This window comes from Trichococcus palustris (genome assembly GCF_900114465.1).
Taxonomy (GTDB): Bacteria; Bacillota; Bacilli; order Lactobacillales; family Aerococcaceae; genus Trichococcus; species Trichococcus palustris.
Genome location: NZ_FOTD01000015.1, coordinates 1 through 57671, shown reverse-complemented (window position 1 = coordinate 57671; position 57671 = coordinate 1). Strand labels below are relative to the sequence as shown.

Sequence of the window (57671 nt, the reverse complement as noted above, 5' to 3'; positions counted from 1 at the left end):
CAAGATGTAGTTGAATGATGTTTCGCCGCCATATTGAGCGATGGTGGAAGTTACTTCCGCTTTCGCATCAGCCTCCAATGTGTTTTTTCCTACAGCTTTGTTCAATACGTCGATCAAAATCAGGCGTTGTAAAACCGTCTTGCCGGTTGAACTCTTCATTGCATCATATAATTCATCTTTCGTGATGTTGCCGGCAGATGATGTGGCAACCGTTTGGCTTGATGATGCGCATCCTGCAAGTGTGATAGCCGTCAAAAAAGCAACGGACGTCAATGCTAATTTTTTCTTCATGAATATGGCACTTCCTATTCTTGTCTTTTATTTATCGTCTAGATAATCTTTTTTTACTATAGCATAAACTTTTCGATAATGGAAAAGATTCCTTAAAAACGCTAGCATTCTTCAAGGAAACTTCATATTTGCATCTGGAAAATAACAGTAAAGCTACGGAAAGCCGAGTGGCGGATTTCCGTAGCTTTACAAACCTGATCGAACGCTGAAAGGCAAAGTAGCTGCATATATTGAAAAAAAAGGGGCTGGGACAAGAGTCCTAGCCTCGTTCGCATTTCCTAACAATTAATCGTAAACGTGTTCTGAATTGCAGACACCACTCCCGTTTTGTCATGTGTCTTGCGATTTCAATCGCTTAGAGACATGATACACTTGGGCGCTTGCGACCACAGTGCTTCCTTTCAGGGTCGTCCACAAAAGAGGTGAACGAAAAGCCAGTTTCTCCAACGTCCGGGTGTCTAAACTCAATTCATCGCACTCTGTTTAAACGTGTTCCAAAAAGCAGACCTGAAGTCACTTCACGAATAATGCTCAGACGGTCTGCGACCATCCTCCGCTTATTCGCTCCAGTGATTCGGGTCCAAACGCTCTTTGTCCACTCTCAAAAAACAATTCTGGTTTCCTATCTGTTCGGGGAGGTTGCATGACAATCCTTTCCGAATCGTTGGTAAGACAATCATTCAATATATATAGCTGCTATTTCATCGCAGCCTCTGCCTCTGTTTCGGGAAGCTTCGATTCCAGATTGGTAATGACGATGTCCATGTCTTCTGTAAGGGTGTTGAGGCTTTCGTTAATGCGATTGATGCGCGGCTGTGTGCTGAGGGTAAAGTTCTCAACTGATTTTGTGACGTCATCAGTGAATTGAGTGGCGACCGCCAATCCTTGGTTTGTCAAGGTGTTCACCGATTCGCGAAGGCCGTTCAGGCTCTCATTCAGATCAGCGACAGCCAAGGTGGTGTCATCCAGATATTCTTTTATTTTTTCGCGATTTTCTTTTCCATTGTTGGGGGTATTCAAAAGGGCTACCAAACCGCCGACTACCGCTCCGAACAAAAGTCCTTCCGTAAATGAACGCATAATTAATCCTCCAAGTTCTCTTTGATAGCGGCAATGACTGCCGCCAACTCTGCCGTTGAATATTTGCCTTCATGTGTTTTCCATTTCAAACCGAAGCCGTCCGAATCGGAGTCTTCATAGCGGGGCAAGAAGTGGATGTGGGAATGGAAAACCGATTGATAGGCGATGGAACGGTTGTTGTTCAGGATGTTCAGACCCAAAATATCATCGCTCGACCTTTCGATTGCGCGGGCAATCTTTGGGATGCGCGAAAAGACGTCTTTCGCCAACTCTTCATCGTACTCGAAGATATCGGCAACATGCTTTTTCGGTACCAAAAGGGTGTGCCCTTTAGTGACTTGCGATAAATCCAGGAAGGCTATGACTACGTCATCTTCATAAACGATGTTGCTTGGGATTTCATGGTTTGCGATCTTGCAAAAAATACAATCTGTCATGGTTTTGACCTCTTTCTGAATAACGTATCCGTTTTATTTTTTAACTAAAAGGAAAGTATAAATTTTTTTTGATTGTAAAAGCGCATCACCGGAAGTGTTTCACGGATTTGCAAAATGTTCCACGCATCAAAAAAATTGGCTAGCTTCACGGGTTAGCCCTTCGGAAAAGGGATGAAGGAACCTCTTGGCTCTATGAGCCAAGACATACTGTTCGACTAACCTGCTGACGCAGGAAGTCTCTCAGCAATTGCGCTCTGCGATGCTCATTTGCATGGGACTCTTAGGGATTCATCCTTTAGAGTCCCAGTATAAGGTGACCGTAGGGAAAGTTGCAGGGCACGATTTCCTAAATTGTCATGGCTCTTGCGATTTCAATCGCTTAGAGACATGATACACTTGAACGCTTTTTGGTCACAGTGTTTCCTTAAACAGGGCTGAACGAACCCGTTCAGCTTTTCTCATAGACTCACTTTATCATATTTGGCCCATTTTTCATATTATTCAAAAACAATCTATTCGAAACGGTTCAGCATCGGGCTATGTTATAATATAATACACATAAGGAAGCGGAAAGGAACTTTACTATGTCACTAAAACTAGAAAATGTCACAGGCGGCTATACGCAAGTGCCTGTCATAAACAATATCACCTTTGAAGTGAACCCGGGCGAATTAACCGGGTTGATCGGATTGAATGGTGCCGGAAAGAGCACGACCATCAAACATATCATCGGTTTGATGATGCCGTACAGCGGGGAGATTTCAATCGATGGCCTGACGTTGCGGGCGGACACGGAGCGCTACCGCCGCTCCTTCTCTTTCATTCCGGAAACGCCGGTTTTATATGAGGAGTTGACGTTGCGCGAACATCTGGAAATTACGGCAATGGCCTACAATATTCCGGCAGCGGAAGCGATGGAAAAGGCGATGCGCTACATCAAAGAATTCCGTCTGGAGGATAAGCTGGATTGGTTTCCGGCCTACTTCTCCAAGGGGATGAAGCAAAAGGTCATGATCGTGTGTTCCTTCATGGTGGATGCTCCCGTGTACGTGATCGATGAACCGTTTCTGGGGTTGGACCCGTTGGGGATCCATTCCTTTTTGGAGATGGTCAAGGAGAAGAAAAAGCAGGGCGCGGCTATTTTGATGTCCACCCATGTCCTGGCATCGGCGGAAAAGGAATGCGATAATTTCATCTTGCTCCATCATGGCGAAGTGAAGGTCACGGGGACGATGGCCGATCTGCAAAAGGAAATGAATATGCCCGGGGCAAGCCTGGATGAGCTGTACATCAGCTTGACGAAAGAAGCGTTGCCGTCATGACAATGGAAAGCATCTGGAAAAGAAGACAACAACTGCATCTGAAAAAATTCAGCCGCTACAGCAAATATATTTTCAACGACCACTTTGTCATCGTGCTCCTGTTCCTGATCGGCGCTTTGGCGTTCCGGTATTCCGAATTCGTGAAGACACTGACACCGGATTTTGTTTGGGGAGAGGTGCTGATCGTATTGCTTTTCTCCCTGAGCATTTTCATCGGCAAGCTGGCTACGCTTGTGGAAGCGGCCGATCAAGTGTTCCTTTTGGCGAAAGAAAAAGAATGGGGCGGGTATTTCCAAAAAGCGAAACGCTACAGCCTGGTTTTTCCGGCGGTGCTCCTGTTCTTTATTGGGGCCGCCGCAATGCCGCTGTTATTTGCAGGGAGAACGATCCAAATCAGCGATTTCCTGCCCATCTATGCGACGCTGCTCTTATTGAAGTCCATCCAGTTGGATCTTCAGGTGTTGGCGTTGAAATGCAACGATCGGGCGGTTATCCAGAAAAACAATGGGCTATTGTGGATTTTTGGCGTTTTATTGTTCAGTATCTCCATATTTTTTAATCCGTGGGTTGCGCCTGTTCTTGTAACGCTGTATACTGTACTTCTGCATAAAAAAGTACAAGTACGTTTCGAGACAAAATATCCGCTCTACCAATGGGAAAACATAACCGCCGCCGAAGAACAGCGGACGGCACGTGTGAATCGGATCATCAATCTTTTTACCGATGTCCCTCAGGTGAAGAACAAAGCGAAAAGAAGGAAATATTTGGACGGCATCCTGCGCCGAGTGGAAGGCAAGGGGAATACATTCCAATATCTCTATGCTCGGGCATTTATGAGGGGGACGGATTACAGCGGTCTGTTTGTCAGGCTTTTGCTGATCGGGGTGGTCTTGTTGGCGGCAACCCCGGCGAAGAGCCTATCCTTGGCACTGAGTCTGTTGTTTCTTTATTTGACGGGCTTCCAGCTGATGCCCTTGTATTTCCACTATAACGAGAACATGATGAATCGTCTGTATCCTGTTCCAAATGGCGATAAGTTCGCTGGATTCAAAAAAATCATCACCTATTTGCTGGGATGCGAGGCAGTGGCTTTTGCGCTCGCCATCACGGTTGGAGTCGATTGGATGGCCGGCTTGATCGCATTGGCAGCCAATCTGGCCTTCGTTTGGTGTTTCATCCGCTTTTATATGGGCAGCCGCACAGCGAAAAGAGAAAACACCTTTTCCTAAGGATAATCGAGAATGTTTTGGCGAAGAATAGCCGAATATTCTTGACTGGATATGTAAAGCATCCTAAAATAAAGGGTGGAATATACGCAGCTTCCTTTCAAATTTTTTTTTTGGGCGGAAAAGGGTTGTGTGTATGTGCAGCATGCAATGATGAATAGAACAATAAATAGACAGCTGGGGCTTTCGTCCCGGCTCCTTCTTTTCATGGGAAGGAATAAATGGACAGTAAAACTAGAGACTGAGTAAGGAATGAGCTCGATGGATTATAAAATGGACTCGGGATGGCGGTTACACCCCATTGGAGGAGATACAGGACAAGCTTATATGGGCACAAGAGCAGATGAAAAAGTTTTTTTGAAACGCAATTCTTCTCCTTTTTTAGCTGCGCTCTCCGTTGAAGGGATAACGCCGAAACTGATCTGGACAAAACGGGTCGGAAACGGGGACATCTTGACGGCTCAAGAGTGGCTGAACGGCCGGGAACTGAAACCGGGCGAAATGAAGGGGAAAGCGGTCATTGACATTTTGCATCGGATTCATCAATCCGAAAATCTGTTCAATATGCTTCAAAAAGTGAAGGGCGAAGTTTACAATCCGATAAACTTCCTCAATCTGTACATAAAAGATTTGCCGGAAGACTTGAAGTCGCATCCGCTCCTGCAGCATGCGGTTCAATATGTGAGAGCTACCGCAGCGAGCATCACCGCTGCGCCCAAGACGGTTTGCCATGGCGACGTCAATCGCAAAAATTTCCTGTTGGATAACGCCGAACGGCTGTATCTGGTGGACTGGGAAATGGTCAAGATAGCCGATCCCCTTTCCGATATCAGTATGCTTCTGACCCAATATGTGGCATTGGAAGATTGGAACGGTTGGCTGGAAGAATACGGTCTGCACATGACGGACGACATTTCCCGCAGACTGGAATGGTACAGCCTGATGAATTGCCTGCTCATGATCAAAAAAAATCGTCTGCAAGGGCGCGAGCTGGAAATGAACCAAACGCTTCTTCTGCTGCAAGAGCTTTATCAAAATCGGAGCAATCAAGACCTATAGAAATCCTCTTCGTCACCTATGCGAACGGAAAGGATTTCTTTTTATGAAAAAATATGTAATTTATGAAAGAGGTAGACTATGCGCGTTAGAAATAAACCTTGGGCAGCTGAAAAATTAGCTGAAAGTACCCGTTATGTTGTGATGGAACCGGCCGAATGGAAGGGGAAATGGGAAGAACGTTTTGGGAATGACCACCCGATCCATGTGGAAATCGGATCCGGAAAAGGCCAATTCATCGTCGGGATGGCAAAGATGCACCCTGAAATCAACTATATCGGGATAGAACGCCAAACGAGTGTTGCCGTTATGGCATTGGATAAAATTGTGGAAGCCGATTTGCCGAATGTGCAATTGCTGAATACGGATGGGGAGAATGTGGCTGATTTCTTCGCCGATGGGGAAGTTGACCGTGTCTATCTGAACTTCTCGGATCCATGGCCGAAATCGAAACATGACAAACGCAGGCTGACGCATGCAAATTTTTTGAAGAATTACGAGCAAATCCTGGTAGCCGGTGGAGAAATCCACTTCAAGACGGACAACCAAGGCCTGTTCGAGTATTCCCTTGCGAGCTTCTCGCAATATGGCATGACTTTGCTCGAAGTATGGTTGGACTTGCACAACAGCGACTTCGAGGGGAACGTCATGACCGAATACGAAGAGAAATTCTCTTCGCGCGGATCACGCATTTACCGTGTGGAAGCCGCCTTCCCTAAAAAAGCGTAACGAAATAAGAAAAGCGGAACAAGTCCGCCCAGACCTGACAGAAATTTAGGAAATCGTGCCCCGCAACTTTCCCTACGCTCACCTTATACTGGGGCTCTAAGGGATGAATCCCTAAGAGCCCCATGCAAATGAGCATCGTAGAGCGCAATGGGTACGATTTATCTAATTTCCGAAGGTCTGACTTGTGCAGCTAGACATCATGTGATGGCGTTAAGCAGATTAGTAATTTGTGGAACACCTGTAATGATGCGCTTCTTATATAAAAAATTATATTTACTTAGCCAAAAAAGAAGAATCAAAAATCAGCGTGATTTTTGATTCTTCTTTTTTTGTTTATAATTTGTATAAATCCAGTACGGTTCCGGTATAGGCATCTGCGATGAATTCGTATTGGACCAATACGCCATCTTCCTTGCGGGAAATTCCTCCGTAGTAGACATCCGTCTCAGAAGAGTAGCGGTTGAGCGGTACGGGATGCAACTCAATCCAGGAACCTTCGATCGGCGCTTCCGCCAAAAACATTTTTTTGACATTTTCCAAAATGGTATCGCCGTTCACCATTCTTTTCTTCTCGTAGCACAGTGCCGTGATAATTGAACCAATGACGATACCTGCGCCAAATAAGATGCCACCCAAAATCTCTTCCTTGTTCTTTTCGCATTTTCGTTTTTCTAAAAAGTTCATCGTAAAGCCTCCTCAAATTGATGCGCTTTCTTTATTATTCACAATTAAGTATAACAATAATTACTTTGAAAGCATAGGGAAATGTAAACCTATACATTTCGGGCGGGAATGATCCATCGTGGATAAAACGGCGAAATGCAATTGAAACGTTGCCCTGACAATAAGGCTACGCTATAATAGTAAGGATAGCTTTTCAACGAAGGGGGATCGGGGGCAGGTTGACCGTGATAAGGGGAACTATTTCCTCGGCGACCGTGTCCCGTTCATGGATGGAAGATAAAACATTTGCTTTAATCAAGGAATTGACCGAATTACAAGGAACAAGCGGAAATGAAAGGAATGTCCGCAATGTCATGCGCGAAAAAATGGAGCCATTGGTTGACCGCATTGAAATGGATGGGCTTGGCGGCATTTTTGGGATCCGTGAAAATGCGGATGCTACGGCTCCGCGCATCATGGTTGCGGCCCACATGGATGAAGTCGGATTCATGCTTACCGGCATCACCGACAGGGGCTTGTTCCGGGTAGTGCCTTTAGGCGGCTGGAATCCCTACGTGGTCTCGGCACAGCGTTTCACCCTGCAGACTGCAAAAGGGGATATCCCCGTCATCTCCTCTTCGGTTCCGCCGCATTTGTTGCGCGATGCAGCGGCTGCACAGCAGGTGAAGGTAGCCGACATCCTCTTTGATGCGGGCTTCGATTCGAAGGAAGAGGCCCTTGCCTTTGGTGTTCGCCCCGGCGATACCATCGTCCCGCAGGTGGAAACGATCTGGACGGCCAACAAAAAGAAAATCATTTCAAAAGCGTGGGATAACCGTTACGGGAATGCCGTCGTACTGGAAACGTTGGAAGCTCTGAAAGATGAAAAGTTGCCGAATACGTTGATTGCCGGAGCCAATGTGCAGGAGGAAGTCGGCTTGCGCGGGACCAAAGGCGCGGTCCATAAATTCAAGCCTGACTTGTTCTTTGCCGTCGACTGTTCCGCAGCGGATGATTTGACGACCACCAAGGATACGTTCGGCCATCTGGGCGAAGGCTTCCTGTTGCGCATCCAAGATCCGGGGATGATCACCTTGAAGGGCATGCGCGAATTCCTGTTGGATACTGCGGAAACGCACCATATTCCGTACCAATATTTTGTATCAAAAGGCGGTACCGATGCGGGTGCGGCGCATGTGATGAACGATGGGGTACCGAGTGCCGTCATCGGCGTGTGCGCACGCTACATCCATACGCACCAAACGATGTTCCATATCGATGATTATGCTGCCGCAAAAGAGATGGTGGCGCAGGTCATCAAGTCATTGGACAAGAGTACATACGAAACAATCATGGCCAATAACTGAGCCGAGAAAAGCTGAGGGGTGTCCAAAAATGGAAAAATTGCAGAATGCAGAACAGTTTTACGCTTTACGCGATGCGGGAAAAACGGCTTTTGTCTTTACGACCACCTGGTGTCCTGATTGCCACTTCATCAAACCATTCATGCCCGAAGTGGAAGCGAAGTTCGGCGATTACCGGTTTGTCGAAGTGGACCGCGACGACTTCATCGATCTCTGCCGATCGTTGGATGTGTTGGGTATCCCGAGCTTCATCGTGTATGACAAAGGGCAAGAAATCGGGCGTTTCGTTTCAAAGGATCACAAGACGCAAGAAGAAATCGAAGCCTTTTTTGAAGGTGCCAAATAATTAATAATAAAAATAACAGAGAACGTATAGAAGGAGCAAAAACAGACATGTGGTTAAGTTTTTATAATCGTAAAGCAGTAGGGGATACATTACTTTTGACAAAAGGGGACATCGCTGTAAGACAGGAACAAGCCTGCGAATCAAAGGGCACGGTTACGCGCATCTACAACAGCGCAACGAATGAAACGATGGGCTATAACCTCTTCGCTATTTCCGAGAGCGTGGATTTGACCGCAAACGGCCAAGTATTTTTGACGGATGAACAGCTTGTGAAAGTGAATGATCTGATCAAAGCAGCCGGCTTTACCGATTTGGTTGCCGTCGACCATTCGCCTAAATTCGTTGTGGGCTATGTGAAAGAGTGCGTGCCTCACGAAGATTCTGACCACCTGTCCGTTACGCAAACGGAAGTCGACAACGGCGAAGTGTTGCAGATCGTCTGTGGTGCAGCGAACATCAAAAAAGGACAACGCGTCGTCGTTGCGAAGCCTGGTGCGGTTATGCCGAGCGGCCTGATCATCTGGCCGGGCGCATTGCGCGGTGTCGCAAGCAATGGCATGATCTGTTCCGCAAAAGAATTGGGATTAGAAAATGCTGCCGCTAAAAAGGGCATCCTTGTATTGGATGACAGCTATGTGGTGGGTTCAGCATTTTTCAAATAATGCTATGGAAATTTGGTCAAAAAAGAAGTACTATTATAAAGGAAATTTCAAAACTAAAAACCTGCGTTTTACCGAAATGAAAAATAGAAATGAGAGGAGGGGATTGGATGAGCCGCTATGAGGGACCTGTTTTTTCCGAACACGATTCCCGGTCTTCTGCACATGGAAATCACCATTCAATCAAGAGAATACATTTTCCGAACTATTTGGAAAATCAGGAAAAAAGGGCAGCCATTCAGCAAGAAACAGACTATTCTGTGCAACCTTCCCCCTACATTTCCAATGATTTGATGCACACCCCCGCCGACACGGTGCCTTTCCTGCGCCATAATAAGGAGGCGTTCATTTCTTATCGGGACAAGGAAGCCGTTCCGACCGAAGATGTATTTGCTGTAAAAAAGAAACACCTGCAGGATGAGAAACTCAAGGAACGCCGCAGCCAATCGGATATGCATCCTTATGCGCATTATAGAAGCAGACGGCCGTTCCAGTTGACGGAGATCCCTGAACCGTTGAAAGGGTGGACCAGCAAAACAGAAAGTAAAATCGATTATGGCTATATCGCCGATCTTTTGGTGAAGCCGGATGAGGATCTGCTTTTGTTTGATGCATCCGTTTCAGAAGATGACGATGCTTATGAGGATGAAACCAGCCGTGAAGGGAATGGGCTCCATCCCCTTCACGGAAAAACGAAGCGGGCGATGAACCGTTCCTTATTGGGCATCATGGCGCAGGAGCGTTCTTTTGATGTATCCGATAAGTTTACGCAAGAAGCGGCTGGAGAATCACAATCGGCCGGCCAATCGTATTTTTAGACATACTTTTGACATGTTCGAGTGCAGCGATGCGTCATCATTAACGAAACTGCAATCTTTGAAATGTTTGACACCAAAGTTTAACCCATTCATGTCAGCTTCTTAATCTGGGGATGGTATACTATCTTCGATTCTTCGGCATCTATGGAAAATACCGACCCGCAAAAGAGTGGATTTTGTGTTTTTCAGGAATAAAGGTATGTGGTCCACAGAGAAAAACATACACTAAAGGGATAGAAGGCTGTTCGGCATTCTTCCCTTATTATATTTGGAGGTAATTATGGAAACGGAAACGATTTATCATTTTGTCGGCATAAAAGGTTCAGGCATGAGCGCATTAGCATTGATCCTTCACGGAAAAGGCTATAAAGTGCAGGGGTCTGACGTTGAGACCTATTTCTTTACACAAAAAGGGCTGGACGATGCAGGCATTTTAATTCTGCCTTTCGACGAAGCGAACATTAAACCAGGATTGACGATCATTGCAGGGAACGCGTTTTCTGACTCGCATGAAGAGATTGCCAAAGCGAAAGAGATGGGACTTACTGTCGTCCGCTATCATACTTTCATCGGCGAATTGATCAAAAACTATACAAGCGTAGCAATCACCGGCTCTCACGGCAAGACAAGCACAACCGGTCTTCTTTCGCATGTGTTGGGCGGCATTGAACCGACAAGCTACTTGATCGGCGACGGAACGGGCTTCGGCAGGGAAGACGCGGAGTTCTTCGTTTTGGAAGCCTGCGAATACAGACGCCACTTCCTGGCTTATTCCCCGGATTACGCCATCATCACGAATATCGATTTTGATCATCCCGATTACTACCAAGATATCGATGATGTATTCAGCGCTTTCGATACCTTCTCATCCCAAGTCAAAAAAGGCATCATCGCCTGTGGGGAAGATGCTCATGTGCGTGAATTAAAAGGGAAATATCCTGTTACCTTCTACGGATTTGACGAAAGCAATGACGTCGTTGCGAAAAACCTGACGAAGGACACGACCGGAAGCAGCTTTGATGTGGAAATCAACGGCGAATTCTATGGGCATTTCGAAATCCCTTCATTCGGCACCCACAATGTCTTGAACTCATTGGCTGTCATCACTTTCTGCTGGTTGGAAGGGTTGGACAAAGAGAAAGTTGCGGCGGAACTGAAGACTTTCTCCGGCGTGAAACGCCGCTTCAGCGAAAGAAGCATTTCGGATATGGTTGTCATCGATGACTATGCGCATCATCCATCTGAAATCAAAGCGACCCTCGATGCTGCCAGACAAAAATACCCTTCAAAGGAAATCATTGCGATTTTCCAACCGCATACCTTCACAAGAACGGTAGCGCTATTGGATGAGTTTGCGGAATCTCTGGATTTGGCGGATGTTGTCTACCTGTGCGATATCTTTGGTTCCGTCCGCGAACATGACGGCCAAGTTTCTATTCAGGATTTGGCGAATAAAGTGAAAAAAGGAGCGGAAGTATTGCAAGTGAGCAATATGTCCCCGCTGTTGAAATACCATGATGCCGTAGCGATTTTCATGGGCGCCGGCGATGTGCAAAAATTCGAAAAAGCATACGAAGAATTATTGAGCCACAGCATGCCGACTAAAAATTAGTCCGATTATATCCGGGAGGGTGGGGCAGCAATCATGGAAATGATTGTTGTTCCACCCTCCGTTTAGTTACAAACAGAGTGTCGGTTTTGCTGTGAAATCCGTTTGATGAAGGCATGACAGGCTAATCTGATGACAACATTATCGAAAAGATGGGGGTGTTTCGAGCTGATCATTATCTTATTTGTTTTGATCTGGATTTTTGTGGCGTTCTTCTCTTTTGAGGCGGAACACCACGAATTGCCCGGCAAAATAATCCTGACGACGACGCTTGCGACCTACCTCACCGCTGTCCTGTATCTGACGGTGCTCAATCGGAAGATGGGAACAGCGATTGACTATGAGTTGGAGCTGTTTTGGTCGTACAAAGCGATGATGAACTTGCCCTGGATCCATGACCCGAAAGGGAAGGGGTTATTCATGGAAATCGTCCTGAATATCATCCTGTTCGTTCCTTTTGGCTTTCTGCCGGCCTTGTTGCACTCAAAATTGGCTTCGATCAAAAGGATAGGCTAGCTTGCTTTTTTGTTCAGTCTCCTCATCGAGCTATCCCAGCTGTTTTTCCGGATAGGGTTGTTTGAATTCGACGATCTCTTCGACAATACCTTGGGAGCCGTCATAGGCTACGGCATCTTCCGCTCGCTGGTGAGCTTGGCATCGGACAGGCAAAGCCGCATCAAGGGATTCGTGTGGGGACTCGTCCCTTTCCTGTTGGTGAGCGTCTTCTTTCTCGCCATCTATTCCATGAAGAGCTTTTGAAAAACGACAGAGAAGGGAAAATCCGCCGAGAACGCTTCGGCGGATTTTTTAACTAAAAGGAAAGTATAAAGTTTTTTGATTGTAAAAATGCATCACCGCAAGTGTTTCAAGGATTTGCAAAATGTTCCACGCATCAAAATAGTTGGCTAGCTTCACGGGTTAGCCCTTCGGAAAAGGGATGAAGGAACCTCTTGTCTCTGCGAGCCAAGACATACTGTTCGACTTGTCATGGTTCTTGCCATCTTCGATGGCTTAGAAACATGATACAACTGGCCGGCACGGTCACGTTGATTCCTTTGTTTTTGGAAGTCTCTCAGCAATTGCGCTCTGCGATGCTCATTTGCATGGTAGTCTTAGGAATTCATTCCTTAGACTACCAGTACAAGGCGACTGCAAGGAGCGTTACTACCGGACAGATTTCCTAAATTGTCATGACTCTTGCGATTTCAATCGCTTAGAGGCATGATACACTTGACCGTTCAGGTCACAGTGTTTCATCACTCAGGGCTGAACGAACCCGTTCAGCTTTTCTCGCATTTTGGCTATTATTCGGGGAAGGTTCGGATATTCCGGAGCTAAACGACTTTTATCACACCCGCGTTTTTGTTATGATAGGAATATATGTGGTGAACTACTCACGACTAAAGTCGCGAGCTTCCTACGAACTCCTTCCTTGCCTGCGTATGTCTTTACAGGCAGAGGGAATGGATATTTAGTAGGCTCAAAAGGCAGTACCTGCCTCAGTGTTTTCTTTTATTTGGCCAAAGCCAAAAGGTTCTTGCTGGCATTGATGTCCCGATCATGGAATGTGCCGCAAGCAGGACACGTCCAGTCGCGGATGTGCGGGGCTTTCTTGATTTTCTTTTCAGACTGGTGCAGCCATTTCGGGTTCGCATGTTTCACGGATTCCCCGGCATCGTTTGTGGTGACAGCGAAATCGGAAAGGCCGAGGTCGATGCCGATTTTGTGTTCCGCAGGCAGCCATTCCGGCGTTTCTTGTTCCACCAGAATGGAAATGAAGTAGTTGCCTGTCTTGTTCATGGAAACCGTGCAGGACTTGATCAGCCCGTCAAAATCCCGGTGCTGCTTGATTGTGACGAAACCGATCTTCGGCAGTTTGATTTTTCCGTTTTCGATACGGATGTTTCCGCCCTGGTTGTTGGTGGTATAGGATGCTTTCGACTTGTGCTTGGATTTGAATTTCGGAAAACCGACGGATTTGTCGCGGAAGAAGTTCTTATAGGCATTGTTCAGATTTTGACTGGCATTCGCCAAAGCAAGGTTGTCCACCTCTTTCAGGAACGGAAATTCTTCCTTGAAGGAGGTATAGGTTCTCGGCTTGATGCTTCTCAACAGTTCCTTGTCGTTTTTGTATGTTTCGTAGATTTCTTTCCGGTCAGCCAGCATCTGGTTGAAGATGAACCGTGCGGAGCCAAAACAATTGGCGAAATAGATTTTCTGTTCCCGATTGGGGTACAGACGGAACTGATAGGCTTTCAGCATGATACTCACCTCTTTGGCTTCATTACACACCATCGAACAGGTGTTCGCCAAAGATGAAGCAAGAAAAAAACCGTGTCGCCTAACTCATGACTGAAGTCACGAGAGTGCGGCGGCACTTGTTCAAAGAAAGGAATAGAGAAAATGGGTCTGAAAGATATAAAAGTTGGAAAGTCGATTGACGAAATCCAAGAGGGGGATTCTTTATCTGTTACAGAGATTATCGAAGACAAGGATATTTTGCTGTACCTTGGCTTGACGAATGACGGTAATCCTTTGTACATTCAACATGATTATTCACAGATGACACGGTTTAAAAAACCGATTGTGCCGACGGTTTTGTTGGTTGGGATTTTAACAAGCAATGTTTCCAAGCATTTGCCAGGTCCGGGTTCGCATATTGTCGACATTTCTTTGAATGTGATTGAACCGGTTTACCATAACAGCACCGTCACGTTTGTTTTTGAAGTGGAACGTGTAGACGAACGCCGTGAGCAAGTGACGATCAGCGTCATCGGAACGAATATGGAAAATAAAAGGGTGTTGGATGCGGAATTGATCGTGGAGACACCGCGCAAGCTGGCTTTCGAAGACGAAGAGTCCGAAGCCATCATGGAAGAAACGGACGGCGGAGAAGGCGTAAGCTCTCTTGCTGATGGAGAAGAGCGATCAGAATAAACAGAGTTAGGATGTTAGGGAATGACTGAGAAAAAGAAAAAATTAGTGTTGGTGGATGGAAGCAGTGTGGCTTTCCGCTCGTTTTACGGGTTGATGAATTTGGACAGTTTCCGCAACAAAAACGGATTGCACACAAATGCGCTATTTGCATTTAATAATATATTGGAGCGTATTTTCCAGACAGAAGAGCCGACACACATGCTGGTGGCTTTTGATTCCGGAAAAACGACTTTCCGCAATGAATTATACGGCAACTACAAAGGCGGGCGTGACAGCATGCCTTCGGAAATGGCTGAACAATGGCCTTACTTCAGCGTGTTGGTGCGTGCTTTTGGCGGGAAAACGTATGAACTCGTGAACTATGAAGCCGATGACATCATCGGCACCTTTTCGAGGTTGGCGGACCAGGCCGGCTATGATGTGGTCATCATTTCCGGCGACAAGGATATGACGCAGTTGGTGACGGACAATATCCGCGTCGACATCACGGTGAAAGGCGTATCGGAACTGAAATCCTACACGCCTGAAACCATCCGGGAAGAGTACGGCCTTGAGCCACTGCAGATCATCGACATGAAGGGCCTGATGGGCGATCCTTCCGATAATTATCCCGGCGTCACCAAAGTCGGCGAAAAGACGGCTTTGAAACTATTGGCGGAGTACGGTTCCATCGAGAATCTTTACGGACATGTCGAAGAGATGAAAAAAAGCAAGCTGAAAGAAAATCTGATCAACGACAAAGACAACGCCTTTTTAAGCAAAACCTTGGCGACCATCGATCTGGATTCCCCGGTCACCCTGTCATTGGATGATTTGGCTGTCGAAGGGAAGAACATCGATCAGCTGGTTGAATTTTACCGCGAGATGGACTTCAACGGCTTCCTCAGCAAATTGGGCGTGGAATCGGAAGACCGTTCCGAATCGTTCGAAGAGATCCATTTCGAAACGTTGACGGAAATCAAACCGGAACACTTCTCGGACCGCATGTCCCTCTATGTGGAAATGCTGGAAGACAACTACCATGAAGGCACCATCATCGCCCTCAGTTGGGGTGCGGACGGACAGATCTACACAGCCTCCCTGGAAACGGTGCTCGCCAGCGCTGCCTTCAAAAAATGGGCGGAAGATGAGGCGATGGAAAAGGTCGTCTACGACGGCAAGCGGACGACGGTCATGCTCCACTATGTCGGCATCGAACTGAGAGGGGTCATCTTCGATATCCTGTTGGCTTCCTATATTTTGAACACGAAAGACAACAGCAAGGATCTGGCTGAAGTGGCTCAGGAATATGGCTATAACGATGTCTCCTACGATGAGACGGTGTACGGCAAGGGAGCCAAGCAGGCAGTTCCGGAGGATGCCGTTTTGCACGACCATTTGGCGCGCAAAGCGAAAGCGATCCGATCCCTGTATGCACAGCTGAATACGGAATTGGCAGACAACGTCCAAAAAGACTTGTACTACGACATCGAGTTGCCTTTGTCGTTCGTATTGGCAAGGATGGAAATCAAAGGGATCAAGGTGGACCCTGAGCGTCTGTTGAAGATGAAGGAGGAATTCGCCGGCCGTTTGATTGAAATCGAAAAATCCGTCTATGCGGAAGCCGGGGAAGAATTCAACATCAATTCCCCGAAACAGCTGGGCGTCATCCTGTTTGAAAAAATGGGATATCCGGTCATCAAAAAGACGAAGACAGGCTATTCGACCGCTGTCGATGTTCTGGAAAAATTGCAGGCGCAAGCACCGATCGTGGAGCATATCCTGAATTACCGGCAATTGGCAAAATTGCAATCCACCTATGTGGAAGGCTTGCTGAAATACATCCGGCCGGAAACCGGGAAAATCCATACGCGCTACTTGCAGACCTTGACGCAGACGGGCCGCTTGAGCTCTGTCGACCCGAATCTGCAGAACATTCCAATCCGGATGGAAGAAGGGCGTAAAATCCGCCAAGCCTTCGTGCCGCAAAAAGAAGGCTGGAAGATTTTCGCATCCGATTATTCGCAGATCGAATTGCGTGTATTGGCGCATATTTCGGGCGATGAGCATCTGCGGGAAGCCTTCATCGAAGGGCAGGATATCCATACGTCGACAGCGATGCGCGTATTCGGCGTCGATAAGCCGGAGGATGTCACGTCCAATCTCCGCCGCCAAGCGAAAGCCGTCAATTTCGGGGTCGTCTACGGCATCAGCGATTACGGCTTGTCCCAAAATCTGAACATCACCCGTAGAGCGGCGCAGGAATTCATCGACAAGTATTTCGACAAATACCCGGGCGTCAAGCGATTCATGGAAGACATCGTGAAGGAAGCGAAAGAAAACGGCTATGTGGAAACCTTGTTCCATAGACGCCGCTATTTGCCGGATATCGATAACCGGAACTTCAACCTGCGTTCTTTTGCGGAACGCACTGCCATCAATTCGCCGATCCAGGGAACGGCCGCGGACATCATCAAGGTGGCCATGGTCCAAATGGAAAAAGCCCTCGAAGAAAAGGGCCTGCAGGCGAATATGCTGCTGCAGGTGCACGATGAACTGATCTTCGAATGCCCGGCGGAGGAGATTCCGATTTTGGCGAAATTGGTGCCGGAAGTGATGGAACACGCCGTTGCCTTAAGTGTTCCCATGAAAGTGGACAGCAATTACGGCGACAGCTGGTACGAAGCGAAATAACTGTCTTACGCTATCAAATGATGTCTAGCTACACAAGTCAGACCTTCGGAAATTAGATAAATCGTACCCATTGCGCTCTGCGATGCTCATTTGCATGGTAGTCTTAGGAATTCATTCCTTAGACTACCAGTACAAGGCGACTGCAAGGAGCGTTGCCACCTTTACGATTTCCTAAATTGTCATGACTCTTACGATTTCAATCGCTTAGAGGCATGATACACTTGACCGTCTAGGTCACAGTGTTTCCTTACCAAGGTCTGGGCGGACTTGTTCCGCTTTTATTAGAAAGGGGATGATCCTATGCCTGAATTGCCTGAAGTTGAAACAATCAGAAAAGGACTGAATCAGTTGATAACGGGAGCTGTCATCATTGACGTCGCCGTTTTTTGGGACCGCATGATCACACCGCCTTTTTCAACGGGAAAATTCAAGAAAGCCTTGCGCGGCGAAACAATCCACACGGTTGAAAGACGCGGGAAGTATTTGATTTTCCTGCTGGACCATTGGGCGATGGTTTCCCACCTGCGCATGGAAGGGAAGTATGAAGTCAATCATTCCGGTGATCCGATCCAAAAGCATACCCACGTCATTTTTTATTTGGCGGACGGCCGCCAACTGCGCTATTTGGATGTCCGCAAATTCGGCCGCTTCACCTTGCTGCCGATCGACAAACGCGAGGAATATGAGCCCTTCAAAAAAATGGGGCCGGAGCCGGTTGCCGACTTCTTTAAACTGAATGAGTTCCGGAAAGATCTTTCCAAATCAAGCCGGGTCATCAAGGCGGTCATCCTCGATCAAAATATTGTGGCGGGAGTCGGGAACATCTATGCCGATGAATCGCTGTTCCAAGCGAAGATAAATCCTTTGCAGCCGGCGAACACCATCGGACCGGCTGCAGCGAAACGATTGCGCGATGCCATCATCGATGTAATCGGTCGTGCGGTTGAAGCGGGCGGATCGACAATCCGGACGTACAAAAACACGCTGGGTGAAGCCGGGAAATTCCAGGTCTCCCTTGCCGTGTACGGGCAAACCGGAAAACCCTGCCCCCGCTGCGGCCACCCGATCGAAAAAATCAGGGTGGCACAAAGGGGCACGCACTATTGCCCGCATTGTCAAAAAATGAAGAAAGCGTGATGAGTGCCACATGAGTTATATTTTAGGCCTGACGGGAAGCATCGCCACCGGAAAATCCAGCGTTTCAAAAAGTTTCTCGGCTGCCGGATTTCCGGTTGTGGATGCCGATTTGGGGGCGCGAGCGGTGGTTGAACCCGGTACGCCGGGATTGGCCGATATCGTGGCGCATTTCGGCGCGGAATTCCTCTTGGCGGATGGTTCCCTCGACAGGAAAAAGTTAGGGTCAGTCATCTTCGCGCACAAAGAAAAACGCACCCTGTTGGATCGTTTGATGAAAAATCATATCCGTGAGTGGATCCACTCAGAAATGGGAAAGCGGGCATCAGAAGGCCACGCATTGATTGTCCTGGATATCCCGCTGTTGTTCGAGGCGGGTTACCAAACCGAGTGCGATGGCGTTATGGTCGTCTATGTGCCGGAAGCAATCCAATTGCAACGGTTGATGGCCCGTGACCATTTGACGGAAACGGAAGCCCGCCAACGGATCAGGAGCCAACTGTCGATCGAAGAGAAAAAGAAACGCGGAGATTTCGTCATCGACAATTCGGGGACGCCGGAGGATACCGAACGACAATTGCAAAATTGGTTGATCGAAAACAAATTTATCTAGTCTCAAAAAAGCCCAAAAGCCATATTTTCAAGGCTTTTGGGCTTTGGTTATGCTATAATGAATAATAAAAATCGTTTGAAAAGGGGGAGCTCAGATGCAATGTCCGAAATGTCAATATCATGGTTCTCGCGTAGTGGACAGCCGTCCAGCTGATGAGGGGAAGGCCATTCGCCGCAGAAGAGAATGCGAAAGATGTCATTTCCGGTTCACCACATTCGAAAGAATCGAACAGACCCCGCTGCTTGTCATCAAGAAAAATGGAACCCGCGAAGAATTCAGCCGCGAGAAATTATTGCGCGGGTTGATCAGATCCAGCGAGAAGAGGCCGATCGCTTTGGAGCAATTGGAGAATGTCGTAAATGAAGTGGAAGCAGAGATTCGTGCCCTCGGCGAAAATGAGGTTTCCAGCATCGTAATCGGGGAGCATGTCATGGATAAACTCGCCAAAATCGATGATGTGGCCTACATTCGCTTTGCGAGCGTATACCGTCAATTTTCGGACCGGAAAACCTTCCTGGAGGAATTGGAAAACATGGAACGGAAAACGGCTCGTCCGCCTGCGACGCCAGCAGATGAACTTCCGAAGCAAACGAGCGAAGGAAAGGAAGACGGTGAATGAGTTATCCTTGGCAAAGTTTAAGCCCGAAAGACCCCTTTGTGGTCCGCCAAAATAGCCTGGTTTCTGATGTTCATCGTAAAATAGTGACCTTTTTGTATCAGCCGATCATTGGCTCCACGGCCTATAGCCTCTATATGACGCTCTTGACGGAAGTGGATCCTGAAAAACATTGGAGCCCCGGCCTGCTTCATTCAGAACTGCTGGCCTTATTGAACATCGGTATCCCTGAATTTTATCAGGCACGGGTGAGACTGGAAGGCATCGGCCTGCTGAAGACTTATCTGCTCCATGAACCGGGGAAGCAGTACATCTATGAAGTACAATCGCCCCTTTCCAGTTTTGATTTCTTCCATGATGACTTGATGAGCCTGCTGCTGTACGAAAAGGTAGGGGAACGGAAATATCTTTCCCTGCAGGAACGCTTCAGCAGCCAGAAGGTGGACAAAGGAAAGGCGGAGGAAATCACCAAATCCTTCCTGGATGTCTATTCCTTCTCGGAACGTTCATTTACGGAACGGAGCGGCCTGAAACAGCGTGCGGGTGATTTGATTGAAAACGACAATCGGACGGCGCCTGCTATTGACGGCAGGACGTTCGATTTCACTTTTTTTCATCAATTGTTGAACAAACAATTCGTCAGCCAAGATTCGATCACGAAAGAATTGGAGCATACCATCACGGTCCTGCATACGCTGTATGGATGCGATGAAATGCAGATGTCCCAATTTGTCCTGCAGGCTGCCGATATCGAAACGGGCAAGGTGGATGGCCAGGCGTTGCAAAAGATTGTTTCTTCCGCGTACGAACAAAAATTCCAGACGCGTCTGCAGGTCAAGGACAAGGTGGCAGAAACAATCGAAGATGCACGCGGTAAAGCCGATGTGCGGGTGAAAGATCTGCAGCAGTCCCACTATTCAAAAAATGAGATTGCCTTGATCCAAGCCAGCGAACAGTTGCCGCCGCATTTCTTTCTGAAGAGCATCAAGAAACAGAAAGGCGGCATCGTCACAAGCGGGGAGAAGCAGATTTTGAATGATTTGATGCAACAGGCTGCCATCACACCGGCTGTTTTGAATATTTTGGTCCACTATGTATTGGTCATTCAGAATCGCCCTAACTTGGCAAAGAACTTCGTGGATTCCATCGCGAGCGATTGGCTGCAGGCCGGAGTCAACACGCCGGAGCAGGCGTTGGCGAAGGCGAAGCAATTTGCCGGTGAAATAAAAGCAAAGGCCGAAAAGCGTGCAACGAATCGCACCATCGCGAAGAATTACGGCAATCCGGTCATCCGTAAGAAAGAGACTTTGCCGGATTGGGCTCAGGCGGACAGCAAAATCCATTTGGAAACGCCGTTGTCTGAGGAAGCGCAAAAGAAAATAAATGAACGCATCAAGAAATTGAGAAGTAGCGGAAAGGCAGGGGATGAATGATGGAACCCATCGGCAGAGCTTTCAGTAAATATATGAACAATCCTGAGATCAGCCAACGCTACAAAGCGATGATCGCCATGATCATGGAGGACGGCGATGTACAGCATTTCTTTCAGGAACATCAAGACAAGCTGACACAGGAAATCGTCGATAAAAGCTATTCGAAGCTGTACGAATACGTGCAGGAAAAGGAAAAAATAAAGGCGGGCAAGGAATCGCAGAATCCCGGCTATGAACCGCATCTGGCCTTGAACGCCGGCTACATCGATGTTGTTTACACACCGACTGCAGAAACCTTGGCGAAAGTGAAGGAGAAGGAATTGAGGAGCCGCATCCATTCCATGTCCATGCCGAAAGACGTGCGGAATGCGACCTTCAAAGACTTTGTCCAATCGAATGAACGGATGTCCGCGATTTTGGAATCGCTGAATTTCATAGACCAGTACAACGAGAACCCGAAGGCGCATCACCAGGCGCTGTATTTCGTCGGGCCGTTCGGTGTAGGGAAATCCTATCTCTTGGGAGCCATCGCGCATGAATTGGCGTTGACCGGCCATGTGACGACACTGATGCATTATCCGACCTTCACCATGGAAATGAAACAGGCCATCCAAAGCAATACGGTGAATGAAAAAATCGATGCCGTCAAAAAAACGGAAGTCCTGATGCTGGATGATATCGGGGCGGAAGCGAACTCAACCTGGATCCGCGATGAAGTGTTGGGTGTAATCCTGCAATACCGGATGCAGGAGGATTTGCCGACCTTCTTCAGTTCGAATTTCACGCTGAATGAGCTCGAAGAGCATTTCCGCATGGGCAACAGGGGTGATGACGAACCGATCAAGGCGAAACGATTGATGGAACGCATCCGTTTCCTGGCAAGGGAAGTCGCGATCAAAGGGAAAAATCGCCGTTTCGAAAGTTAAGGGCGATAGCGGAAATAATGCTTGAAATCCATTCGTTTTAGTGTTTAAATGGAATACAGATGAAAGAATAGCAAAATCGATGAGAAAGATACCTTTAAATAAACTGATTTTTAGCGAGGGATGGGTTGGTGCGACATCTCAATCACTTATTTATTGACCACTTTCGAGAGATTCCCTGAACTTGAAGTAGGGGGAAACGGTACGCTCGTTATCGCGTTCAAGTGAGAATGAGACAGGGATCTTAACGGGTTTTTGTAGCACTCTTGAATTTGGGTGGAACCACGTAGACACGTCCCATTTCCGGCTAAGGCTGGAAATGGGCTTTTTTTTGTATCTTTTTTGTCAAAACCCAGCGGCACTCCCTAGCGGAGGAGCCACATAAAAAAATTGGAGGAATCAGCATGTCAGAAATCAAAATCACTTTCCCTGATGGCGCCGTAAAAGCATTCGCTGCCGGCGTAACCGTGGAAGAAGTAGCAAAAAGCATCAGCAACAGCCTGGCCAAGAAAGCCTTGGCCGGAAAATTCAACGGTGAGTTGGTCGACTTCACCCGCCCATTGGAAATGGACGGTGTCCTTGAAATCGTAACGCCGGATCACGAAGATGCCCTTTATATCCTGCGCCATTCGACTGCCCATTTGATGGCACATGCCTTGACGCGCCTGTTCCCCGGCATCCACTTCGGTGTGGGCCCGGCAATCGAATCAGGCTTCTACTATGACACCGACATGGAAGTGCAGCTTTCCGAAGAGGACCTTCCGAAAGTCGAAGCTGAAATGATGAACATCGTCAAAGCGAACTATCCGATCGTCCGCCGCGAAGTGAGCCGTGAAGAAGCATTGGCCTTGTTCGCAAGCGATCCTTACAAAGTCGAGTTGATCACAGCTCTGCCGGAGAACGAAACCATCACCGTCTACACGCAAGAAGATTTCACCGACCTATGCCGCGGCATCCACGTGCCGTCGACCGGAAAAATCCAAGTCTTCAAATTATTATCTCTTGCCGGCGCATACTGGCGCGGGAATTCAAACAACAAAATGATGCAACGCGTCTACGGAACTGCGTTCTTCGACAAAAAAGCCTTGGCTGAATTCATCAAAATGCGCGAAGAAGCGAAAGAACGCGACCACCGCAAATTAGGGAAAGAATTGGATCTGTTCATGATCGCCCCTGAAGTCGGTTCCGGCTTGCCGTTCTGGTTGCCGAAAGGCGCAACCATCCGCCGCACATTGGAACGCTATATCGTCGACAAAGAAGTGAGTTTGGGTTATCAACACGTCTACACGCCGATCATGGCGAATGTGGAACTGTACAAGACATCCGGTCACTGGGATCACTACCATGATGATATGTTCCCGCCGATGGACATGGGCGACGGCGAAATGTTGGTATTGCGCCCGATGAACTGCCCGCACCATATGATGGTCTACAAAAATGATATCCACAGCTACCGCGAATTGCCGATCCGCATTGCCGAATTGGGCATGATGCACCGCTATGAAAAGAGCGGCGCCTTGTCCGGCCTGCAACGCGTCCGCGAAATGACGTTGAACGATGCCCACGTTTTTGTGCGCCCGGACCAGATCAAAGATGAATTCAAACGCGTCCTGCAATTGGTCATGGATGTCTATAAAGATTTCAAAATCACGGATTACCGTTTCCGTCTGAGCTACCGCGACCCTGAAGACAAAGTGAAATACTATGACGATGACAACATGTGGAACAAAGCTGAAGCGATGCTGAAAGAAGCGATGGACGAATTCGGTCTGGAATATTTTGAAGCCATCGGCGAAGCGGCTTTCTACGGCCCTAAACTGGACGTGCAATTCAAGACTGCCTTGGGTATCGAAGAAACGATGTCCACCATCCAGTTGGACTTTCTGTTGCCGGAACGCTTTGACCTGACTTATGTCGGGGAAGACGGCGAAAACAACCACCGTCCGGTCGTTATCCACCGCGGAGTCATTTCGACGATGGAACGTTTCGTGGCTTACTTGATTGAAGAATACAAAGGCGCTTTCCCGGTTTGGTTGGCCCCTGTTCAAGCAACGATCATCCCCGTAAACTTGGATATGCATGCCGATAAAGCCTACGAATTGAAAAACAAAATGGAACAGCTGGGCATGCGCATCGACGTTGATGACCGCAATGAAAAAATGGGTTACAAAATCCGTGCTTCACAAACGCAAAAAATCCCGTATCAATTAGTTATCGGGGATCAAGAATTGGAAAACGGCACAGTAACCATCCGACGCTACGGATCCAAAGAAACAAACACAGTTACCGTTGAAGAGTTCTTCGCGTCTGTGCAAGATGAAATCAAAAACTTCAAATAATCTTATCAAATCCACATCTACGCAGGCGAATCATGATACAATAACCTTCAGGTAATGTAGACTGAATCCTGTTTGCTCGAAAGAGGTCTGGGACATTGCTTTATATGTCCCGGGCTTTTTTTGTTTATAGCTAGGAAGCATAATTTTTTTGATATAAGAAGCACATCACTGTTGGTGTTTAACAGATTCCTAATTAGTTTCACGCCACAACATGATGTCTAGCGGTCCAAGCCTGCCTCTCGGAAACGAAAGATGAAGGAACCTCTTGGCTCTATGAGCCAAGACATACTGTTCGACTAACCTGCTGACGCAGGAAGTCTCTCAGCAATTGCGCGGTTTGCTCATTTGCGTGGTAGTCTTAGGAATTCATTCCTTAGACTACCAGTACAAGGCGACTGCAAGGAGCGTTGCGTCCTTTAAATTTCTGTCGAGGCAGGGCGGGCTTGGACCGCTTTTCTTGAAATGACTATATAGGGAATGAGGGGTTTTTATGTTAAGAGATAAATTAATGAACATGCTGAATGAGCGTGAAGAAGAAATGATTTCCTTACGCCGTCATTTTCACGAATATCCTGAAATATCTTTCCAGGAAAAAGAGACGTCCGCTTTTATTGCCCGGTTTTATGAAGGCAAAGAGGTGGAAGTGCATACGCATGTCGGGAACGGCTATGGCATCGTCGTGACGATCAAAGGGAAGAACCCCGGCAAAACAATCGCATTGCGGGCCGACTTTGATGCCTTGAAGATCGAGGAGCAAACCGGATTGCCGTTTGCATCCAAAAATCCGGGCGTCATGCATGCCTGCGGGCACGATGGGCACACAGCCTATCTGCTGGTTTTGGCGGATTGCTTGATCCGACTGAAGGATGAATGGGACGGAACCGTTAAAATCGTTCATCAACATGCGGAAGAGCAAGCCCCGGCCGGAGCGAAGAGCATCGTGGATTCGGGTCTGCTGGATGATGTCGATGAAATCTACGGCATCCATTTTTATCCGGATTACGAAACGGGCACCATTTTCTATACAAGCGGTTATGCCTATGCCGGCTGCAGCGACATCAACGTGCACATCCAAGGAACCGGCGGACATGGTTCGGCACCGCATAAAGCGAATGATGTGATCGTGGCAGCTTCCAGCTTCGTCATGAATCTGCAGACCATCGCCTCCCGCCGCATCAATCCGTACGATATGGCGGTTGTGACGATCGGTTCTTTTGAGGGCGTCGGCAGCAGCAATGTCATCAAAGACAACCTGATCCTGCGCGGCGATGCCCGTTACATGGATCTGGAGGTCGGCAAAGTCATCGAAGAACATTTCCACCGTATCGGCCGCGGCCTGGCGGAAATGTACGACGTGAAGGTGGACATCGAATATAATTCCGACTATCCGCCTTTGTATAATCATCCGGAACAAACGGCCAAGGCCATCGCGGTCCTGGAAAAAGAAGGGATCGGGGATTATCTGGATACGGTCGTTGCCGTTCCCGCCAATACGGGAGCCGAAGACTTCGGGCAATATCTGTTGAAGATACCGGGAGCTTTCCTGAATGTGGGCGCACGCCCGGAACAGGCAGAGGTCTTTGACAACCATCATCCTAAGTTCGACATAAATGAAAAATCTTTACTGGTTGCTGCAAAAGCGGTGGGGGACATCACGCTCGCAGCCTTGCTAGCAAAATAGCCACTTGAGGAGGAAATAGAATGGATTTAGAAAAGATAGAGTCTGCGGTTTATCAAATACTGGAAGCGATAGGGGAAGATCCGAATCGTTCCGGATTGCAGGATACACCGAAACGGGTAGCACGCATGTATGCGGAGATTTTTTCCGGTGTCGAAAAGGACCCCGCTGAACACGCGAAGGTGGTTTTCCATGAAGATACCGATGAAATCGTATTGGTGAAAGATATCCCTTTCTACTCCACTTGCGAACATCATCTGGTTCCCTTTTTCGGGGTGGGGCATATCGCCTACATGCCGAAAGACGGACAAGTGATCGGTTTGAGCAAACTGGCCCGCATCCTGGATGAGGTCAGCAAGAAGCCTCAGATCCAGGAAAGGATCACGACCACGGTGGCGGATATCCTGATGGAGCATTTGGATCCGCAGGGGGTCATGGTGGTGCTGGAAGCCGAGCACATGTGCATGACCATGCGCGGCGTGAAGAAACCGGGCAGCAAGACGGTGACGTCGGCGGTCCGCGGTGCATTCAAGCAATCATTCAAATCCAGAAGCGAAGTGCTGGAATTAATCAAATTATAAGAGCAGTTTAACTACGGAGGAGGTTTTTCCTTGAAACTTGTGACAAAAGCAAAAACCTATGATTTGTCAAAGCGCAGCTATATCATGGGCATACTGAACGTTACGCCGGATTCTTTTTCCGATGGCGGCGAATGGAATACGCTCGAAGCGGCCGTTGCCCATGCCATCGAGATGGTGCGTGACGGGGCTGATTTCATCGATATCGGCGGGGAATCGACCCGTCCGGGACACACCCAGATTTCCGATGAAGAAGAAATCGCGCGCATTGTGCCGGTCATCAAAGCCGTGAAAGCGGCAGTGGCTGTCCCGCTTTCCGTCGATACGTATAAATCGGCGGTGGCCCGTGCCGCCTGCGAAGCGGGGATCGACATCATCAATGATATCTGGGGCTGCAAATACGACCCTGAGATTGCGGCTGTCGCAGCCGAATTTGATGTTCCGATCATCCTCATGCACAACCGCGAAGCAGCGGATTACAATTTCCTGATCGAGGACATGATCCAAGATCTCTCGGAGAGCATGCGGATCGCTTTGGCGGCAGGGGTTCCCAGACACAACATCATCCTGGATCCCGGGTGCGGATTTGCGAAGACGTTTGAAGACAATCTGAATGTGATCCATCACTTGCGCCGTTTCGCCGACTTGGGTTACCCGTTATTGTTGGCGACTTCGCGCAAACGATTTATCGGAACGGTGCTGGGGGATGCACCCTTCAAAGAACGCGATGAAGGGACTGCGGCCACCACTGCTCTGGGAATCATGAACGGCGCCCACATATTCCGTGTCCATAACGTAAAGGCAAATGCTGACGTAGCCAAAATGATGGATGCCATGCTAAAAAAAGGAGATAGTCCCATTGGATAAAATATTTTTGAATAACCTGCAATTTTATGCTTTTCATGGATTACACCCGGAGGAAAAGAAACTGGGTCAACGATTCAACGTGGATGTCATCCTGTACACCGACACAAAAACAGCGGGCTACAGCGACAAAATGGAGGATTCGATCCATTACGGGCATGCTTACAAAGCGGTGAAGGCCGTCGTGGAGGAGGAAAACTTCAATCTGATCGAAGCGTTGGCGGAACATATCGCCATCGCCCTGCTTCAGAAATTCGATTCGTTGCAAGCTTGCCGCGTCAAAGTGATCAAACCTGATCCGCCGATTGTCGGGCATTATGATTCCGTTGCGGTGGAAATTTACCGTGAAAGGGAGATAGGCTAGATGACAGTCGTTTACATCGCCTTGGGCACGAATTTGGAGCCGCGCAAGGAACATTTGGAGAAGGCCCTCCAAATGTTTCAAAATATGCCCGCTTTACGGGTAAAACAGATCTCTTCCCTCTATGAATCAAAACCGGTCGGCTATCTGGACCAACCGGATTTCTTGAATCTGGTTTTCGCAGCGGAGACCGATTTATCTCCTTTGGCTTTATTGGACGCCTGCCAAGGTGTGGAGAACGAATTGGGCCGTATCCGGACCATCCGTTTCGGCCCAAGGACATTGGACGCGGACATCGTCCTTTTCGGTGATGCTGTCATCGCCGAAGAGAGGCTGACGGTGCCGCATCCGCGCATGCAGGAACGCACCTTCGTGCTGTTGCCGCTGCAGGAACTGGCTCCCGATCTGGTCGTACCGAAACTGGAGAAGACCGTTGCAGAACTGGCCGCGGCGTTGCCGTCGGAAGAGCTGGCAGGCATCTGGCATTACCGCAAATAAGCCTTCATTCGAAAAACTTGCCGTTGGCCGAAAAGGTGGAAAAGAAAATTTCTCGCGGAATAAGCTTGACTATCCGGCCGGGGCAGGGTATACTTTAAAAGTTGAGAAATTAAGCAGAGGCGCCCGCTTCTCGCCTAAGTAGACGAATCAGTCCTTGGGTTAGATATGTACAAGTAACTTGTTTTAAACAAGTCTGGTCGGCGGGTTATTATAATCCGCCGATTTTTTCTGCGTCCTTTCTCTCAAATATCATGGAGGTGAACGACCATAGCAAAAGATATGATGGTTAACGACGGCATCCGTGCCCGCGAACTACGTATTATCGGTAGTGACGGCGAGCAACTAGGAGTCAAATCGAAAAGTGATGCATTGCAGATTGCAGAAGCAGCAAATTTAGATTTAGTTTTGGTATCGCCAAATGCAAACCCGCCCGTTGCCCGTATTATGGATTACGGTAAGTTCCGTTTCGATCAACAAAAACGTGAACGTGAAGCCCGTAAAAACCAAAAAGTGGTAAGCATCAAAGAAGTCCGTTTAAGTCCTTCCATTGACGAGAATGATTTTCAAACTAAATTGCGTAACGCTCGTAAGTTTTTAGAAAAAGGCGACAAAGTAAAAGCATCGATCCGTTTCAAAGGACGTGCGATTACACATAAAGAGATCGGACAAAGAGTCCTTGATCGTCTTTCGTCTGAACTTACCGATGTGTCCACAATTGAATCTCATCCTAAGATGGATGGCAGAAGCATGTTCTTGATGTTAGCCCCGAAATCAACAGAGAAATAATTTTTAATTTAATTTAGGAGGAAAGACAAATGCCAAAACAAAAAACTCACCGTGGTTCCGCAAAACGTTTTAAAAGAACTGGTAACGGCGGACTAAAACGCTGGAGCGCTTTTACAAGCCATAGATTCCATGGGAAAACAAAGAAACAAAGACGTCAATTGCGTCAAGCTTCAATGGTTAGCCCATCTGATATGAAACGTATCAGCCAACAATTGTCACAAATGAGATAATTCCAATTAAACCAAATTAACTAAAAATACGAAGATAGAACCTAGCGTTCTAATAAGGAGGAAATCACTATGCCACGTGTTAAAGGTGGGACAGTAACCCGTAAACGCCGTAAAAAGATTATTAAATTATCTAAAGGTTATTACGGTTCAAAACATACATTATTCAAAACAGCTAAAGAACAAGTAATGAAATCTTATACTTATGCTTACAGAGACCGTCGTCAAAAGAAACGTGACTTCCGTAGATTATGGGTCACTCGTATCAACGCGGCTGCTCGCATGAACGGCTTAAGCTACAGCACATTGATCCACGGATTAAAACTTGCTGGTATCGAAATGAACCGCAAAATGTTGGCTGACTTAGCAGTTACAGATGCTGCAGCTTTCACAGCGATCGCTGACCAAGCTAAAGACGCTTTAAACAAATAATTTTATGATCGTCGTTTCTTCAGTCCTGGACTGGGAAATGGCGATTTTTTTTAGTCCAGAAAATGATATAATAGATGGTGACTAAAAGGAAGCGGGGGATTTTTGTGGAGGAAAAAGAATTACAGATGCTGATCGATCTGACGGATGCGCGCGGTGTGCCCGGCAACGAAGGAGAGGTGCGTGATGTTTTCAAACGCTATGCCGAACCGTTTGCCGAGGAGTTCGTGCAGGATGGACTAGGCGGGGTGTTTGCGAAGCATACGGGCGATGTTGAAGGGCCAGTCGTTTTGCTGGCCGGACATCTGGACGAAGTGGGCTTCATGGTGACAGCGATCACGGATAAAGGCTTCATCAAGTTCCAGACGCTGGGCGGCTGGTGGGGGCAGGTCATGTTGGCGCAGCAAGTCGAAATAACCAGTTCCAAAGGCGAGCGATTCCATGGCGTCATCGGTTGTAAACCGCCGCATGTGCTGACTGCCGAAGCACGCAAAAAACCATATGAGGTCAAAGACATGTTCATCGACATAGGCGCCTCTTCAAAAGAGCAGGTGCAGGAATGGGGCATCCGTCCCGGCGATATGATTACACCGTATATTGGCTTCAAACGGATGAACGGTTCGAAGTACCTATTGGCGAAAGCGTGGGACAACCGCGTCGGGACCGCTGTTGCCATCAAAGTCCTGGAAAAACTGGCGCAAGAAGGGCATCCGAATGTGCTCTTTGCGGGAGCAAACGTGCAGGAAGAGGTCGGCTTGCGCGGCGCAAAAACGGCGACGCACATGATCCGTCCGGACATCGCCTTTGCATTGGATACGGGCACAGCCGGGGATACACCGGGCATGACGCCTCAGGAAGCCGATTCTGAATTGGGCAAAGGACCGCAGTTGCTGATTTTTGATGCATCGATGATTCCGCATCGCGGCTTGCGCGATTTTATTGTCGCGGTTGCGGAGGAATGCAAGATTCCTTTTCAATATACAGTCATCGCGGGAGGTGGAACGGATGCCGGTTCGCAGCACCAAAGTCTGGACGGCATCCCATCCTTCGCCATCACCGTCCCAGTACGCTATCTGCATTCCCATACTTCCGTCATACATGAAGATGACTATCTGAACGCTGTGAAACTGGTGACTGAAGTTGTAAAACGATTGGATACGGCGGCCATCGCAAAAATTAGAGCGAATGTCTGATTCGACCGGGATTCTGATCGAACGCGTCCAAAAATCAACTGTTTTTCATCGATAGACTACCGGATGACCAACCAGAAAAAGATGGTCATCCGGTAGTTTATTTTCTTCGGAGGCAAAATTTTTCGAGACGCCATCGCTTCCGTTCCCATCGCCCTAGCGACCATCTGTCGAAAAGTATCCACATATTTTTATGAAAAAGTAGAGTAATATAGTAGAAAAGGTTGTTTTGCAAAAGGAGGTGACAGGTTGGAACGAGTGAACAGGAAAATTGCCATCATCGGCGGCGGGCTGAGAGGGTTGACAGCCGCTTATGAAATCGATAAGGCTATCAGGGACAAACAACTTCCCTTCGAATATATGATCATTGAAGAGCGGGCGCGTGTCGGCGGAATGATCCGAACAATCGAGGTGGATGGTTTTGCTGTCGATACAGGCGCCTCTTCATTTGATTTGAGACGCGCTGATGTCAGGGGCTTCCTGGAAGAACTAGGTTTATCTGATGACATACAATTCAACGCAGGCGGTAATATGACGCTGTTTGACGGAAATGAATTTGTTGGAGCCATCATTCCTACTTACCATGGTTTGCCGCTCTTTTTAAATGACATCTGGCATGAAGAGGCACTATCCTTTGGTTCAAAAATAAAATCGATCCTGAACGGGATGTTTTTCAGCAAAAGCATCCATGAGGATCCCAAATATTCCACAGATAAATTCTTGGAATTTCGGCTGGGCCGTGAATTCGTGGATTATATAGCTGAGCCTTATTTCCCGGAGAATATATATGGGTCCATGGAATTGATACCAGTCAAGCAATACGACAAGAACTTGGTTGCGTTATATGCCAGGACGGGCCATAAGGAGAAATCGGAAGCTGTCATCAAAAAATATGCCGACGGTCCGGGAAAAGAATATACACTGAAAAAAGGCATGTCGTCACTGGTGGATGCGTTGGGTCGGAAAGTGGACGGGCATGTCTATTTGAATCAAAAGGTCACGGGAATGGAGGTTCGAGGAGAAGGGAATATCGTATTGGAGTTGAACGGCCATGAACCCATCCGGATGGGCAGCGTAATCGTTGCCACCAACGCGCAGGATACCCACAGATATATAGAGCGTGCCATTGCGGATATCCCTTTTCCGGAACCAATCAGCACCAGTATGGGTACGTTATTATTTCAATTGGATAAAAAATCCATCGGGAAAATGCCGGTCGGCAGCGGCTTTGTCATCCCACGAAAAAGCGCCTACCATATAACGAAAGCAACCATTTTGAACAAAAAATGGTTATCCTTTGAGGAAGCGCCGAAACTCTATTTGCTGGTTGAATTTGGCCGCAGACAAGAGGAAACGCTTGTAAAATTGACGGATGAAATCATCATCGACATCCTAAAAAGAGAATTGAAAGAAATACTGGAGCTGACGTCCGAACCGCATTCTTCCAAAGTTTACCGTTGGAGCAGTGCCGTACCGCATTTCAGTCTGCACCAGCGCAAAGACATGATAGCGGACGGTTGCAGCATGGAGCAACGGTATGCCGAAAAAGGGATTTTTCTGGGAGGGAATGGCTTAAAAGGGTACGATATGTCGAATGCCATCGCTGAAGGAAAGCAGTTGGCAGCCGATGCAATCCAGCATATGTTGGAAACGGGAAAAAAAAATAATCCTTCCGCATAGCAGGAGCGCGCACGCGGAAGGTGTGACACAGCGGTTTCATCTGTATTGGTTTCACAAACAGATGGAACTGTTTTTTTTGCCTGGGCATATCGATAGCATTTGGTTGGATAATTGGTATAATGGAAAAGTGAGTTATGATAACCTGTACCATAAATAGGAATAAACTGTATTTTTTATTTTTATGGAGTCAATTTTTTTTTGCGAGACAAACAGATTGCTAATGTCCTGATAATCCTGTATCTTCTATATATATTGAATAATGCTGGAGGGGAAAAAATGGAACTGACTATTTTGGGTTATATGGGTGGTTATCCGACGAAAGATGTCGGGACAACATCCTATTTGTTGACTTCCGGGGAATACAGACTTTTGATTGATGCAGGAAGTAATGCGCTGCTCACTTTGGAGCACCATTTGGATCCCTTGGATTTGGATGCTGTGATCCTGACGCATTATCACGCCGATCACATTGCCGATCTGGGGGTCTTGCAGTACACCTTTCAATTGAAAGAAGCCGCTGAAGGGAAAAAAAAAAGATTTTGCCCATCTATGGCCATGCGGAATCGGATTTCTTCAAGCTGTTGGATATGCCGAATGTCAGCGAAGGGATCGCCTATCAAGGCGAAGAGACGTTGACGGTAGGGCCGTTCCGCATTCAATTCATGAAAACAATTCATCCGGTCCCTTGTTACGCAATGCGCTTCGAAGAAATAAACACGGGGAAAGTGTTTGTCTTTGGGGCAGACTCTGCCTACCTGCCGGCATTCGTTCCCTTTGTCAAAGAGGCGGATTTATTTTTGGCGGATACGAATCTGTTCAACGGGAATGAAGGGCACCCTGCTCATATGACAGCGGCTGAGGTCGGGAGCATCGCAGAGGCAGGGGAGGTAAAGGGCCTTGTATTGACGCATCTTCCGCAAAAAGGCGACTTGAATGTGCTGTTGGAGCAAGCAAGAGCGGCCGCGCCATCGGTTGCCGTCAGCCTTGCAGCAAAACATCGCATCATTACAATTTGATCTTAAATAAAAAAACTATATTCAGAATGGGAGCGAGAAGCAGCATGTACTTTGTAGATAATCAAAATCAGTTAGACCCCAGCGTAAATATCGCATTGGAAACATTCCTGTTGAAGGAAAAAATTTTGGATGAACCGATCCTGCTGTTCTATATAAATGAACCGTCCATCATCATCGGTAGGAACCAAAATACCATCGAAGAGATCAATTCGGAGTACGTCGAAGAGAAGGGCATCCATATCGTCCGCAGAATGTCCGGCGGTGGAGCTGTCTATCACGATCTTGGGAACTTCTCATTCTGTTTCATCACCAAGGATGATGGGGACTCCTTCCGGGATTTCGGGAAATTCACACAACCGGTCATCGCCTTCCTGCATAGTGTCGGCGTGAAGGATGCCGAACTGAAAGGCCGTAACGACTTGGTCATCGGCGACAAAAAATTCTCGGGAAACGCGATGTATGCGACGAACGGCAGGATGACTGCCCATGGCACCATCTTATTCGATTCTGATCTGGATGCGGTAAGCAGCGCTTTGAAACCCAGAAAAGATAAGATCGAATCAAAAGGGATCAAATCGGTCCGCAGCCGTGTAACCAATATCAAACCTTTCGTGGATGAACCATACCAAAAAATGACGACGGAAGAATTCCGTGACTTGATGCTGCTCTACATCTTCGCTGTGGACAGCCGTGAAAAAGTGAAAGAATACCATCTGACGGAAGAAGACTGGAAACGCGTCTACGAAATCCGCGAGGAATACTTCGGCAACTGGGATTGGAACTACGGTAAATCGCCTAAATTCGAAATCGAAAAGCACCATCGTTTCACGATCGGTTCAATCGATGTCCGCCTGAACGTGGAAGATGGCCATATCCAACATCTGAAGATCTATGGCGACTTCTTCGGACTTGGCGAAATCAAAGATGTGGAGGATGCCTTCATTGGCGTGAAATACGCGAAAGAAGACATTTTAGCGAAACTCAACGAGATCGATACGAAAAAATACTTCGGCAATGTTACGCCTGAGGAATTGGTCGAAGGATTGTATTAAGAAGAGTGCGATGAATCGCGTTTAGACACCCGGACGTTGGAGAAACCGACTTTTCGTTTACCTCTTTTGTGGACGAAAGCCGGTTTCGAAACGGAAGTGGTGTCTGCGAATCAGAACACGTTTAGGCAGAGTGCGAGCATTTTCGTTTATGATCAATCGTTAGGGAATAGGAAAGAGGCTAAGACAAACTTAATGTCTTAGCCTCTTTCTTTAACTTATCTGTGCAGTCCAATTGCGTTTTCCATGCGCTTCAGTGTTTCAGAGGCAACGGCATTCGCTTTTTTGGCACCTTCATCCAGGATGTCATCCAACTCTTTGGAGTTCAATAATTCATAGTAGCGGTTTTGCATCGGTTCCAATTCGGCGACGATGGCATCGGCCAATTTCTCTTTGAAGTTGCCGTAGCCAGAGCCCGCAAATTCTTCGACCAGCGCAGGAATCGTTTTTCCTGTGAAAGCGGAGAAAATGGTCAATAGATTGGAGATGCCTGGTTTATTTTCTTTATCATACTCAATCACGCCGCTTGAATCGGTAACGGCACTCTTGATTTTTTTGCGGATGGCTTTCGGTTCATCCAATAGGGAGATGAAACTTTTCGTATTCGTGTCCGATTTGCTCATTTTACTTGTCGGGTCTTGGATGCTCATGATGCGCCCGCCATCCTCGGGGATCATCGGTTCCGGCATCGTTAGGATGGCTTTCCCGTTTCCGTATTTGTTGTTGAAGCGTTGCACGAAATCGCGCGTCAATTCCAGATGTTGTTTTTGATCCTCGCCGACCGGAACAAATTCGGTATTGTAAAGGACAATGTCCGCTACCATCAATGGGGGATAGGTCAAAAGGCCGGCCGAAACGGTTTCTTGTTTGGCGGATTTGTCTTTGAATTGGGTCATTCTTTCCAATTCACCAAGGTAAGTATTGCATTGGACGATCCAAGCTGCCTGGGCATGGGCAGGGACTTCCGATTGGATGAAGATGGTCGATTTCTTAGGGTCGATGCCCATTGCTAAATATAAGGCTGCAAGTCCGCGGGTTCTCTCAGTCAAGGTCTTTGGATCTTGAGGGACGGTAATCGCGTGTTGATTAACGATGCAGTAGGTACAATCATAGTCATCTTGGCGTTGCACAAATTGTTTCATCGCACCAATATAATTACCGATGGTGGGAATACCGCTTGGCTGAACGCCAGAAAATATTTTCTTTTTCATAAAATCCTCCTAGGGTTAAGTACGTCGCAATTTATTATAACTCAAATACGAAATGCTTTCACGATTTTCTTCTTTTTGGAACAGGTGCATTCGGACGGTTGGGATGGAAGCGTTTTATAAAACAGGTAAAATTTATTGGAGGAATTGTTATTAAAATAGATTTAGTATAAACTGAAAAAATAACTTATTAATTGTAAACGCATAGAAATGTTGGTGCAGGAGAATTTTCGGCATTTTTACTTATTCTTCCCAAGTTCATTTGTGTCTGAAATGTGACGAAAAATTGTATAGACAACAAAAAAAAGGATAGCTATTCATAAAAAAATGGTTTATAATAATAAATGTAAGTAGTCAGAAAAAAACTTACAAAAAAGGAGAGATAGAGATGGTAACCTTATATACTTCCCCAAGTTGTACCTCTTGTCGTAAGGCACGTGCATGGTTAGAAGAAAACAATATACCTTATACTGAAAGAAACATATTCTCCGAACCTTTGTCACAAATCGAAATTAAAAATATCTTGAAAATGACCGAAGAAGGTACTGAAGAAATCATTTCTACTCGTTCCAAAGCATTTCAAGAATTAAATATTGACCTAGATGAGCTACCTTTAAATAACCTCTTCGCTTTAATCCAAGAAAATCCAGGATTGCTGCGCCGTCCGATTATTTTGGATGAAAAGAGATTACAAGTAGGGTACAACGAAGACGAAATCCGCCGCTTCCTGCCGAGAGAAGTCCGTGCGATGGAATTGCAAAAAGCACAGAGATTGGCAAATTTCTAGCCGATCGACAATTGAAAAATGATATTGTTGCAAGTACACTGAAGAAATTTGGTATGCTTGCTTTTTTGATGGAAATTCGAAGAATTGAGGGATAAGTTGAAAGATTATATGCTTTTGTCTTTACATTTTTGCGATTTGATTTACAATGGTTATAACAAAAAAGGAAGAAAAGTGGGGTGAAGCATGATGGAAATGGAAAATATTAACGAAAACACAATTCGCGTTTTGATTGAGAATTCTGATTTAGAAGAGAGAGGTATTACCTTCCTTGATTTATTGGGAAATCAAAAGCAAATTGAAAGCTTCTTTTATAGTATCTTAGAGGAAGTGGATGTTGATAATCAGTTTCACGAATCGGACGCCATTACATTCCAAGTGCTGCCTAATGGTAATGGATTAGAATTATTCATCAGCAGAGGCATGAACGGCGACGAGGATTATGAAAATGTGAATGGTTCCAGCCAATTAGAACATGTCGTGGATTATATAAAGAAACAGACGAAAAACTTCAACGAACGTGAGAAGAAGGCTTCCGAAATGGATGAAGACGACATGGCTCCGGTCGAAGTGGTATTCAAGTTTCAGTCGTTTGATGATTTCTTAGAATTGGCGAAACGGATGTTTTTGGAAAGCGGCGTCTCCAGCCTGTATTACTACGATAAACATTACTATCTGGCCGTCGTTTACTTCATCGATGAAATGACGGAAACCAATCTGGATACTGAAATTCTCAAGGCGTTGGAATTTGCGGAAGAATCCGACATCGCCACCGAAGTTCTTAGCGAATACGGGAAATTGGTCATTCAAGACAATGCTTTGGAAGTTGCCAGACACTATTTCAAATAATCATACAAGATCTGATCGCTGATGCGGTTGGATCTTTTTTTTTATTTTAAAAGGAAATACGAAAGGTGGCGAATAATAGGAATGAGGGATGAATGAAAGGGAGGCGTTGACTGTGTTGATTGCATTGGATGAAAAGGATCAGCCGCTTTATGCAGAACAAGCACAAAAAAGGATCCGCATGAATGCCGGCGGAACGTATTATTGTCCTTGTTGTAAGGGAAGGGTGATGTTCAAAAGCGGGGAATATATGTCGGCTCATTTTGCGCATTACCATGCTGAGAATTGCGCCGCCTTCACTGAGGGCGAGACGGCGGCGCATCTAAAAGGGAAACGGATGCTGCTGGAAAAGTTTCGCGTAGAAGGGTTGCCGGTCTTGTTGGAAAGCTGGTTGCCCGAATTGACGCAACGACCCGATTTGTTGATACGCCCCGAATCGGGAAAACCGATTGCGATAGAATATCAATGCAGCCCCATCGCCTTTGCCGAGTTGAAAGGACGAACGGAAGGCTATCGGCAAAACGGCTACCATGTTTGGTGGATATGCGGGATGGATTATCAGCCGCGCCACCTGACGCAAAAAATCTTTCAATTTCTGAACCATTCCAACGAAGGAGGCTGTTGGTTCAGCCTGTTGGACAGCGAACGGGAGGAGCTGCAGCTCTGCCATAACTTCAGGATAAGCGGAACGAATCAATTAACCTTTGACAAAGCCGTCTTTCCTTTATGCGGCTTGCCTTTTCCGGTCTTGGAGCGTCTGTTCAACAAAGGGGAATTCCCTCCCGCTTTTTATCCTAAAAAGAAAGGCAGAACGGCAGGAGGGAAAAGGACCTATATGCAGCCGAAAGACATCAACCTGTTGCGCTATCGAACGGATCTGGAGCATAAAAAATTTCTGCTGAAAATATATTTGAACCGGGAGGCGCTGCACCAATTGCCCGCCTTGCTTTTTGAATATCCCTTCCATTCGTTGTCGTTCATCACGCCTATTTATATTTGGGGGTATTATTTGCTGCAGGAAATGATTTCCCAAGGAGAAAACGCCAGCTTCACAAAGCAAGATGTTCTAAAATGGATCCGCCAGTTTCTTGCGTCGAAAATGATAAGGAAACGCGAGACCGTTTTTATGAAAGAGGAGAATGATTGGGCGTCGGTCCTCTCTTTCCTGAAGCGGTTGGAGGGGGAACAGTATCTTGTCGCTGTCGGCGAGAATCAATGGCTCTTGCTGAAGTTGCCGGAAAAGGGGAAGACCAATTGTCTTTTCCAGAATCTTCAGTAAGGAAGCATTATCGTTGAACCATTTGTATGGAAATATGATAACATTGTAATATACATATAAATGGAGGCGTATTTATGACTGAAAGACATCAATTATTGAAACGCAATGACATACCTGAGGAATTCACTTGGGATTTGACGAGCATTTATGCTTCAGATGAAGAATATGAAAAGGCTTTGGACGACATTGCGGAATCGGTACCGTTCGTCAAATTGTTGCAAGGAACAATCGGATCCAGCAGCAAGGCTCTGGTGAAAGGCATCGAAGGCGTTTTGGCGATCAACCGCATGTTGGAAAGCGCCTATGTCTACTCGCACTTGAAAAATGATCAGGACACGGCCAACAGCACCTATCAAAATCTGCATGACAAGGCCATTTCCATCTTGACCAACGTCAGCGAAGCGGTATCTTGGTTTGAACCGGAAATCATGGAAATTCCGGAAGATGTCCTTGCGAAATACCTTGCAGAGGATGAAGAACTGCGACCTTATGCGCATCTGTTGGACAGCATCACTTCCTCGAGGGAACATGTTTTGTCCGCCCGGGAAGAGGAGCTTTTGGCAGGTGCCAGCGAAATTTTCTCTGCGCCGAGCAAAACCTTCTCCGTTTTGAACAACGCGGATATTCAGTTCCCGAAGGTCAAGGACGACGAGGGGCAGGAAGTGAAATTATCGCACGGCTTATACGGCAAGCTGATGGAGAGTCCGAACCGAGCTGTCCGTGAAGGCGCGTTTAAGGCCCTTTACGAAACCTACGACGGGTTGAAGAACACCTTCGCCTCTACTCTATCCGCACACGTCAAAGCGCATAATTATAATGCGAAGGTGCATAACTATGCTTCCGCACGCGCGGCTGCCTTGGCAAACAACCATATCCCGGAAGCTGTTTATGATACGTTGCTTGAGGTCGTAAATAAAAACCTTCCGCTGTTGCATCGCTACGTAGGATTGCGCAAAGAGCTGCTGGGAGTGGACGAACTGCATATGTATGATATGTATACCCCGCTGACCGGCGAGGCGCCTATAAAATACGGCATCGAAGCTGCAAAAGAAGAAACGTTGAAGGGTCTACAACCGCTCGGTGAAGATTATTTGAGCATCTTGAAAGAGGCGTTCGGCAACCGTTGGATAGATTGGAAAGAGAACGAGGGGAAACGCAGCGGGGCCTATTCTTCAGGTGCATACGATACCAATCCGTACATTCTGATGAACTGGCAAGATTCCTTGAATGAACTTTACACGCTGGTCCATGAATTGGGGCACAGCGTCCACAGTTATTTGACAAGAAAAAATCAACCGTTCGTTTATGGGGATTACTCCATTTTCTTGGCGGAAATCGCTTCGACGACGAACGAAAATATTTTGACGGACCATCTGTTGAAAACACAGACAGATCCAAATGTCAGAATCTACGTATTGAACCATTATTTGGATGGGTTTAAAGGGACTATTTTCCGTCAAACGCAATTCGCTGAATTTGAGCATTATGTTCATCAACAAGCGCAAGCGGGTGTGCCATTGACGCAGGATTTCATGACAAACTATTACGGCGATCTGAATGCCAAGTATTACGGCCCCGAGGTGGAAAAAGATCCGGAAATCGCAATCGAATGGGCGCGCATTCCGCATTTTTACTACAACTACTATGTCTACCAATATGCGACCGGTTTCTCCGCAGCGACGGCGCTGGCCAAGAAAATTGTCGATGGGGAAGAAGGGGCATTGGACCGTTACTTGTCCTACTTAAAATCCGGAAACAGCGCTTATCCGATCGACGTGATCAAAAAAGCGGGCGTCGATATGACGCAAGCGGCTTACATCGAGGATGCCATGATGGTATTTGAAGAACGCTTGAACGAATTGGAACAACTGATAGCCGAATCCAAAAAATAAGCGGGTGTAACGAAAGCCGTTCAGCCATCAAGCGGTCGTTTTGAGGGTTCTGAAATGATAAATAAGGGTTCGGCACAATCATCGGAAATGATTGAGGTGCCGAACCCTTATTTATTTATTTGTTTGTACCGCATCATTTATTGGTGATCCGGATATAGCCTCTGCCGATGGTGGTTATGTTTAAATCATGTAATAATTCAGCCTTTTTCTCCGCATTTGACGAGGATTCAAGGATGATTTCATTCAGCACCTCCGCTGTAATGTTGTCCTCCAATAAAAGGCCATATTGATAGTTTGAATTATCGAAGATCACCAATGAAGGATTCTTCGTTATGTGCATCTCTTGGGCGGTATGTTGGTCGGCTTCATAGCTGCTTTTGACGAAAGACGATGCTTTGTCTTCAAAAAACATATCGACGTCCAGCTTGGCTTTAGCTGCGACTTCTGCAAGCAATTCCTTCGAGTAGGTTGCTGTTCCGTGTGCCAACGCTTTCTGCAAATAGAGCAGGAAGTTGCGGCCTTTCTTTTTGCCTTGCATCAAGGCGGCTTTATAAGCAAGGGAAGCATCATAGATGGAACTGTATATTTGGTTCCTCAGATTTAAGTCTTTTTCCGGCAACTTCAAGCGCTTCATATATTGGTTTACTGTATTGAAGTTATGGAAAGTAATAAAATGGAAATGTACTTTTTGTCCATCCAACGAATGGATAAACTTCAACACTTCTTGTTCCGTACGATAACATTTGAAGCCGATTGGGTTCACGAATAAATAGAGCTCAAAAATTTTTTGAGGAGAAGAGAGAGAATCTGCTGAATTCTGTTGTTGCCTATACATTGTATCCCTTCCTCTTTCTTATTTTCTTCCTATTAAGTGTATCAAATTATTTTAAAAACGAATAGCAAAACGGCTTTTAAAGAACGGTAAGGTGAACCGTTTGTATTGGTGTATTCCTTTTCCGTTTGTTGCGCTCTGAAGGGGCCCGGAAAGCGCTGCATTGCAATCACGTTACTGTCGGGATGCCAGTAATTTCTTTGTCAGGGAGTATTTTACGGAACAAACCCATTTTTTGCAAATAAATCGACTATTTTCTCGATAAAAAAAGACAACGCCGCATTTGGAGGGGAAACCTCCAAACGCGGCGTTTCATTTTGATAGTTGGGTGATCAGTTTGGGTAAGCCAGCATCCGTTCGATTTTTTGTTTTGCTTTTCTGACTTTGATGGCGTTCTTCTGCAAGAACTCCTGGAATGCGATGTAGCCCTGCTCCAACGATTCGGATTCGGATTCGAATTCCAATTCGTAATCCATTTGATCTTGGTAGTAGCTTTTATCGAGGAAATAGGTCCCGTTGTCTCCTGGGAACTCATAACGGAGGGTAGAAAGGTGGCCGATGACATCCAAATCCGAAACGTCAATGCCATACCCTTTGAGTTTTTCCGCAACATTCCCGCTCTCCTTCAATTTATGCGCTTCCGCAAGTGCAGTGGCTTCTTCCAGAGTCAATTCATCCGTCGTTTCCAATTTCTCGTTTTCTTGGATGGGTGTTTTCAGCGTGATTTCACCTTTATCTTCGTAAATCCGGATGCGCAAGCCGCTGTTCAATGCTTTTAATTTCATATCATGCGTATCATAGTAAATGTTTGTCTGTTTGATGGGTTCTTTCTCGTCTAATTGAGAGGCAATAATCAATGTTTCATATTCTTCTTTTGTCAGTAAGTTTTTGAATTCTTTCTCAATTTGTTGGCTCATATCAATTACTTCCTTTCTTTTTGAGGGGAAATATAACCCAGACGATTCGGATGCCAAACGAAGTCGATGAATCGCGTGACCGCTTTTTGCCCCTCGCCTGATCAAAATACACGTGATTCGTAATGTCTATTCACATTGTAACATAAGTTGAAAAAATATCGTTCTTTGGTCTTGGCTTTCGAGGGGAAAAGTGAATTTGAATGAAAAACGAATTCTGATATTTTGTCCGGGATTAGTTTGGAAATGCAGTCATGTGTGCTAAAATGAAGGAGCATACAATAATGATAGGGTGTCGTTCTATGGAAAATAATATTGTGGAAAACTGGGATTCATTTTTGGCGCCGTACGAACAAGCGGTAGAAGAATTGAAGGTTAAGTTAAAAGGAATTCGCAAGGAATATCGCGATCTGAATTCGCACGCTCCCATCGAGTTCATCACTGGGCGAGTGAAAACAAAGGAAAGCATATTGGAAAAAGCGGAAGTGCGTGATATCGATTTGACTCGTCTGGAACAAGATGTCCAGGATATTGCAGGATTGCGGATCATGTGTCAGTTTGTGGAAGATATCCACGAGGTTGTGAAATTGCTGCGGGCAAGGAACGATTTTGAAATCATCATCGAACGTGACTATATCACCAACAAGAAAGAGAGCGGCTACCGTTCTTATCACATGGTGATTGAATATCCGGTCCAACGCTTATTTGAGGAGAAAAAAATATTGGTTGAAATACAGATCCGGACACTGGCCATGAATTTCTGGGCAACAATCGAACACTCGTTGAACTACAAATACCGCGGTGAATATCCTGAAGAACTGCATAACCGGCTGATCCGTGCAGCTGAAGCCGCATTCCGACTGGATGAGGAAATGTCTGAAATACGGGAAGAGATAAAAGATGCCCAGCATTACTTTACGGGCAAAAAGGAAGATGGAAGATAATGTTCTCTTAGGGGGTTTGATAGATGAAGATTGCACTGGTAAACAACCAAACGCCAGAGACGTTGTCGGTCGCAGCGAAATTTAAAGAAATGTGCCTTAAAGAAGATATAGAAATAGTGGCGGACGCCCCTGATTTAGTAGTCTCGATCGGCGGGGATGGTACGCTCCTGTCAGCTTTTCATAAATACCAGAAACAGTTGCATCATGTCCGCTTTGTAGGCATCCACACCGGTCATCTCGGCTTCTATACCGATTGGCGGACATATGAACTGCCCGAGCTGATCGAGAGCCTGAAGCAAGATAGGGGCGAGAGTGTCAGTTACCCTTTGCTGGAAGTCCGTGTAAAATATGTGGATGAAGAGACCGAGGCATGCTATATCGCCTTGAATGAAGCAAGTCTAAAGAAAATCGACGGCACGATGGTGTGTGACATTTACATCAAAGAAGACCTCTTCGAGACGTTCAGGGGAGACGGCATCTGTGTTTCTACGCCGACCGGTTCCACCGGTTTCAGCAAATCCCTTGGGGGAGCGGTTATTCACCCACGTACGGAGGCCATTCAGCTCACCGAAATGGCATCGGTGAACAACCGGATCTATCGCACCTTGAGTTCACCCATGATTATTGCAAAAGATGAATGGATTGTCGTCTATCCTGATCGGACGGATAGATTGATTTTATCTGTCGATCATCTGACTTTTCCGGAGCGGGCAATCGAGAAGATTGTCTATCGGATTGCGAAAGAGCGGGTTCATTTTGCAAGATACAGACATACTCATTTTTGGAACCGTGTGGAGGATGCTTTTATTGGCATGAAGAACCAGGAAAGACATAATCGTAAAGATGGGGAATGGTGATCGGATGACTAAAAAATGGTTGTTGGCGACTAGTCTGAAGGAAAAGCATTTAGAGCAATTACAAAATATGTATGCAGATTATGAAATGTTATGCACTCAGGAGAATGCAGAGGCGCTCGCGGAAGTGGAATGGGTTGTGGGCTGGAACAAAGGGCTGACGGAACAATTGGAGGCCGGGCGTTTACCTGCTCTGAAATGGGTGCAGGTCATCTCTGCGGGGATCAATAATTATCCCTTGCAATCATTTAAAGAAAAAGGCATCTATTTGACGAATGGCAGCGGCATGCACAGCGAAGCCATCGCGGAATATGTCATCGGCGTGCTGTTGACCCATATGCGCGGTTTGCGGACCGCTATTCTGAACCAGCAGAAGCAAAAATGGGAGCAAATGACGGATCTGCATGAATTAAAGGGCAAAACAATGCTGATCGTCGGTTCCGGCCATATCGGCAAGCGCCTGGCACAATTGGCAAAGGCTTTCGGAATGACCGTCATTGGCGTGAACCGCAGCGGAAATGCAGTAGCGGAAATGGACAGGACCGTAAAAATGGAGGATATCCAAACCGTCATCGGCAGTGCTGATGTCGTCGTGGATATTTTGCCCCAGACGGATCTGACGGAACATGTCTTTGACGCGGTTTTATTCGGAGACATGAAAAAAGGTGTCCTCTTCGTCAATGTCGGCCGTGGTGCCACCGTCGACAATGCAAGCTTGTTGGGGGCTTTGGCAGAAGGTACTGTCGCTTTTGCGGCTTTGGATGTTTTTGAGGCAGAACCGTTGGCTGAAGACAGTCCGCTGTGGGGGCATCCGAACATCTTGATTACACCGCATTTTTCAGGAGTGGTGGAACATTTCAAAGATAGCCTTTTTGAGATTGTGCAAGAAAATGCCGAGAGTTTCCGTCTGCAGGGGAAACCATTGCGTAATGTCATCGATTTCGAAAAAAACTATTGATTATAATGGAGACTGCGACAAGGGATTCCTATTGTCCAGTCTTTTTTTTCGGAAAGGGCAGCGGCGCTTTTCGGGCTTGTCCCGCTTTTCTTTTTTTCTGCGGTTGTGAGTTGTAGAACACCGCTGTTTTGGTTAGAATAGGATTGTATATTTAAGTCTGAAACGTAATTGATATAGAATAGCATGTCCATGTTTTGTTGATGAGATTTTTTAAGAGATTAGGAGAAAAACAAGTGATTTTTAGCTGGATTTATGAGAGTGATGAGACGATACAAATAAAAAGCTTTCTGCGTTCTAAAGGGGTATCGAAAAGTTTGCTGGCCATCGTCAAATTTAATGGCGGCAAAATCTGGCTCAACGGGAAAGAAAGAACGGTTTTGGCCACCTTGGAGCAGGGGGATAAAGTGACGATATTAATCCCCGATGAAGGGGAGCATGAGACGACCGTCGGAGTGGATATCCCGTTGGATATCTTGTTTGAAGACGATCACTTTTTGATTGTCAACAAACCGAGTGGGGCGGCCTCCATCCCTTCAAAAGTCCATCCGCGACTTTCGATGGCAAACCGGGTGAAGGGGTATTATCAGAAACAAGGGTATGCGAATCAGGTTATTCACATCGTTACGCGATTGGACCGTGATACCACAGGTGTCATGTTATTTGCGAAACACGGTTATGCCCACGCGTTGATGGATACGTTGCTGCGCAACAAAGAGGTCGATAAAATCTATCGTGCCATTCTTTCCCGACCGTTGCTGACAGAAGAGCATGGCTTCATCGATGCGCCGATAGGGCGAACGGAAGACTCGATCATGACGCGGATGGTGCGGGAAGATGGAAAGCAAGCATTGACCGAATATTGGCTGGATAAAACCTATGAAGAAGGCCAGACTGTGAAAATAAAGCTTCACACTGGCAGAACCCACCAAATCCGGGTGCACTTCACTTCCGTCGGAGCGCCCTTGCTGGGGGATGATTTATATGGGGGAAAGGCTGACCCGGCTATTCTGCGTCAAGCCTTGCACTGTGAGTCTTTGACGTTTACCCATCCGATAACGGGGGAACTGCTGAGAATAGCGGCTCCTCTGCCGGAGGATTTCATCAAATGGGAAACGAGGCAGAAAAACGAGGAGGGCTAATCCATGTTGGAACCACAATATGAATTTGAACTTGAAGAAGAGCTAGAGAAGATCAAGCTTACCCTTCATGAAGAAGATATGGAGAAATTTCGAGAAGAATTTTTGTCTTACCATTTGTACGATCAGGCCCAAATCTACCTCGCGTTGATGCCGGAAGAACGCATCACGATGTATTACTATTTATCCGCTAGGGAAATGTCGGATATGTTTGAAATAATCGAAGAAGATGTCGAGTCGGTTGAAGCGTATTTGCTGGAAATGAATGATCAATATGCAGCGGATATGCTGGCGGGCATGTATGCCGATAATGCGGTAGATATGTTGAAACAATTGAAAGATGACCGTGTTCGCCTGTATTTGCGGTTGATGCCTCTTCAGGCTGCAAAGGATATACGTGCTCTGCTGAACTATGCGGACGAAACAGCCGGGGCCATCATGACACCGGAATATGTTTCGATTGTGGCGAATCAGACTGTCCGTTCTGCGATGGCAATCCTGAAGAGCAAAGCCCCTGATGCGGAAACGATTTACTATATTTATGTGGTGGACGTGAATAATGTGCTGGTGGGAGTTTTGTCCTTAAGGGATCTGATCGTAAACGATGAAGATAGGATGATAGCCGACATCATGAGCGAACGCGTCGTCTCCGTTGATGTGAATGAGAATCAGGAAGAAGTCGCCCATAAATTCCGGGACTATGATGTCTTGGCTTTGCCGGTCATCGACGAGAATAACGTCCTTTTGGGGATCATTACCGTCGATGATATCATCGACGTCATCGATGAAGAAGCGGTAAGCGATTTCTCCGGTTTGGCCGGGGTCGACGTAGAGGAACAATCGGAAAATCCGTTTGTCGCAGCGTCCAAACGGCTGCCGTGGCTCATCACCTTGTTGTTCTTGGGGATGGGCACGTCTTCCCTGATCAGCCAATATGAAGGGTTGATTGCGGATGCATCGATTTTATCCGTATTCGTCACCTTGATTACGGGGACATCGGGGAATGCGGGTACGCAATCATTGGCCGTCGCCGTCCGTAAGATAGGGCTGTCCGATAACGAGGAAAAGAACTTATTGCGTACGATTTTATCAGAGGTCGCAACAGGATTCATATCCGGTTTGGTTACCGGTGTAACGATCATGGTGGTCATCGGCGTCTGGAAACATAACTTCATCCTAAGCGGCATCATCGGCTTCTCCATGCTGTCTGCCATTACGGTGGCCAATCTGGCCGGAAGCTTGATCCCGATTCTGATGGATAAGTTGGGGTTCGATCCTGCTGTTGCCAGCGGACCGTTCATTTCGACCTTCAGCGATTTGACATCGGTGCTGATCTATTTCAATATCGCAAAACATTTCATCACTGTTCTGATATGAGAGTGAGAAAAAAAGCGTTCAGACCCGAATCACTGGAGCGAATAAGCGGATGATGGTCGCATATCATCTGAGCATTATTGGTGAAGTGACGTCGGGTCTGCTTTTTGGAACACGTTTAGAGAGTGCGAATGAGAACACGTTTACGATTAATTGTTAAGAAATAAGGAAGAGGCTAGGACTTAAATGTCCCACCCTCTTCCTTATTTGAAGGAGTGTTCATTTTTATGCGCCAAGCGGTGGGGCCTCAACGCAATATTTTTTCCATATCATGATGCAAAATGCCTGCTTCTTCGTATTCCTCGCTACAAACATGAAACCCTAATTTTTCATAAAACGGTAGGGCATGATTTTGCGCCCCCAAAAATAATTTATGGCCGTTGAGCAGCTGGACATGTTTTTCAACTTCTTCCATCAACAGTTTTCCGTAATTTTTCTTGCGCGCTTCCTTGCGGATGGCAACCCGTTGAACCTTGTATTTACCTTTTTCCATAGGAAAGATGCGGGCGGTTGCGACCGGAAGCGTTCCTTCGTAGCCGACCAAGTGGAGGGTCTTGCCTTCCAATTCGTCGATCTCGATTTCCTCGGAAACATGCTGCTCGCCGACAAAAACCTCCTTGCGGATAGCCAAAGCATCTTTGTATGTCTTGGATTGTAAGTCTTGCGTCCATTGGAACTGTAACAAAGGGCAGTCCTCGCTTTCAAAGTAATGTGTGTCGAATGATTTGTGACTAATTGTATCTTAACCGAAAAGTGTATAAATGTCATAATAATATTCGATTATTCTATAATTTTTAAAGGAGATTGGCTATACTTAATCTATAAGTTAGAGGGGGAATTTCATGCACAACATTGTTGAAACTATTCAAAAGTTAACCAATATCCCTTCGCCGACTGGCTATACGACTGAAATCATCGATTTCATCGCAGCCGATCTGCGGGGAATAGGACTGAAGCCTGAGAAGAATCATAAAGGCAGCCTGATGGTGACGGTCAAAGGCAGGGAGGAGCAGCGCAGACGGTTCGTCACCGCGCACATCGACACGCTAGGGGCGATGGTCCGCGCCGTCAAACCGGATGGCCGCCTGAAAATCGATCTGATAGGCGGGTTCACCTATCATTCCATCGATGGTGAATATTGCACAGTCCACGTGGCTTCCACCGGCGAAAAAGTGACCGGAACGATTTTGCTGCACCAGACTAGTGTCCATGTCTACAAGGATGCGCGGACGGCAGAACGCAGCCAGGAAAATATGGAGGTGCGCCTGGATGCGGAGGTCCACAGCGCAAAAGATGCAGAGGGGCTGGGCATTCGCGTAGGCGATTTCATCAGCTTTGAGACGCGTACGGAAGTGACGCCGACCGGCTTCATCAAGTCAAGGCACTTGGATGACAAAGCAAGTGCGGCGATTCTGCTGGATTTCCTGCACAGGATTGTGGCTGAAAAAATGATTTTGCCTTATACGACTTGTTTTTTCTTCTCCAATAACGAAGAAATCGGCTACGGCGGCAATTCGAATATGCCAGAGCATACGGTCGAATATCTTGCTGTCGATATGGGCGCGATGGGGGATGACCAGCAAACCGATGAGTTCACCGTCTCCATCTGCGTAAAGGATGGTTCCGGCCCTTATCATTTCGGATTGCGCCAGCAGCTTACGGCTTTATGTGAGCGCGATGCCATCCCGTTCAAGCTGGATATTTATCCTTATTACGGCAGCGATGCTTCAGCGGCGATGAAAGCCGGCTGGGATGTTCGCCACGCCTTGATTGGGCCAGGTATCGACGCAAGTCATGCCTACGAAAGGACTCATGAGAAATCATTGGAGGCGTGCGCGCGTTTGGTTGAAGCATACCTGTGTTCTGAAATGATTGAAAGTCAACCACCCCACGACTGAAGTCACGGGTTTCCGAAAACTAAAAATGGCAGCAGGTAAAATCTTGGGTGTCGTAGGGATGATTTTGGCTATACCGATCTATGCGGAGATCAAAACCGTCGTTCTGTACATCCATGATTTCCTTAAAAAACAGGAAAGAAAAAGTGTTATAGACTGCAAATAAAAAATAATAAGGATTCCGAGGGTTATTAGTTGCAAAACACCTTCGGAATCCTTTATCATATGGTAAGTGTTGAGAATCATTATCAGTTGATTTGTGCATTTTTTATTATGGAAAAGTCATAGGGTGCGAATCAGCTTGTGTAAATTATAGTAATGTGAAAATTTAGGAGGAAATGCAATGAAAGTAATCGTAGTGGGATGTACACATGCCGGAACATCTGCAGTCAAGACCATTTTGAAGGAGAACCCAGGTATGGAGGTAACCGTATACGAAAGAAACGATAATGTTTCATTCTTATCATGCGGCATTGCACTGTACGTCGGTGGGGTTGTGAAAGATCCACAAGGATTATTCTATTCGAATCCCGAAGAATTAGCATCGTTAGGCGCAAATGTGAATATGCAACACGACGTAACTAATATTGATACAGCTGCAAAAACTGTAGCTGTCAAAAATCTGGTGACTGGCGAAGAGTTTGAGGACACTTACGACAAATTGGTGTTGACGACAGGTTCATGGCCCATCATCCCGCCGATCGAAGGCATCCAAAGTAAAAATGTATTGCTGTGCAAAAACTACAATCAAGCCAAGGCGATCATCGCATGCAAAGACGACAAGAAAAAAATCGTTGTCATCGGCGGAGGCTATATCGGCATCGAATTGGTGGAAGCATTCGCTAATGACGGCAAAGAAGTAACCTTGGTCGATGGTTTGGATCGCATCTTGAACAAATATTTGGATCCTGAATTCACGGATGTTCTGGAAGACGATTTGCGCAAACATGGCGTGAAAATCCAATTGAACGAAATGGTGAAAGGCTTTAAAGAAAACGAAGCTGGCGATAGAACGACTGTCATCACTACCGGCGGAGAATACGAAGCAGAGCTTGTCATCTTGTGTGTCGGCTTCAGACCGAGCACGGAATTGGTCAAAGGCCAAGTCGATATGCTTGGAAATGGCGCAATTATCGTGGATGACTATATGCAAACAAGCGTACCGGATGTGTTTGCTGCAGGGGATAGTTGCGCAGTGAACTATAACCCGAACGGGGGACATGCATACATTCCGCTAGCTACGAATGCCGTCCGCATGGGCTTGTTGGTCGGAAAGAACATCAACGGACCAAAAATGAAATACCGCGGAACACAATCAACTTCAGGCTTGTATTTGAACGGCTTCAACATCGGTTCAACGGGCGTGAACGACGCAAGCGCTGCAGCATTCGGCTTGGAAACACGTTCCGTGACGATGGAAGATAACTACCGTCCGGAATTCATGCCGACAACTGAAAAAGTGTTGATGAAGTTGGTTTATGAAGTTGGGACAACCCGCATCGTCGGCGGACAGATCATGTCCAAGTATGATGTGACGCAATCCGCCAACACATTGTCGTTAGCGATCCAAAACAAAATGACCATCGAAGATTTGGCGTTGGTCGACTTCTTCTTCCAACCTCATTTTGACCGTCCTTGGAACTACTTGAACTTGCTTGCCCAAAAAGCGCTTGATCAAGAAGCAGAATTGGCTAAGAAATAAAGATCTGCGTAAATTGTAGACACGCACTGGGCGTTTGGCTCCGGTGCGTGTTTTTTCTCGTATCTTGATATAGTGGCGGCGCACACACTCGTGATTTTAGCAGTGATTAATCCACTACGTCTTGGGGTGTTGGCGGTACATATGTCAAAGAAATAGACCGTTTAAACAAACGTTATAAATAACTTTATCAATTAGCATATGTTACAATAGTTACAGAGGTGATAGAAATGGCTAACGTATATCATGGTAGAGGATATGTTTATTCTATTCAGTATCATCTTGTCTGGTGTGTGAAATATCGCCACGATATTTTTACTGGAGAAATTGAGCATTCGATGAAAGAAATTCTCCAAGGAATTGCTCATGAACAAGGTGTTTCAATCAGTGAAATGGAGACAGGGAAAGACCATGTCCACTTGCTGATTGAATGCAAGCCACAGCATTACATTCCTAGTATCGTGAAAGCGTTCAAAGGTGTTTCTGCAAGACGTTTGTTTGCGAAATATCCAGAACTTAAATCACGATTATGGGGCGGGCATCTTTGGAATCCAAGCTATTTTGTAGCTACGGTTTCTGAGCAGACAGAGCAACAGATTCGAGAATACATTACAACGCAACAGAAGAAATGAGGTGAGAACTTATGAAACAATGCAAAACCGTCAAAGTTAAAGTGCTGGATCAATCCAGCGTATTCGATGCAACGCTTGAGCACTATTGTTTGGCGCTGGAATACTGTTTAAAGGTGTGTTACCAAGAATTAGAATTGTCTTATGATGAATCCAATCTGACTACTCAACGTGCGATCGAGATGCTGATTCATGCTACCGCGAAAAACCCAAACCCAAAATACGCTGACTTCGACGTGCTGTTTCATAAGTTTCCTTCTTACCTTAGACGCGCTTGCATTACCTCAGCTTATGGCAAGTGGCAATCTTGGCGTTCTAATTATCAAAATTGGGAACAGGAACGAAGTAAAGCAAGTATAGAAAAGCAAAGATTCCTTAAAAAAGCGCCCACACCTCAATGCGAACACAAAGAGTTTCCAGTACTTTATAAAGGAAATATGTACAAAGTCGAAAACGATACCGTATCAATCAAAGTATTCGAACGGAATGATTGGGTGTGGCAACCCGTAACGCTAAAACAGGTAGATTTGGAAAAGCGTGGCCTATCCGATTGGAAAGTCATGAACCCAAAGTTGGTGCGCAAAGGCAAGAAATATTTCTTACATTTTGCATATGAGAAAGAAATCAAACTGCACAAGAAAGCGGAATTGGATTGCCGCATTTTATCTGTCGATTTAGGACTGACAAACACTGCCGTTTGTGCTGTTATGGATAGTGATGGAACTGTCGTTGCCCACAAGTTCATCAAGCAGGCAAAAGAAAAAGACCCATTTCTACCATCTTACAAATCAGCTGAAAAAAGCCCAACGCAACACCTTTGGTGCAAGATGTCCGCGCTATTGGAACAAAATTAAAGGAATCCAAAACCAGTTGGTGAACGATGCTGCGCATCAGATTTTGTCCTTTGCCAAAGCGCATCAAGTGGATACGATTGTCTTTGAGTATCTGAGGCAAATGACAATGCCGAAGGGTTTCAGGGGTGCAAAGCGTCTGCGTTTTAAATTGCATTACTGGCGTAAAATAGCGATTCAGAATAAAGTGGAAGAAATGGCGCATTTTGAGGGTATGCGCATCTCCAGGGTCCTCGCCAATGGCACCAGTATGTACGCCTATGACGGGAGCGGAAAGGTAGAGCGAACGCCACGCAAAGACCTCTGTACGTTCCAAAGCGGAAAAGAATACCATGCGGACTTAAATGCATCTTATAATATTGGCGCCCGTTTCTTTATCCGTGCGATTCTCAAACCTCTTTCAGAAATGAGAGAGTTGGGGATACAGGCAAAAGTTCCTGTATCTCTAGTAAGAACAGAACAAACGTTGGCTACACTAATTAGCTTAAATCAAGTTATATCTGCGAGTGCAGACTTCTCGGTTTCTGCTGTATCTTAGCCAACGGTTGGCTCACATGAGCCTTCGAAGCCTATGACTTTAATCATGGGAGGTTCATAATATATCTTGTTTTTTTATCGATAGCATTAGATAATGGAAGGTAACAGACTGAACATTAACGTGAAATCGTTTTTATTACCAAAGGAGAAGAAAAAACATATGAACACAGACCCCAGTAATCAGACGTTGTTCTGGAAACTATTACTGATTGCGGTATTGACCCTGGTGAATGCGTTCTTTGCAGCATCAGAAATTGCTTTTGTATCATTGAACAAGAATAAAGTGGCGAATCAGGCCATAAAAGGCGATGAAAAAGCCCGGAAGATCTTAAATTTATTGGACAATTCAGATGATTTTTTGGCGACAATCCAAGTTGCCATCACTTTTGCCGGATTTCTGTCCAGTGCTTCTGCGGCAAGCTCTTTTGCTGCCAAATTGGAACCGTTATTGAGTAAGGTTCCTGGAGCGGAGGAGGCTTCGATTTTGATCGTAACTTTAGCCTTATCCTATGTATCCCTTGTCTTTGGGGAGTTGTATCCGAAACAGCTTGGCATGCAACGTCCGGAAGAGATTGCCCGAGTAGGCGCAGGCTTCATTACGATCATGCAAAAATTCATGAAGCCGTTCGTCTGGCTGCTTTCTTTTTCAACAGGCATATTGGAAAAAATGACGCCGATCGACTTCACAAGCGGAAACGATATGTTCTCGCGCCAAGAAGTGCGCGAACTATTGGAACGCAGCAGCGATGAAGGAGCCATCGAGAAGACGGAGTTCAACATGTTGAAGGGGGTACTATCGATGGACAACAAGATGGCGCGTGAAATTATGGTTCCGAGAACGGATACGTTCATGCTGGATGTCAATGAAGATGTCTCAGAAAATATCCAAGCGGCGTTGGATTCACCATACACCAGAATTCCGATTTATGATGATGACAAAGATAACATCATCGGCGTTTTGCATTTGAAGAATTTATTGAAGGAATCAAAAAATACGCCGATCGAGAAAATCGATCTCCGTAAAATCATGAATGAACCGCTCTTTGTACCCGAGACCATCTTGACGGATGAACTGATGTCCTATCTGAAGAAAAGCCATAATCAATTGGCTTTGTTGCATGACGAATATGGCGGGCTCGTCGGAATCGTTACATTGGAGGATATTTTGGAGGAAATTGTTGGGGATATCCAGGATGAATATGACGAAAGTTATATCCTGATCGAGAAGAAGGGGGATAATGAATACGAAGTGGATGGAAGCACGCCACTTTCAAGATTCAATGATTACTTTGAGACCCATTTTGAATCCCCGGATGTGGATACCATTGCCGGCTATCTGCTGACTGAGTTGGGTGAATTTCCGGAGGCCGATACGGAAGCTTCCATAGAGGAAGAAGGGTTGCTGATCAAAACATTGGAATTTGAAAACCGCAGATTATTGAAAGTAACGGTTTCCTATATCAATGAGAACAACCGCCCGCCTAAAGAGCGATTCAAAGCCGGTGAAGAGGAAGCTGATTCAGGCGAATCGAAAAAAACGGAAAACCAAGGATGAAAGAGCAGAAGCTGGGACAAAAGTCCTAGCCTGTTTCTTTTTTCTAACGATTAATCGTAAACGTGTTCTCATTCGCACTCTCTAAACGTGTTCCAAAAAACAGACCCGACGTCACTTCACGAATAATGCTCAGATGGTCTGTGACCATCCTCCGCTTATTCGCTCCAGTGATTCTGGTCTGGCCGCTTTTTGTCTCACTCTCTTTCTTGTTTTCTTGGGATATACCGGCACTGTGTTTCTTGTGGAATGGCATGATTTCTTGTATAATGACTAAGGTTATGTCGTTGGCTAGCGTGTGCGGATCGCTCAGGCTATCTTTTTTGTGCTATTTGGGTATAGCTGTTCAAATGAGGAAATTGTCTAGCTTTGCGGGCCGGCACTTCTGAAAAAAGAAATTTTTGACCTCATGCAATAGGTTTTGGGGCAAAAAAGCTTATTTTTCCGTCAAAGCTGAACGGGTCCGTTCAGCTTTTCCTATTTACGCAACGGGCATGAGACAAGTTAAGATCTAGATAATGAAAAAATAAAGGGGAAAAATATGAATCAAACATTAGCAGATAAAGTGAAATCAAGAAAAACATTTGCCATCATCTCTCATCCGGATGCAGGTAAAACGACGATTACAGAACAATTATTGCTTTTTGGTGGTGCCATCCGCCAGGCGGGTACTGTAAAAGGGAAAAAATCCGGCAAATTCGCCAAGTCCGACTGGATGGAAATCGAAAAACAAAGAGGGATTTCCGTAACTAGTTCGGTTATGCAAGTGGATTACGATGGCTACCAAATCAATATTTTGGATACACCGGGGCATGAGGATTTCTCGGAAGATACGTACCGTACCTTAATGGCAGTGGATAGCGCGGTCATGGTCATCGACAGCGGGAAAGGGATCGAACCGCAAACGAAGAAACTGTTCAAAGTTTGCCGTATGCGTGGAATTCCTATCTTCACCTTCATCAATAAAATGGACCGTGACGGCCGCGAACCGATGGACCTGATCGCTGAATTGGAAGAGGTATTGGAAATCGATGCTTACCCGATGAACTGGCCGATGGGCATGGGGAAAAACTTGTTGGGTCTATACGACATCTACAACAACCGCGTCGAACTGACGCATCCGGAAGACAACGGAGACAATGATTTTCTGCCATTGAATGAAAATGGGGAAATCGAAGGCGACTATGCCATTAAAAAATCCACCATCTACACGCAAGCTGTAGAAGACGTGCAATTATTGAAAGAGGCCGGAAATACATTTTCGGAAGACGCGATTGCTGCTGGAGAATTGACGCCTGTGTTCTTCGGTTCTGCTTTGACAGGTTTCGGTGTGCAGACATTCTTGGATGCTTTCGTCGATTTTGCGCCAAATCCAAGTGCGCATGTGACGGAGGCCGATGAGACGATTGAACCGACAAGCGAAGAGTTAACCGGGTTCATTTTCAAAATCCAAGCCAACATGAATCCTGCCCACCGCGACCGGATTGCGTTCGTACGGATCTGCTCCGGCGAATTCAAACCGGGGATGGATGTCTTCATCAACCGTACCGGCAAAAAGATCAAATTGGCGCATACGACACAATTCATGGCGGATTCCCGTGAACAAGTCGAGACAGCTGTGGCCGGGGATATCATCGGGTTATATGACACCGGTAACTTCCAGATCGGTGACACTATCTATGAAGGTAAAAAAGCGGTGCAATTTGAAGCTTTGCCGCAATTCACGCCGGAACTTTTCATGAAAGTGACCCCGAAAAATGTCATGAAACAAAAATCCTTCCATAAAGGGGTGCAACAACTGGTGCAAGAAGGGGCGATCCAATTGTACAAGACCTACCATACAGAAGATTACATCTTGGGTGCTGTCGGTCAGTTGCAGTTTGAGGTGTTCCAGTATCGCTTGTTGCATGAATATAATGCCGAAGTGGAAATGACGCCGATGGGTTCAAAAATTGCCCGTTGGATCGAACCAGAAGATCTCGATCCGAACATGTCTTCCAGCCGTAATCTTTTGTGCCGTGATCGTTTCGATAATCCGGTGTTCTTATTCGAAAATCAATTTGCGCTTCGCTGGTTCGAAGACAAATACCCGAATGTAAAATTAACCGCTTTGCTATAAGAAAATATAAAAAGAAAAAACGAGGGCTGTCCAAAAACTAGAATAAATAATCTAGTTTTTGGGCAGCCCCGTTTTGCGTTAAAATAAGGTTTTTTCGATTGCAAAAAATTGTCTGTTATTTCACATGAGATAATTCCACAAAATTATGTCCAGGCATTACTTCTACATCACTCATCGAGAGATGCAGGAGTTTTTTTAAAACAAAGTCAATTTCGCTTTGTTTGACGCGACGGATTCGGTTTAAAACAATGATATCGTCGTGTTTTGAAGCGCCTGTAAAGATGATTGTGGTTTGTCCCAAAGAATAAACTTTGACAAATTGAGCATCGGTGTTTGCCAATTGCTCACGTACAAGATCAGCGTGGCTATTTGTAACATCGATCAATTTCATGCCGAACACCCCTAACATATAATGTTATCTTAACGTAATAATTATATAACACTTTTGATATTTATTAAAGGTAAAAAAGAAAGCGCAATTATTTTGTTGGATAAAAGGGATAAATTTATATCGGGAAATTTTGCATTTCCTTCTAGGCTGACAACTCCCCGTGACTGAAGTCAGGGGCTTCCTTGCCTGATTATTGCAAGGTGATGGTTCAATTATTTAGGTTGATAAATGAAAAAAAGAATGGGACAACCCTGTCTGTGGTGTGCCTCCCGTCAATAGGACAGTAAAATATTTAAACAGTTTTACAGACTGCTCCCCGTAATGTGGGGCAGTTTTTTGCGTATATAAACCTG

The 57671-nt window shown here is 46.3% G+C and carries 56 protein-coding genes and 1 pseudogene (1 of these 57 running past the window's edge); 47 read left to right on the top strand and 10 right to left on the bottom strand.

Annotated features, from left to right (window positions below; translation table 11 throughout):
- The 3 genes from BM101_RS10305 to BM101_RS10295 form a co-directional block, all read right to left on the bottom strand.
- A protein-coding gene (locus BM101_RS10305; protein WP_087032971.1) for a peptidylprolyl isomerase crosses the window boundary here: on the bottom strand, positions 1-291 show its beginning. Its footprint begins 675 nt before the window's first position; the window shows 291 of its 966 coding nt (coding positions 1-291); its start codon is at positions 289-291; the stop codon falls past the left edge of the window.
- A 696-nt stretch (positions 292-987) separates the two neighbouring features.
- Positions 988-1371, bottom strand: a complete 384-nt coding sequence (locus tag BM101_RS10300) for a YtxH domain-containing protein (RefSeq protein WP_087032969.1) — start codon at positions 1369-1371, stop codon at positions 988-990.
- A gap of 2 nt (positions 1372-1373) precedes the next feature.
- The gene (locus BM101_RS10295; RefSeq protein ID WP_087032967.1) at positions 1374-1808 is read right to left on the bottom strand and encodes an HIT family protein; all 435 of its coding nucleotides are present in this window, start codon (positions 1806-1808) and stop codon (positions 1374-1376) included.
- Positions 1809-2392: 584 nt separating this feature from the next.
- Here BM101_RS10295 and BM101_RS10290 point away from each other — a divergent pair.
- From BM101_RS10290 to trmB, 4 genes are all read left to right on the top strand, one after another.
- Complete coding sequence (locus BM101_RS10290) at positions 2393-3130, top strand: ABC transporter ATP-binding protein (protein WP_087032965.1); 738 nt, start codon at positions 2393-2395, stop codon at positions 3128-3130.
- Complete coding sequence (locus BM101_RS10285) at positions 3127-4359, top strand: ABC transporter permease (RefSeq protein ID WP_087032963.1); 1233 nt, start codon at positions 3127-3129, stop codon at positions 4357-4359. Before BM101_RS10290 ends, BM101_RS10285 begins: the two co-directional genes overlap by 4 nt.
- A gap of 258 nt (positions 4360-4617) precedes the next feature.
- A complete protein-coding gene (locus BM101_RS10280; RefSeq protein WP_087032960.1) occupies positions 4618-5415 on the top strand; it encodes a phosphotransferase family protein in 798 nt (265 codons plus the stop codon).
- Positions 5416-5493: 78 nt separating this feature from the next.
- Positions 5494-6141: a tRNA (guanosine(46)-N7)-methyltransferase TrmB gene (gene trmB / locus BM101_RS10275; protein WP_087032958.1), complete on the top strand. Its 648-nt coding sequence runs from the start codon at positions 5494-5496 to the stop codon at positions 6139-6141.
- 333 nt (positions 6142-6474) lie between these two features.
- Here trmB and BM101_RS10270 read toward each other — a convergent pair whose 3' ends face one another.
- A complete protein-coding gene (locus BM101_RS10270; RefSeq protein ID WP_087032957.1) occupies positions 6475-6825 on the bottom strand; it encodes a PepSY domain-containing protein in 351 nt (116 codons plus the stop codon).
- Positions 6826-7094: 269 nt separating this feature from the next.
- Here BM101_RS10270 and pepA point away from each other — a divergent pair, with 269 nt between their 5' ends.
- From pepA to BM101_RS10235, 7 genes are all read left to right on the top strand, one after another.
- Positions 7095-8171: a glutamyl aminopeptidase gene (gene pepA, locus BM101_RS10265; protein WP_087032955.1), complete on the top strand. Its 1077-nt coding sequence runs from the start codon at positions 7095-7097 to the stop codon at positions 8169-8171.
- A 28-nt stretch (positions 8172-8199) separates the two neighbouring features.
- Complete coding sequence (locus tag BM101_RS10260; protein ID WP_087032953.1) at positions 8200-8514, top strand: thioredoxin family protein; 315 nt, start codon at positions 8200-8202, stop codon at positions 8512-8514.
- A gap of 47 nt (positions 8515-8561) precedes the next feature.
- On the top strand, positions 8562-9176 hold the full coding sequence (gene ytpR, locus BM101_RS10255; protein ID WP_087032951.1) for a YtpR family tRNA-binding protein: 615 nt from the start codon (positions 8562-8564) through the stop codon (positions 9174-9176).
- Positions 9177-9283: 107 nt separating this feature from the next.
- Complete coding sequence (locus tag BM101_RS10250) at positions 9284-9991, top strand: hypothetical protein (protein WP_087032949.1); 708 nt, start codon at positions 9284-9286, stop codon at positions 9989-9991.
- 280 nt (positions 9992-10271) lie between these two features.
- Positions 10272-11603 (top strand): UDP-N-acetylmuramate--L-alanine ligase, encoded by a 1332-nt coding sequence (murC, locus tag BM101_RS10245; protein ID WP_087032947.1) that lies wholly within the window; start codon positions 10272-10274, stop codon positions 11601-11603.
- 129 nt (positions 11604-11732) lie between these two features.
- The gene (locus BM101_RS10240; RefSeq protein ID WP_087032945.1) at positions 11733-12116 is read left to right on the top strand and encodes a VanZ family protein; all 384 of its coding nucleotides are present in this window, start codon (positions 11733-11735) and stop codon (positions 12114-12116) included.
- A 9-nt stretch (positions 12117-12125) separates the two neighbouring features.
- Positions 12126-12359, top strand: coding sequence for a VanZ family protein (locus tag BM101_RS10235; RefSeq protein ID WP_087032943.1), 234 nt, complete (start codon positions 12126-12128; stop codon positions 12357-12359).
- A gap of 753 nt (positions 12360-13112) precedes the next feature.
- Here BM101_RS10235 and BM101_RS10230 read toward each other — a convergent pair.
- Complete coding sequence (locus BM101_RS10230) at positions 13113-13862, bottom strand: RNA-guided endonuclease TnpB family protein (protein ID WP_087032941.1); 750 nt, start codon at positions 13860-13862, stop codon at positions 13113-13115.
- A gap of 141 nt (positions 13863-14003) precedes the next feature.
- Here BM101_RS10230 and BM101_RS10225 point away from each other — a divergent pair, with 141 nt between their 5' ends.
- From BM101_RS10225 to BM101_RS10130, 20 genes and pseudogenes are all read left to right on the top strand, one after another.
- Positions 14004-14537 (top strand): MaoC/PaaZ C-terminal domain-containing protein, encoded by a 534-nt coding sequence (locus BM101_RS10225; protein ID WP_087032939.1) that lies wholly within the window; start codon positions 14004-14006, stop codon positions 14535-14537.
- Positions 14538-14558: 21 nt separating this feature from the next.
- On the top strand, positions 14559-17210 hold the full coding sequence (gene polA, locus BM101_RS10220; protein ID WP_087032937.1) for a DNA polymerase I: 2652 nt from the start codon (positions 14559-14561) through the stop codon (positions 17208-17210).
- Positions 17211-17510: 300 nt separating this feature from the next.
- Positions 17511-18347 carry a DNA-formamidopyrimidine glycosylase gene (gene mutM, locus BM101_RS10215; RefSeq protein ID WP_087032936.1) on the top strand — a complete coding sequence of 279 codons (837 nt, stop codon included), beginning with the start codon at positions 17511-17513 and terminating at the stop codon, positions 18345-18347.
- Between the two features lie 10 nt (positions 18348-18357).
- Complete coding sequence (gene coaE, locus BM101_RS10210) at positions 18358-18957, top strand: dephospho-CoA kinase (protein WP_087032934.1); 600 nt, start codon at positions 18358-18360, stop codon at positions 18955-18957.
- 94 nt (positions 18958-19051) lie between these two features.
- Complete coding sequence (nrdR, locus tag BM101_RS10205) at positions 19052-19576, top strand: transcriptional regulator NrdR (protein ID WP_087032932.1); 525 nt, start codon at positions 19052-19054, stop codon at positions 19574-19576.
- Positions 19573-21006, top strand: a complete 1434-nt coding sequence (locus BM101_RS10200) for a replication initiation and membrane attachment family protein (protein WP_087032930.1) — start codon at positions 19573-19575, stop codon at positions 21004-21006. Before nrdR ends, BM101_RS10200 begins: the two co-directional genes overlap by 4 nt.
- On the top strand, positions 21006-21932 hold the full coding sequence (gene dnaI / locus BM101_RS10195) for a primosomal protein DnaI (RefSeq protein ID WP_087032928.1): 927 nt from the start codon (positions 21006-21008) through the stop codon (positions 21930-21932). Before BM101_RS10200 ends, dnaI begins: the two co-directional genes overlap by 1 nt.
- Before the next feature lie 401 nt (positions 21933-22333).
- Positions 22334-24268: a threonine--tRNA ligase gene (thrS, locus tag BM101_RS10190; protein WP_087032926.1), complete on the top strand. Its 1935-nt coding sequence runs from the start codon at positions 22334-22336 to the stop codon at positions 24266-24268.
- A 490-nt stretch (positions 24269-24758) separates the two neighbouring features.
- A complete protein-coding gene (locus tag BM101_RS10185) occupies positions 24759-25949 on the top strand; it encodes an amidohydrolase (protein WP_087032924.1) in 1191 nt (396 codons plus the stop codon).
- Positions 25950-25969: 20 nt separating this feature from the next.
- Positions 25970-26527: a GTP cyclohydrolase I FolE gene (gene folE, locus BM101_RS10180; RefSeq protein WP_087032923.1), complete on the top strand. Its 558-nt coding sequence runs from the start codon at positions 25970-25972 to the stop codon at positions 26525-26527.
- Positions 26528-26566: 39 nt separating this feature from the next.
- Complete coding sequence (folP, locus tag BM101_RS10175) at positions 26567-27391, top strand: dihydropteroate synthase (protein ID WP_245825725.1); 825 nt, start codon at positions 26567-26569, stop codon at positions 27389-27391.
- Positions 27384-27752, top strand: a complete 369-nt coding sequence (gene folB / locus BM101_RS10170) for a dihydroneopterin aldolase (protein WP_087032921.1) — start codon at positions 27384-27386, stop codon at positions 27750-27752. Before folP ends, folB begins: the two co-directional genes overlap by 8 nt.
- Positions 27753-28247, top strand: a complete 495-nt coding sequence (gene folK, locus BM101_RS10165) for a 2-amino-4-hydroxy-6-hydroxymethyldihydropteridine diphosphokinase (protein WP_087032919.1) — start codon at positions 27753-27755, stop codon at positions 28245-28247.
- Between the two features lie 279 nt (positions 28248-28526).
- Positions 28527-29033, top strand: a complete 507-nt coding sequence (gene infC / locus BM101_RS10160; RefSeq protein WP_087032917.1) for a translation initiation factor IF-3 — start codon at positions 28527-28529, stop codon at positions 29031-29033.
- Positions 29034-29062: 29 nt separating this feature from the next.
- Complete coding sequence (gene rpmI / locus BM101_RS10155) at positions 29063-29263, top strand: 50S ribosomal protein L35 (protein ID WP_087032916.1); 201 nt, start codon at positions 29063-29065, stop codon at positions 29261-29263.
- A gap of 69 nt (positions 29264-29332) precedes the next feature.
- Positions 29333-29692 (top strand): 50S ribosomal protein L20, encoded by a 360-nt coding sequence (rplT, locus tag BM101_RS10150; protein WP_087032914.1) that lies wholly within the window; start codon positions 29333-29335, stop codon positions 29690-29692.
- 104 nt (positions 29693-29796) lie between these two features.
- Positions 29797-30882, top strand: a complete 1086-nt coding sequence (locus tag BM101_RS10145) for a M42 family metallopeptidase (RefSeq protein ID WP_087032913.1) — start codon at positions 29797-29799, stop codon at positions 30880-30882.
- Positions 30883-31137: 255 nt separating this feature from the next.
- Entirely contained in the window at positions 31138-32559 is a 1422-nt protein-coding gene (hemG, locus tag BM101_RS10140; protein ID WP_245825723.1) for a protoporphyrinogen oxidase, read from the top strand.
- Positions 32560-32835: 276 nt separating this feature from the next.
- Positions 32836-33575, top strand: a pseudogene (locus BM101_RS10135) (MBL fold metallo-hydrolase).
- A 44-nt stretch (positions 33576-33619) separates the two neighbouring features.
- A complete protein-coding gene (locus tag BM101_RS10130) occupies positions 33620-34627 on the top strand; it encodes a lipoate--protein ligase (protein WP_087032909.1) in 1008 nt (335 codons plus the stop codon).
- Positions 34628-34842: 215 nt separating this feature from the next.
- Here BM101_RS10130 and trpS read toward each other — a convergent pair whose 3' ends face one another.
- Positions 34843-35835 (bottom strand): tryptophan--tRNA ligase, encoded by a 993-nt coding sequence (gene trpS, locus BM101_RS10125; RefSeq protein ID WP_087032907.1) that lies wholly within the window; start codon positions 35833-35835, stop codon positions 34843-34845.
- 385 nt (positions 35836-36220) lie between these two features.
- On the opposite strand from trpS, the gene spxA reads away from it, so the two are divergent.
- From spxA to pepF, 4 genes are all read left to right on the top strand, one after another.
- Entirely contained in the window at positions 36221-36619 is a 399-nt protein-coding gene (gene spxA, locus BM101_RS10120) for a transcriptional regulator SpxA (protein WP_087032906.1), read from the top strand.
- A gap of 183 nt (positions 36620-36802) precedes the next feature.
- Positions 36803-37465, top strand: coding sequence for an adaptor protein MecA (locus BM101_RS10115; protein WP_245825701.1), 663 nt, complete (start codon positions 36803-36805; stop codon positions 37463-37465).
- 88 nt (positions 37466-37553) lie between these two features.
- Positions 37554-38741, top strand: coding sequence for a competence protein CoiA (locus tag BM101_RS10110; protein WP_087032904.1), 1188 nt, complete (start codon positions 37554-37556; stop codon positions 38739-38741).
- A 74-nt stretch (positions 38742-38815) separates the two neighbouring features.
- Positions 38816-40633 carry an oligoendopeptidase F gene (pepF, locus tag BM101_RS10105; protein ID WP_087032902.1) on the top strand — a complete coding sequence of 606 codons (1818 nt, stop codon included), beginning with the start codon at positions 38816-38818 and terminating at the stop codon, positions 40631-40633.
- Positions 40634-40766: 133 nt separating this feature from the next.
- On the opposite strand, the gene BM101_RS10100 is transcribed toward pepF, so the two are convergent.
- Complete coding sequence (locus BM101_RS10100) at positions 40767-41468, bottom strand: DsbA family protein (RefSeq protein ID WP_087032901.1); 702 nt, start codon at positions 41466-41468, stop codon at positions 40767-40769.
- Positions 41469-41797: 329 nt separating this feature from the next.
- On the bottom strand, positions 41798-42382 hold the full coding sequence (locus BM101_RS10095; protein WP_087032899.1) for a CYTH domain-containing protein: 585 nt from the start codon (positions 42380-42382) through the stop codon (positions 41798-41800).
- A 299-nt stretch (positions 42383-42681) separates the two neighbouring features.
- Between BM101_RS10095 and BM101_RS10090 the strand changes: the two genes are divergently transcribed.
- The 5 genes from BM101_RS10090 to mgtE all read left to right on the top strand — a co-directional run bounded on the left by BM101_RS10090 (position 42682) and on the right by mgtE (position 47648).
- A complete protein-coding gene (locus BM101_RS10090) occupies positions 42682-43323 on the top strand; it encodes a GTP pyrophosphokinase (protein ID WP_177194479.1) in 642 nt (213 codons plus the stop codon).
- Between the two features lie 23 nt (positions 43324-43346).
- Entirely contained in the window at positions 43347-44180 is an 834-nt protein-coding gene (locus tag BM101_RS10085; RefSeq protein ID WP_087032897.1) for an NAD kinase, read from the top strand.
- Between the two features lie 4 nt (positions 44181-44184).
- Positions 44185-45135 (top strand): NAD(P)-dependent oxidoreductase, encoded by a 951-nt coding sequence (locus BM101_RS10080; protein WP_177194478.1) that lies wholly within the window; start codon positions 44185-44187, stop codon positions 45133-45135.
- 233 nt (positions 45136-45368) lie between these two features.
- Positions 45369-46274, top strand: a complete 906-nt coding sequence (locus tag BM101_RS10075; RefSeq protein WP_087032894.1) for an RluA family pseudouridine synthase — start codon at positions 45369-45371, stop codon at positions 46272-46274.
- Between the two features lie 3 nt (positions 46275-46277).
- Positions 46278-47648, top strand: a complete 1371-nt coding sequence (gene mgtE / locus BM101_RS10070) for a magnesium transporter (protein ID WP_087032893.1) — start codon at positions 46278-46280, stop codon at positions 47646-47648.
- Between the two features lie 244 nt (positions 47649-47892).
- Here mgtE and BM101_RS10065 read toward each other — a convergent pair whose 3' ends face one another.
- Entirely contained in the window at positions 47893-48330 is a 438-nt protein-coding gene (locus BM101_RS10065) for a GNAT family N-acetyltransferase (RefSeq protein WP_087032891.1), read from the bottom strand.
- 157 nt (positions 48331-48487) lie between these two features.
- Between BM101_RS10065 and BM101_RS10060 the strand changes: the two genes are divergently transcribed.
- The 7 genes from BM101_RS10060 to BM101_RS10035 all read left to right on the top strand — a co-directional run bounded on the left by BM101_RS10060 (position 48488) and on the right by BM101_RS10035 (position 56927).
- Positions 48488-49543, top strand: coding sequence for a M42 family metallopeptidase (locus BM101_RS10060; RefSeq protein WP_087032889.1), 1056 nt, complete (start codon positions 48488-48490; stop codon positions 49541-49543).
- A gap of 340 nt (positions 49544-49883) precedes the next feature.
- Positions 49884-51242 (top strand): FAD-dependent oxidoreductase, encoded by a 1359-nt coding sequence (locus BM101_RS10055; protein ID WP_087032888.1) that lies wholly within the window; start codon positions 49884-49886, stop codon positions 51240-51242.
- A 227-nt stretch (positions 51243-51469) separates the two neighbouring features.
- A complete protein-coding gene (tnpA, locus tag BM101_RS10050; protein ID WP_087032886.1) occupies positions 51470-51871 on the top strand; it encodes an IS200/IS605 family transposase in 402 nt (133 codons plus the stop codon).
- 11 nt (positions 51872-51882) lie between these two features.
- Complete coding sequence (locus BM101_RS14265) at positions 51883-52722, top strand: hypothetical protein (RefSeq protein ID WP_218149921.1); 840 nt, start codon at positions 51883-51885, stop codon at positions 52720-52722.
- Between the two features lie 16 nt (positions 52723-52738).
- Positions 52739-53257, top strand: a complete 519-nt coding sequence (locus BM101_RS14260) for a hypothetical protein (RefSeq protein ID WP_218149920.1) — start codon at positions 52739-52741, stop codon at positions 53255-53257.
- A 159-nt stretch (positions 53258-53416) separates the two neighbouring features.
- Entirely contained in the window at positions 53417-54811 is a 1395-nt protein-coding gene (locus BM101_RS10040) for a hemolysin family protein (RefSeq protein WP_087032884.1), read from the top strand.
- Between the two features lie 538 nt (positions 54812-55349).
- Positions 55350-56927, top strand: a complete 1578-nt coding sequence (locus BM101_RS10035) for a peptide chain release factor 3 (RefSeq protein ID WP_087032882.1) — start codon at positions 55350-55352, stop codon at positions 56925-56927.
- A gap of 115 nt (positions 56928-57042) precedes the next feature.
- Here BM101_RS10035 and BM101_RS10030 read toward each other — a convergent pair whose 3' ends face one another.
- Positions 57043-57318, bottom strand: coding sequence for a DUF1827 family protein (locus BM101_RS10030; RefSeq protein WP_087032880.1), 276 nt, complete (start codon positions 57316-57318; stop codon positions 57043-57045).
- Positions 57319-57671: the final 353 nt, after the last annotated feature.

Excerpts from the sequence above, each read along its gene's own strand:
- BM101_RS10300 (WP_087032969.1), bottom strand. The coding sequence starts at position 1,371 with ATGCGTTCATTTACGGAAGGACTTTTGTTCGGAGCGGTAGTCGGCGGT.
- BM101_RS10295 (WP_087032967.1), bottom strand. The coding sequence starts at position 1,808 with ATGACAGATTGTATTTTTTGCAAGATCGCAAACCATGAAATCCCAAGC.
- BM101_RS10290 (WP_087032965.1), top strand. The coding sequence starts at position 2,393 with ATGTCACTAAAACTAGAAAATGTCACAGGCGGCTATACGCAAGTGCCT.
- BM101_RS10285 (WP_087032963.1), top strand. The coding sequence starts at position 3,127 with ATGACAATGGAAAGCATCTGGAAAAGAAGACAACAACTGCATCTGAAA.
- BM101_RS10280 (WP_087032960.1), top strand. The coding sequence starts at position 4,618 with ATGGATTATAAAATGGACTCGGGATGGCGGTTACACCCCATTGGAGGA.
- trmB (WP_087032958.1), top strand. The coding sequence starts at position 5,494 with ATGCGCGTTAGAAATAAACCTTGGGCAGCTGAAAAATTAGCTGAAAGT.
- BM101_RS10270 (WP_087032957.1), bottom strand. The coding sequence starts at position 6,825 with ATGAACTTTTTAGAAAAACGAAAATGCGAAAAGAACAAGGAAGAGATT.
- pepA (WP_087032955.1), top strand. The coding sequence starts at position 7,095 with ATGGAAGATAAAACATTTGCTTTAATCAAGGAATTGACCGAATTACAA.
- BM101_RS10260 (WP_087032953.1), top strand. The coding sequence starts at position 8,200 with ATGGAAAAATTGCAGAATGCAGAACAGTTTTACGCTTTACGCGATGCG.
- ytpR (WP_087032951.1), top strand. The coding sequence starts at position 8,562 with ATGTGGTTAAGTTTTTATAATCGTAAAGCAGTAGGGGATACATTACTT.
- BM101_RS10250 (WP_087032949.1), top strand. The coding sequence starts at position 9,284 with ATGAGCCGCTATGAGGGACCTGTTTTTTCCGAACACGATTCCCGGTCT.
- murC (WP_087032947.1), top strand. The coding sequence starts at position 10,272 with ATGGAAACGGAAACGATTTATCATTTTGTCGGCATAAAAGGTTCAGGC.
- BM101_RS10240 (WP_087032945.1), top strand. The coding sequence starts at position 11,733 with ATGACAACATTATCGAAAAGATGGGGGTGTTTCGAGCTGATCATTATC.
- BM101_RS10230 (WP_087032941.1), bottom strand. The coding sequence starts at position 13,862 with ATGCTGAAAGCCTATCAGTTCCGTCTGTACCCCAATCGGGAACAGAAA.
- BM101_RS10225 (WP_087032939.1), top strand. The coding sequence starts at position 14,004 with ATGGGTCTGAAAGATATAAAAGTTGGAAAGTCGATTGACGAAATCCAA.
- polA (WP_087032937.1), top strand. The coding sequence starts at position 14,559 with ATGACTGAGAAAAAGAAAAAATTAGTGTTGGTGGATGGAAGCAGTGTG.
- mutM (WP_087032936.1), top strand. The coding sequence starts at position 17,511 with ATGCCTGAATTGCCTGAAGTTGAAACAATCAGAAAAGGACTGAATCAG.
- coaE (WP_087032934.1), top strand. The coding sequence starts at position 18,358 with ATGAGTTATATTTTAGGCCTGACGGGAAGCATCGCCACCGGAAAATCC.
- nrdR (WP_087032932.1), top strand. The coding sequence starts at position 19,052 with ATGCAATGTCCGAAATGTCAATATCATGGTTCTCGCGTAGTGGACAGC.
- BM101_RS10200 (WP_087032930.1), top strand. The coding sequence starts at position 19,573 with ATGAGTTATCCTTGGCAAAGTTTAAGCCCGAAAGACCCCTTTGTGGTC.
- dnaI (WP_087032928.1), top strand. The coding sequence starts at position 21,006 with ATGGAACCCATCGGCAGAGCTTTCAGTAAATATATGAACAATCCTGAG.
- thrS (WP_087032926.1), top strand. The coding sequence starts at position 22,334 with ATGTCAGAAATCAAAATCACTTTCCCTGATGGCGCCGTAAAAGCATTC.
- BM101_RS10185 (WP_087032924.1), top strand. The coding sequence starts at position 24,759 with ATGTTAAGAGATAAATTAATGAACATGCTGAATGAGCGTGAAGAAGAA.
- folE (WP_087032923.1), top strand. The coding sequence starts at position 25,970 with ATGGATTTAGAAAAGATAGAGTCTGCGGTTTATCAAATACTGGAAGCG.
- folK (WP_087032919.1), top strand. The coding sequence starts at position 27,753 with ATGACAGTCGTTTACATCGCCTTGGGCACGAATTTGGAGCCGCGCAAG.
- infC (WP_087032917.1), top strand. The coding sequence starts at position 28,527 with ATGATGGTTAACGACGGCATCCGTGCCCGCGAACTACGTATTATCGGT.
- rpmI (WP_087032916.1), top strand. The coding sequence starts at position 29,063 with ATGCCAAAACAAAAAACTCACCGTGGTTCCGCAAAACGTTTTAAAAGA.
- rplT (WP_087032914.1), top strand. The coding sequence starts at position 29,333 with ATGCCACGTGTTAAAGGTGGGACAGTAACCCGTAAACGCCGTAAAAAG.
- BM101_RS10130 (WP_087032909.1), top strand. The coding sequence starts at position 33,620 with ATGTACTTTGTAGATAATCAAAATCAGTTAGACCCCAGCGTAAATATC.
- trpS (WP_087032907.1), bottom strand. The coding sequence starts at position 35,835 with ATGAAAAAGAAAATATTTTCTGGCGTTCAGCCAAGCGGTATTCCCACC.
- spxA (WP_087032906.1), top strand. The coding sequence starts at position 36,221 with ATGGTAACCTTATATACTTCCCCAAGTTGTACCTCTTGTCGTAAGGCA.
- BM101_RS10115 (WP_245825701.1), top strand. The coding sequence starts at position 36,803 with ATGATGGAAATGGAAAATATTAACGAAAACACAATTCGCGTTTTGATT.
- BM101_RS10110 (WP_087032904.1), top strand. The coding sequence starts at position 37,554 with ATGAATGAAAGGGAGGCGTTGACTGTGTTGATTGCATTGGATGAAAAG.
- pepF (WP_087032902.1), top strand. The coding sequence starts at position 38,816 with ATGACTGAAAGACATCAATTATTGAAACGCAATGACATACCTGAGGAA.
- BM101_RS10100 (WP_087032901.1), bottom strand. The coding sequence starts at position 41,468 with ATGTATAGGCAACAACAGAATTCAGCAGATTCTCTCTCTTCTCCTCAA.
- BM101_RS10095 (WP_087032899.1), bottom strand. The coding sequence starts at position 42,382 with ATGAGCCAACAAATTGAGAAAGAATTCAAAAACTTACTGACAAAAGAA.
- BM101_RS10090 (WP_177194479.1), top strand. The coding sequence starts at position 42,682 with ATGGAAAATAATATTGTGGAAAACTGGGATTCATTTTTGGCGCCGTAC.
- BM101_RS10085 (WP_087032897.1), top strand. The coding sequence starts at position 43,347 with ATGAAGATTGCACTGGTAAACAACCAAACGCCAGAGACGTTGTCGGTC.
- BM101_RS10080 (WP_177194478.1), top strand. The coding sequence starts at position 44,185 with ATGACTAAAAAATGGTTGTTGGCGACTAGTCTGAAGGAAAAGCATTTA.
- mgtE (WP_087032893.1), top strand. The coding sequence starts at position 46,278 with ATGTTGGAACCACAATATGAATTTGAACTTGAAGAAGAGCTAGAGAAG.
- BM101_RS10060 (WP_087032889.1), top strand. The coding sequence starts at position 48,488 with ATGCACAACATTGTTGAAACTATTCAAAAGTTAACCAATATCCCTTCG.
- BM101_RS10055 (WP_087032888.1), top strand. The coding sequence starts at position 49,884 with ATGAAAGTAATCGTAGTGGGATGTACACATGCCGGAACATCTGCAGTC.
- tnpA (WP_087032886.1), top strand. The coding sequence starts at position 51,470 with ATGGCTAACGTATATCATGGTAGAGGATATGTTTATTCTATTCAGTAT.
- BM101_RS14265 (WP_218149921.1), top strand. The coding sequence starts at position 51,883 with ATGAAACAATGCAAAACCGTCAAAGTTAAAGTGCTGGATCAATCCAGC.
- BM101_RS10040 (WP_087032884.1), top strand. The coding sequence starts at position 53,417 with ATGAACACAGACCCCAGTAATCAGACGTTGTTCTGGAAACTATTACTG.
- BM101_RS10035 (WP_087032882.1), top strand. The coding sequence starts at position 55,350 with ATGAATCAAACATTAGCAGATAAAGTGAAATCAAGAAAAACATTTGCC.
- BM101_RS10030 (WP_087032880.1), bottom strand. The coding sequence starts at position 57,318 with ATGAAATTGATCGATGTTACAAATAGCCACGCTGATCTTGTACGTGAG.